We start from the raw sequence: 57,671 nt of genomic DNA on the forward strand, positions 1-57,671 counted from the left end.
GCATTATGCCATGAGAAAATAAGGAATATAAGAAAAGATTATCTACATAAAGTTTCACATGAGATTATCAGCGAAAACCAAGTGATAGTTTCAGAGAATTTGACAGGGATATCAATGCAGCGAAAAATATACTGACAGAAGGATTAAGACAAATAGCATAAAGAAATATATAGGGCAGGGACTGCCCAAATTAACGCCTGTGGAGATAGTAGGTTACGAGGTCGATGAAGCAGGAAGCCCATTGGCTTAAGACAATGGGTGGTTCACAATGGACTTATCTGGTTTGGTGCAGGTTTGTCGATAGCAGAGATACTTACGGGAACAGCATTTGCACCTATGATTGCTATACAGATAGCAGACTATTTTATATTAAAATCAGATAAAAGCAGTAAGAAAGCTGATATAACAAATGCTGTTATATGGGTGATAGGATTTATACTTTATCGTTATCTTATGACGGTGGATATACCTGTGGGAAATACATTGCCTGATATGGCGGTAACTATTGTGATAGCTGTGGTAGCAGGAAAGATTATAAATGGAGGGCATACAGCTAAATAAACCAGTATTTTTACGAATGAATAATGTCTTGCCATATGGCAGGACCTTTTTAAATTGATACATCAAGAGAACTTCACGACAATAAAAAAATTAACTCCTAATTCACAATATCACTTTCTAAAAGCGTCTTATAAGCTTCATTATTTATCATAAATCATTATAAATATTTTAAAGAGTAGAAAATAATGTATAATTATTGAAAATAAAAAATGTAACACAATAGTCATTGTGTTACATTTTTTATTACACTTTATTTATCGGCAGTCAAATTGGAAACTTTAGCTTTTTTTAAAATTTATTCAAAAAATTGAAAGGATGGTTTTATAGAAATGAAACTCACTCAGCCTATTCGTGACATTATAGAAGTAGATAAGTTAAAAAAATACTACTGTGAAGTAAAACCTAATAAAAGAAATTATCTTCTCATTGTATGTGGACTTAACACGGCTTTGCGAATTTCTGATATTTTAAAGCTTCGCTGGAAAGATGTTTACAATGAAAATTTATTGTCTTTTAAATCTCATATTGATGTCAAAGAGCAAAAGACAGGCAAAAAAACAACTATTTTTATCAACAACAATTTAAAAGAAGCGTTGGCATCCTTCTTAAAAGATATTTTTGCAAAAAAAGTAAAATTGTGTGAAGTGATGGAACAGTTTATTTTTCTTGGTCAAAAGTCTGAGTGTAAGCCTATTAGCAGGATACAAGCATTTCGGATAATATCTGACGCAGCAGGAAAATGTTTGATTAGCCATAATGTAAGCTGTCATTCGCTTAGAAAAACATTTGGGTATCATGCATGGAAAAATGGTGTATCACCAGCACTTCTTACAAGCATTTATAATCATTCATCATATAAAATAACTACAAGGTATCTTGGGATAGACCAGGATGATAAAGACGAAGTTTTTAGCCTTGTCAATTTATAATACATTTAAAATGTATTGCTGTGATTATATACAATTAAGAAAATCTAAAAATAAAAATTCTATCATGGAGACACAAATAAAATCTTGTGTCTATTTGTCATCTAAAAATTTCTATATATAGTCGTAGTTTGTCATTTAGTTTTCTCAAAAATCTTTTCTCAAATCATTTTCGGATAATTTCAAAAAAATTTCATTATATTTCAAAATTCATTATCTGTTTAACCACAAAGTTTAAAGCGTGTTTTTATACAATTTCGCAAAAAAATGTAACACAATGACTATTCTGTTACATTTTCATTTACAAGGCAAGGAGATAGCAGTTTTTGTTTTATAATATTCCGTTAAATTTTATTTTTATTCAGTCTATGAAACGTTATTGTTTGCATGTTTTGTGTAATCAGCAACAAATAGAAAACAATTAAAAATAAAAAATGGATATTGAATAGCATTTTAAATGAATGCCGGACAAAAAATACAAGGAGGTAATGTGAATGTTAAGACTTTCGGTAGAAAACGAAGAGTATCTCATGGTTGGAGACAATGTAAAGATTATCTTTTTAGGAGGAACAGGAAATCATCACAGAATTATGATTGATGCTCCAAAAGAAGTAAAGATAGTCAGAAGCAAGGCTATCAAAAAATATATGAAAGACAAAGAGCTTGCAGCTAAATTTCCAACATATTACGAGGAAAAAGAACATCCTGAAAAGTACAGGAAAAAAACAAAACATTAACACAAAAACGAAAGTGACAGAGATAATAAACAGCTGAACCTAGGCAGCGGTTTTATTATATAGCGGCATCGAAAGCAGAAATGTATTACAGCCACTATATTTCGATGCCGGAAAATACAGTCAGGAATGAAAGATAATATTTGACCAAGCTAAAAGCGAGGGATAATTCTTCGATGAAGAGAAATGTTCATTAATTGAAAAGGAAGAAGATGTAAATTAAAAATCTGTAGAAAAATTCCGGCTGAAACAATGAAAACTAAAAGAAAATGCGTCTAATAAAAGGATTTTGGCGTAAGAAATGAAAGACATGGAGGTAAAATATTATGGTAGTACAGCACAATATGTCAGCTATGAACGCTAACAGAATGTTAGGAATCACAACAAATTCACTCTCAAAATCAACAGAGAAATTATCATCAGGTTACAGAATCAACAGAGCCGCTGATGATGCAGCAGGACTTGCAATTTCTGAAAAGATGAGAGGACAGATAAGAGGCTTAAATAAGGCTTCTTCAAATGCACAGGATGGTATCTCAATGATACAGACAGCAGAAGGTGCATTAACAGAGACACACAGTATTCTTCAGAGAATGAGAGAGCTTGCGGTACAGGCATCAAACGATACAGCAACAGACGACGACAGAACTCAGATTCAGAACGAGATCGACCAGCTTACACAGGAAGTTGACCGTATCGCAAACACAACAGAGTTCAACACAAAGAAGCTTCTTGACGGTTCAAGAACAGGTGGCGTATCGGAAAAAGCCGGCTCAATCAAGACAGATGCAAGCTTTGGAAACAGCCTTGTGTCTGCAACAGTTACAACAGACGGTTCAGCAAAGTCAGGAATTACAGATGTAATCAGACTTGAAGTTAATAAGGACTTTTCAGCAGGACAGTCAGTAAAAGGACAGCAAAAGTTATCTGATGATATGATGACAAAGATTAATAGTATTGTAACAGGAGGAACTCCTGTAACTTTAGATCCTGTTTTGCAGGCAGCGGCGCAGAGCGTGACAAATACAGGTTACAATGCAAATGGCTCAACAGCAGAAAATATCAAGTCAGCTGCTGATGCCGTTAAAACAGCAATCACATCAAAGCAGACTGATGTAAATAATTCAAATACAGCAGTTGAGAAAAACAATGACTCAATTGAAAAAACTGTTGATAATATTATGGCACTTGCTAAGACAAATACCAATACAACAACAGGAGCTACTTTCTTAAAAGATGGTGTTACAAAAGAAGATTTGACAAATGCTATCAAAAATTACAAAGATGCACTTGTTAAGGATGGTGTTGCAGATGGAGCAGGTACTTCAGATGAGATAACAGCTGCAAAAACAGCACTTACAAATCTGTTTTCAACAGATGCTACAACTAAACTTCCGGTTGGATTAAAAACAACTGATACAATAATTGCAGCAGGAATAGGGGCTGATAATGCAACTGCAATAGCAGCAGTAAAAAGTGCAGGACTGGATACTACAAAAACATTAAAAGATGCAGCTGATGAGATAACGGGTGCTCTTGATACAAATATAAAAGCACTTGCAGGCGTTGAAATTACAAATAAGACTAATGAAGCACAGCTTTCACAACTTCAGGATGTAAGTGATATTTTGGGAAATACTGAACTTACATCAGCTATAGTAGATTATGAAAAAGCAAAAACAGATTTAAATGGATTAACTAATCCGTCTGATGCCAAAAAAGCAGAATATCAGGCAAAAGTTGATAGTGCAAAGGCAAAGCTTGATAGCCTTAATACAGAGTCTTCACCTATAAATATTACAGACCTTTTTGGAAGCAGTGCCAGTGATTCATTTAGCATAGCTTCAAAGGTTGATGATAAAAATAATCTTACAATCAATATTAAGAATAAGTCAGGTGATGATACAGTTATTACAATTTCAAATGCAGATCATCTTAAAGCAGGTGATACACTTACAATCACGTCACAGGCTATGGTCGAGAGTAAAGAAGCTGCAGTAGGAAAAGAGGCAGTTCGTCTTCAGATTGGTGCAAATGCAGGTCAGGAAATGCAGCTTGGAATCAATTCAATGAAAGCATCTGATCTTGACATAGTTCAGAATAAGGAAGGCAAAGAGGGTGATGCCCTTGAAGTAACAAAGCAGTCATCAGCTTCTATGGCAATTAATGCATATGATATGGCTATTCAGAAGGTATCAACAGAGCGTGCTAAGATGGGCGCTGTTCAGAACAGACTTGAGCATACTATTCAGAACCTTGATACTGCATCTGAAAATACTCAGACAGCGGAATCTCGTATTCGTGATACAGATATGGCAGAGGAGATGGTTAATTACAGCAGCAGTAATATCCTTTCTCAGGCAGGTCAGTCTATGCTTGCACAGGCAAAGAACTCTACACAGGGTATTTTATCACTTTTACAGTAGTATCTTGATGCTGGAATAAAATTATTTTACTTTTTAATATTTGTAAAATAAATAGTAAGGATTAAAAACCGCTTCGGAATATATGATTTTTTCATGTATTTCGTAGCGGTTTTTGTTATAGCTTATACTTTAGGTGTGAAATATAGTAATATAATTTGTAATTTTTGTAAATGCAGATGGAATAAAGAATAAAAACAATATTGCGTCCCCAAAAATATCATGTTAATATATATTTAAGCAAATACTCTTATTATCTGAATGTGAGATACACATGTTCATAAAATCTGATTTCATAAAGATTCTTTGCTTATATAACCGGTATACGACAATAGAATAAGCGGAGAATGATATGGAGTAGGATTTTCATGTTATTATCCGCATAGACGAAAGGAGAATGCTTATGACAAATAATGAGGAGAAGAAAACAAAAGCACATAACAGAGAAAAAAATAAAGGAATTTACAGAAATCATAAAGATGGTGTTGCATATAAACTTTTTTCAGGAAAGAAAGAATCGCTATCCTTGTATAATAGCATTATGAAAACTGATTACACAGATCCTGATGAATTAGAAATTGTTACATTAAATAGTGCAATTTATATAGGGAGAAAAAATGATAATGCAATAATTTTACATTTTAATATGCTGTTGACAGAGTTTCAGACAACTTTTAACCCGAATATGCCGCTTAGAACACTTATATATGTGGCAAATGAATATGAAAAATATATAGCGGAGCATGAATTAAATTTGTATTCAGAATACATACAGGAGATACCGACACCACACTTTGTAACATTATATTATGGAAGTGCTGAGCAGCCGGAAAATCAAATTTTAAAATTGTCAAATGCATATAAATGTAAAAACGAAAAACCGGAATTGGAACTTATGGTAACGCAGTATAATGTAAATCCAAATTTCAATGAAGAGTTGAAAAGAAGGTGTCCGGAACTTGATGGATATATAAAGTATGTAGACAAGACAAGATTCTATCATAAACAAGGCATGACATATGAAGAAGCAGTCAGGAAGTCGGTAGATGAATGTATAGAAGAGGGAATATTAAAAGAATTTTTTATAAAAAATAAGGCGGAGGTGATTTCTATGACAATATTTGAATATGACGAAGAAGAACATATGAGGCTTGAGAGAGAAGAACAGTATAGGAAAGGTGAAAAAGCAGGTGAGGCACGGGGGGAAAAGCGTGGCATTGAAATTGGCGAAAAAAATGGGAGAATTATCGGAGCTATAGGAATACTAAAGGATTTAGGTATGTCTGAAAGTCAAATAGAGAATCAGATAGCAATGAAATATAAATTGAACAGGGAAGAGATTGCAAAGTATCTTAGGGAATACTCAAAACGATGACTGTTTCAAAGATAATCTGAAGAATGTGTAAATGAATAAGGTCTTGCCATATGGCAGGACCTTTTTTAAAGTGTACATCAAAATACTTCCCGACAATGAAGAACACCGGCTTTTAATTCACAATATCACTCTCTAAAAGCGTCTTGAGATCTTCAATTTCATCATGTATCTTTTTGCCGTTTTCGGTATCTTTGACAAGTATTCTTGGGTTTGCTGTGTAAACGATTTCAGATTCGGAATCAATATCTTTATTGTCTCTAAGTGCTTTATATACACTTTCAAAAGGATGATGTGCTTTTATTCTCATTCCATGTGAGTTGAATATAAGGGTGTATCCGGCAATTCCGGTTGTTTCATGATATGCTTTACTGAAACCGCCATCTATAACAAGAAGTTTTCCGTTTGCTCTTATAGGCGATTCTCCTTCGATTGTCTTGACAGGGGTATGTCCGTTTATAATATGTGATTCGGGTGAGAAAAGACCGAATTCGTGAAGTATCATGTTGCAGGTCTTTTCATCATGATAAAAACGGTAATATGGATTTGTCGGCTCATGCCATGTTTTTTCGTCTTTTATCATACTTCTTTCAAAAGTTTTTATGACACGGCCGCAAAGCGGAGATTTATGTCCAGCCCATAAAAACCACATAAAATCGAGGGCATTTTGGTTATCGTTGTCAAGGTAAGCAAGTCTTGCCATTTTATCGGCATAATCAAGATATTTTTTGCCCTGATATACAATACCGTCAAGTGTGATTCCGTCAAAGTTTCCATATTCATCAAGAGGAACACAGCCATGATATAAAAGGTTGCTGTTGAAAATTTTGTACATGCTGCCTTTTTCATATAAAAATTTAATATGTTTTTGTAAACGGGTGCTTCCGATAAAAGCTGCCTGAAGTTCGTCCATCAGTGCATTTTCCTGCTCGGTAAGTTCCAAAGGATTGTCGGGATTGACGGTAGGGAGGTCAATATCGGATAATTTGTAAATAAATTTATTTTTATTATCGTTATTTGAAATAGAAATAGTAAAATCTTCCAAATTTATTTTTGAGAGAAGAAGTCTTTCATTCATTTCATATTCGGGATGACGTTTTATTATCTGCTCTTCAAGTTTAAACAAAATAACAGATATTGCTTTTAGGGCTGCGTCCATAGGCTCTTTGTCCTTATATGTCTTTTCTCCGAAAAGGGCAAGGTTTCTAAGACTTATTCCATATCCGTTTTCGAGAATTCTTGTATTATTATATTTTAGATTGTTTCTTATTACATTGGCTATTGATGCTTTATTTCCGCATGCTGCACCCATCCACAATATATCATGGTTACCCCATTCAATATCGAGAGAATGATGTTCCATAAGTAAATCAAGAATCATATCAGCACATGGACCTCGGTCAAATATATCACCGACAATGTGGAGATGGTCTACGGCAAGCCTTTTTATAAGATTTGCAAGTGCAATAATAAATTCGTCACCATTATTGATATTTAATATTGTATCAAGAATTACTTTGTGATAACGAACCTGATTGTCATCCTCATCTTTCTGTACATGCAGAAGCTCATCTATAATATAAGCAAACTCTTTTGGCATGGCTTTTCTTACTTTTGAGCGTGTGTATTTTGAAGAGAGGAGTTTGGCAATTTCAATAAGGTTGCCGAGCATCATGCGGTACCATTCTTCGGGGAGTTCGTGCTCTTTATGGAGCATTTCAAGTTTTTCTTTGGGGTAATAAATAAGTGTGCATATCTCACGGCGTTCAACGCTGCTGAGTGTGTCACGAAACAATAAATCAACTTTTTCATGTATAACACCTGAGCAATTATTTAAAATGTGGCAGAAAGCTTCATATTCGCCATGAATATCGCTCATAAAATGTTCAGTACCTTTTGGAAGGTTGCAGATAGCACTTAAATTTATAATTTCGCTGCTCACAGCCTGCTTTGTAGGATATTTCTGTGAGAGCATTTTCAGGTATTTTTTGCTGTTTTCCATGTTACACCTCTTTTATTGTTTTAGTTAAAATTTTAAGTTATCTAATTATACCACATATATTGTACCTTGTACTTAGAAGATGCATGGCTTTTTGGAGACAATGACAAATATTTTACAGTCTTTTACAAAAACTTTTCAGTTAGATGGTTATGAATTTTACATTAGCCTGTTAAGATTTGTTTGTGTCAAAGGAAAGGACATACATTGTTGACAGACATACAGCAGGTGTGGATAGTAACAATACATTGAAACAGTTGATTATACAAGGTTAGCGAGGAGCATAATGGAAACTTTAACATATCATATCCAAAAAGATGGGAGTATATGGCAGGAAAAAACAGTAGAAGTCAATTCTCATATAGAAAATATGAACATAAAAATAAATATTCCAAAAGAGTATGCATTACTTTGTTACATAATAGTAAAGGACAGCAATGGCAGATTTAGAATGTGCAGACAAATCGGCTATGGTCCGAGAACACTTATTATAGGACGTGATGGAATGCATACTACTGCCGGAGGGACGGCGGGAGAGATTCCGACGGGCAGATGGAAATTTGTTATATGTGCGTTTAGAGAATACGTTATGCAGCGTCTTGGCGAAAACAGTTTCGATGTTAAACTGACTGTTTCTGATGATATATCTTCGGTAAAAGAGCCGGTGGGAGAACAATGCTGGATAGGGAATGAAAAATTTGATTTTGACAGAAATTACAACAGAGACAGCAGGTGGTATAAGGGAGATTTTCATACGCATACAAGATTGTCTGACGGAAAAGAGACAACGAGAAATGCTATGAAAAAAGCGGAAAAAATGGGAATGGATTTTTATGTCCCGACAGAACATAATGTTTTGCATACCGGATGGCCTGATACAAAGATTATGGTTTTACCGGGGGTTGAGATTACAACAAGTTTGGGACATTTCAATATATTTGGGTGTGTTGGAACGCCGGGCAGACTTACTCATATTTTAAAACATGACGGTGAGGAAAGAATAAGCCAGGAAGTTGAATACACAATCAGGGAAGCTGATGAAAAGGAATGGCTTTGGAGCATAAACCATCCATTCCTGCATATATGGAAATGGACATATTACAATCTTAAATTAAAAAATTTAAGATTTATGGAGATAATAAATGATCCTACATATGAATATGCAAAATCGGCAAACGAAAATGCAATATCATTTATAGATTTTTTGTTGCAGCATGGATTTAGGGTTTTCGGACTGGGAGGAAGTGACTCACATAATCTCATAGACGAAAGGTACGAGGGGGCAGATGAGCCGAGTGTGCCGGGAGACCCTGCAACATTGGTATATATGGATGGAATGACACCTTCTAATCTGTTAAAGGCAGTTTCAAAAGGACATGTCATAGTTACCAGATATATCACAATGGAAACTTATTTTATTTATGAAAATAATGAGTATCTTCCCGGTGACAGGATAGAGATAAGCAGCGAATCTGAATTTGAAAATAATCTTGTTGCAAGTGTGACAATAAAGATAAATGAGGAAACATACGGAAAAGACATAGTTCCTGAATTGTTTCTTATAGAAAATGGGATAAAAAAAGAAATTGGACTTGAAAAAAGGGATGAACGGACATATATGGCAGATGTTATTACAAATTGGCACACGATGGAATGGGAGTGGAAAAGATTTGAGGTAACATCAAAAGACTATGGATTTTTGGGTTATGTAAATCCGGTATTTCACGGAAGAAAAAAATCAAAGTTAAAGACATTTGGTGAAGCCGTGAAAGTTTGGAAAGGTGAATAAAAGCTGAAAAATCATAATAAATTTGAACAAAATAGATTAGAGAAATGGAGAGAGTTTAATGTTTAGCAGTAACAGCAAATTAAGGAAAATAGGAAGTGTATGGCTTTTTGTACTTCCGGCATTTATACCGCTTATGGTGTTTTGGATATATCCTATTTTGAAGTCATTATACATAAGCTTCACGGATTGGGATTATATGTCACCTACATACAATTTTGTTTTTTTTGATAATTTTATCAAATTATTTAAAGACAGCAGATTTTATGAGGCACTTGGAACGACAGTATGGTTCAGCGTAGGAACATTGTTTCCGACTATAGCGGGAGGTCTTTTGCTTGCACTCCTTCTTAGAAAGGCATTTAAAGGAAGCGGATTTTTTAAGTTTATTCTTTTTTCGCCGTGGATAACACCTACTGTTGCGGTGTCAATTGTTTGGACATGGATATTTAATCCTGACAGCGGTTTGGCAAATGCAGTGTTGAAGTTCTTTCATCTGCCGGCATTGCAGTGGATAAACAGTTCTCAGACGGCACTTTTGTCGGTAATAATAGTTACGGTTTGGAAAAGTCTGGGATATGCAATGATATTTTATTTATCTGCACTTGAAAAAGTACCATCTGAACTTTATGAAGCAAATGGACTTGACGGTGCAAATGCGTGGCAGCGTTTTAGGGATGTCACACTTCCCTGTATATCGCCGACAACATTTTTTCTTTTAATAGTGACAATGGTAAATTCACTTCAGGCGTATGATCAGATTCAGATACTTACACAGGGAGGTCCGTCAGGTTCTACAAGAACACTTCTTTATATGTATTATCAGCTTGGATTTGAGGAATACGATATGGGACAGGCAACAGCAGTAGCAATAGTTCTTATAGCGATAACTGTATTGCTGTCAGTAGTTCAGTTTATTATTTCTAAAAAATGGGTTCATTATTGATGCAGATTGTGGAGTAAAAAATCGTAAATGAGACTTTAGAAAGTGAGAGAAAGATGCAGCAAAATATAGTAAATGAAAATAAATATACGGGTTTTGGTACAAAAAAAACGTATTCATCAATTACAAAAACAGACAAAGACGGTGCATCAGAGAGAAATGCAGCATTAGAAAAAAGCATTGAAGTCTTTGGAAATTTCGGAAAAGCATTTGGGAAAATGTTTGTTCTTATTATAGCGGGGATATTTACTGTATTTCCTTTTATATGGATGATACTGAGTGCATTGAAAACTAAGGCAGAAGTGATGGACGTATCCAAATTACTGCCTGCAAAGGCACAATGGGGCAATTTTGTAAGTATTTTTACGGCTTCGCCGATGGTTAAATATATTGGAAACAGTTTGTTTGTAAGCATTGCGGTAGTTGCAATACAGATAGTAACGGGGGCTATGCTTGCATATGCGATGGTATTTATGAGTTTCAGGGGAAGAAAGGTATTGTTTGCTATAGTTATGGGAACATATATGCTTCCAGCGGCAGCAACATATATACCAAGTTACATAATACTTGCTAAACTCGGACTTTTAAACAGTTATACGGGATTGATAATATCAGATACGATAAATATATTTGGAATATTTTTGTTGAGACAAGCATTTATGCAGGTGCCTAAACCGCTTATAGAAGCGGCAAAAATGGATGGGGCAGGACACATGAAGATTTTGTGGAAAGTGGTTATGCCTATGACCAAATCGTCATTTATAACATTTGGTCTTATGAGTTTTATTACAATGTATAACAGTTATATGTGGCCATCACTTATAACTAATGATAAAAATATAAGTTTTGTATCACAGGGGCTTCGCAGTTTCTTTATAGAAGGAGGAGCTTATGGTACGGAATGGCCGAAAGTAATGGCTGCAAGTGCTGTTATAGTTGTACCGCTTTTAATTATGTTTGCTTTTACGCAGAAATGGTTTATTAACGGCATTGGCGGTGATACGGGGGTCAAGGGATAAACGGGCGTCTGTAAATATAATGCAGGATTGCGAAAATTGCACAGCAATGAATCAATCCGTGGCATTAGTTGTTAGTATGCAATACAAAAATGGAAAATTTTAGGAGGATTATTGTGAGAAAGAAATTATTATGTATGGCGTTGATGATGAGTATGACGGTTGGACTTATTTCAGGATGTGGAACGAGTTCTAAATCAGCAACAAAAGCGACAGGAGATTCAAAGAGTAACGGACCTGTAGAAGTTGAATTTTGGTATTCAGGCGGAAAGACAGCAGTAAATGTTGTAGCAGATATTGTTAAAGAATTTAATAAATCCCAGTCTGATTATGAAGTAAAATGTGTTACTCAGGCTGACTATGATGAAACGTATCAGAAAGTACAGGCAGGTATAGCAGGTGGTACGGCACCGGATATTGCACTTTTAGATGTGAACAGTTCAAGAACACTTGACCAGAAAAATGTACTTGAAGATATAAGCACATATACAAAGGACGATTTTGATTTTAATAAAGATGATTATCTTGAAGTATTTTTAAATCAGGGTGTCGATGACGACGGAAAGACATTTGCCATACCTGCATACGGAACAACACAGGTATTATATTACAATAAAAAAGCTTTTAAGAATGCCGGAATTGAGCCGGCAAGCATAAAAACATGGCAGGATCTCGCTGATGCGGCAAAGAAAGTTAAAGAGAAAAATAAGGATATGACAGGGTGGGAGCCTATGTGGGGCAAGGATAATCTTGTTGATGCTGTATTAAGCAACGGTGGAAGCATGTTTAGCGATGACGGAAAGACTGTATGTATAAACAGCGATGCATGGGTTGAAGTATGGGACAGCTTTAAAAAGTGGATTCATGATGACAAGATAATGAAAATCCATTCAGGAGGACAGGGCTGGGAATACTGGTACACAACAATTGATGATGTTTTACAGAATAAAGCAGGCGGTTATACAGGTTCATCAGGTGACCAGGCAGACCTTGATTTTAGTATTGTAGGTGCTATGGAGCAGCCGGGATTTGGAAACAATGCGTCAGCACCGGCAGCAGAAGCTAAGAATCTTGTTATGCTTAAAAATTCTTCAGATGCGGAAAAGAAGGGTGCTTATGAATTTATGAAATATTTTACAACACCTGAAAATCAGGCTAAGTGGTCTATGGAAACAGGATATGTAGCAGTTAGAAAATCTACACAGGATGTAAAAGAATTTAAGGATTACACAAAGAAAAATCCGCAGGCACTTGTACCGCTTCAGCAGGCTTCACATGGTTCAGTACTTCCAACTGACCCTACAGGCGGAAAGATTTATGATGCACTTAAAGTTGCAGCTGACAAAGTTGAAATAGAGGGAGTGTCTGCCAAAGATGCACTTGACGAGGCACAGAAGACAGCAGAAGATGCAATGGCTTCTGTATCTAACTAATCTAAATAGAAAAATAAGATTATATTTAAGGAGAAATGCAGTGATTAAGGGAATTTTATTTGATAAGGATGGCACGCTTTTGAAGTTTGATGAGTTGTGGAATGAGGCAACTAAGAATGTTGTTCCCGGTTTTTTAAATGAAATTGGCATAGATGCTGATAAAAAGAATGTTTTGAAGGCAGAATCTGCTATTGGAAAAAGCATAGCCGCAATGACTTATTGCGATATGACAAATGCAGTTTTAAAAGCTTTTGGGATAAATGCTGATGAAGACAGGCTTCATGAATATTCAAAACAGCTTGAAAAACTTTATTTTAATGAGGTGACTAAAAGCACTGCAAATATTGTTCCTACTGCTAATCTCCCTAAATTATTTAATTGGCTTTCAGACAAAAACATAATTGTAGGTCTTGCTACTGCCGATACGAAGCAGACAGCAATAAAATGTCTTGACAGTCTCGGAATAATGCCGTTTTTTTCATATCTCGGTTCGGATGATGGCAGGTTAAGACCAAAACCTCAGATTGATATAATAGAAGATTTTAAAAGTAAATTCGGAATAAATTCCGATGAGATAATGGTGGTAGGAGATACAAATACAGATATGCAGTTTGCCAAAAATGGTGGGGCATTGGCTGTAGGTGTGCTCAGTGGTGTTGATGGAGAAGAAGAACTAAATAAAAATGCAGATTTAATATTGGATGATGTTTCCCAGTTGATTTACAACTGGGAAAAAATAGATGTTTTAAGATAAAAATAATTTTATAGACAGCAGAAAGCAGGGAAATATGGCAGAGTTATTGATGGATGGAATAGAAAAGAAATACGACAGTGGAAATTTTGCTGTAGAAAATTTTAATTTACAGATTGAAGATAATGAGTTTGTCGTTTTTGTCGGACCTTCAGGATGCGGGAAATCGACAGTATTAAGAATGATAGCAGGTCTTGAAAAGGCAACGGCAGGCAATATATATATAGATGGAAAGACACTTGATAAAAAGATGGCAACAAACGGTGATATAGCAATGGTTTTTCAAAACTATGCTCTTTATCCGCATATGTCTGTCTACGACAATATAGCATACAGTATGAAAATAAAGAGAACACCAAAAAAAGAGATAAAGAAAAATGTAAACAGAGTTGCAAAAACACTTGGTCTTGAAGCAGTTTTGGATAGAAAGCCGGGACAGCTTTCAGGTGGACAGAAACAGAGAGTTGCAATAGGAAAAGCACTTATAAGAACTCCAAAGGTGTTTCTTATGGATGAACCACTGTCAAACCTTGATGCAAAGTTAAGAACACAGATGCGTATGGAAATAAAAAAACTTTATGAACATTCAGATGCGACATTTGTGTATGTTACGCATGACCAGACAGAGGCAATGACACTTGGAACAAAGATTGTCGTGTTAAACAACGGAAAAATACAGCAGATAGCGGCACCGAGAGAACTTTACAACAATCCTGCAAATCTTTTTGTGGCACAGTTTATTGGAACTCCCCAGATGAATGTGTGGAAAGCAAAAGTTGTACAGCAAAAAAGAGATGTATATCTTGGGATTGCCGGACTCGGCAGTTACAAATTATCAGAAAAAAACGCAGAACTTTTGAGAAGAAGAGGGTATTTTGATAAAGAAATATATGTCGGAATAAGACCGGAGGATATATTTTTACAGGTCAGGGGAATGGATGACGATATGTTCCAAAGCGGTCTTAAAGCGAGATTAAGAGTATATGAGCCTGACGGAGCAGTTTCGTATCTGCATCTTGAATCAAGTGAGCAGGAAGAAAATGGTGAAAAAGTTGAAAATACTTTTAATAATGTTACAATACGTATTGAGGGAAGTGGAGATTTTATAGAAGATTTGGAGTATCATTTCGGATTCGATGAATCAAAAATCCGTTTTTTTGATACGGAAACGGAAAATGTAATAAGATGAAAAGTATAAGAAAAGAAGTATTTTGGAACTGCATACCGGCGATGTTTTGTATGGTCATAAGCGGACTTAATACTATAATAGACGGTTTATTTATAGGAAGAAATATAGGAGAGGACGGGCTTGCGGCAATAAATATTGCGTGGCCTGTTCCGGCGTTTATCATATCAAGCGGAATTGGGATAGGTGTCGGAAGCGGAATATGTTATGTTTCTTCACATGGTAAAAAACAGGAAAAAGAGGCAAAAGAATTTTTAAAAAACGCTTTTGTCTTTTTAGCGTGTATTGGCATTTTATATGGTATTTTCTTTGAATTGACAGCACCATATCTTATGAAAATACTTGGAGCAGGTGGAAGGGTGTACACTCTTGCAACAGAGTACACAAGGGTAATATCAGCGGCAGCAATTTTGCAATTGTTTGGTGCCGGTCTTGTACCGATTGTAAGAAATCTGAATATGCCGATTCAGGCAATGGCTGCTACCATAATCGGAGTTTGTTCAAATATAATGTTTAACACGATATTTGTTGTTATTTTGCAGCTGGGGATAAAAGGTGCAGCACTTGGAACTATACTCTCACAAGTGATTACAAGTATTATAGCGTTGGTGAGCATAATAAAATCAGGAGTGTTGAAAAAATCGTATGAAGTGCATGGTGTGACAAGAGCGGATGGTTATGCAAAACAGACAGAATTTGAAGATGCATACAAAAAAAGTTCATTTATTTATATTAGAAAAATTTTATTTGGAGGAATAGCTTCATTTGGAATATCGCTTCTTCCGACATGGGTGCTTGTGCTTACAAATTATCAGTGCCTTTCATATGGAGGAAGTAAAACCGTGGCATGTTATGCGGTTATTTCATATCTGGCATTTCCGGCACAGAGTATGCTTACGGGGATAGCAGATGGAGCACAGCCACTTTTTAGTATGTGTGCAGTAAAGAATGATATGAAAGAGAAAGAAGCGCAGATAAAAGGTGTGGTCACCAGACTTGTAATATTTACATCCATAGTGATAACACTTCTGTTATTTGTTTTCGCACCGTCATTCCATAAGGTATTTTCTCTGAGCAGTGAAAATTATAAAGATTTTGTGCGAGGACTGCGCATTACAGGTTTGTCATTGTTTTTTTACGGACTAAACAGGCTTGACATAACAATAATGAACGGCAGGAAGAAACACAGAAAGGCGGCAGCCATAATATATACGGAAGCGATTGTATATACACCGGCCTTTCTTTTTATAATGCCGATGATTTGGGGAATAACAGGCATATGGATGGAACCGGTTGCAGCGGCAGTTTTGACGGAAATAATAGTTTTTGTATGGCGTGAGAGTTAAGCCTTTCGGATTTTTTTCTTGCCTGATACAGTCTTTTTGCGTATAATTTAATTTGTGTGTAAAAAAGTTAAATTGTGTACAAAAGGAGAAAACTATGTGGGATAATATTAACAGGATTTTGACAAATATTGATAACTTTGTCTGGGGAGTACCTCTTATGGTTATCATTTTGGCTGGAGGAATTTTGCTGACATTGCGTCTAAAAGGGCTGCAGCTTTGCAGACTTCCACTTGCCTTGAAGTGGATGGTAAGAAATGAAGAGGGTGGAAAAGGAGAAATTTCAAGCTTTGCCGCACTTTGTACGGCACTTAGTGCGACAATAGGAACAGGAAATATAGTTGGTGTAGCTACAGCTGTCTGTGCAGGAGGTCCCGGAGCACTTTTTTGGATGGTTATTACGGCTTTCTTTGGAATGGCAACAAAATATTCAGAGGGATTTCTTGCGGTAAAATATCGTATTGTTGACAAAAAAAATCATAGTCTCGGAGGCCCATTCTATTATATAGAGCTTGGAATGGGAGAAAAATTTAAGTGGCTGGCAAAGATATTTGCATTTTTCGGTGTCTGTGTAGGACTGTTCGGTATAGGAACATTTAGTCAGGTAAACGGAATTTCAAGTGCAATTCAGAATTTTTTTGACCCGGACAAAGTACACACGGTATCGATTCCGGGTATAGGTACATATTCATGGACTGTGGTTATTGCTTCACTGATACTTGCTTTTTGTGTTGGAGCAGTTCTTATTGGAGGAATTAAGAGAATTGCAAGTGTAAGTCAGATAATAGTGCCGTTTATGGCAATAATATATTTTGTATTTGCTTTGACACTTGTTGTATGTAATATCACAAAGATTCCGGAAGCAGTAGTTATCATTGTAAAAGCGGCATTTAATCCACAGGCGGTTGCAGGCGGTATTACGGGAAGTATGCTCGTTGCGATGCAGAAGGGTGTTGCCAGGGGAATTTTCTCTAATGAAGCAGGTCTTGGAAGTGCACCTATTGCAGCAGCGGCAGCACAGACACATGAACCTGTAAGACAGGGTCTTGTAAGCATGACAGGAACATTTATTGACACTATTGTAATATGTACAATGACAGGTCTTTCAATTGTCCTTACGGGAGCATGGAAAGTTGATGGCCTTGAGGGTGTACAGGTTACAACATATGCCTTCAAAAACGGTTTACCGTTCCCGGCAGAATTATCAGCATTTATATTGATGTTGTGTCTTGTATTTTTCGCATTTACGACAATACTTGGCTGGGATTATTACAGTGAGCGCTGTCTTGAGTACCTTACAGGCGGAAACATGAAGAAAGTAAAAGTGTTCAGATGGATATATATACTTGCAGTCTTTATTGGACCTTACATGACAGTAAGTGCAGTATGGGTAATAGCAGATATATTTAATGGACTTATGGCGCTGCCTAATATGATAGCATTATTTGTGTTAAGCGGAGTAGTTGCAAAAGAGACAAGAGAATTTTTCAAGGCGAACAAACACTTAGAATAATTTGAGGCAGATATTTTTTGAACAAATTTGAGCATTTAGTGTGATTTCAGAACTGTTTAAACGGTGCTTGATAAAAGCAGTCAAATTTAGTAAAATCATAATATGATAATAATAATTGAATGGAGGTCTATAGGTGAGAGACATCAATATTTATAATACATTAACAAAAAAGGTTGATAAGTTCGTGCCAAATGAGCCGGGAAAGATAAAAATGTATACATGTGGTCCTACTGTATATCATTTTGCTCATATTGGAAATCTGAGAAGTTACATTGAGGAAGATATACTTGAAAAATATCTCCGCTATGCAGGATACGATGTAAAAAGGGTTATGAATATTACTGATGTAGGTCATCTTACAAGTGACGCTGACAGCGGTGAGGATAAGATGCTTAAAGGTGCCAAGAGAGAGCACAAGACAGTTATGGAAATTGCCAAGTTTTACAGGGACGCTTTTTTCAGTGACTGTGAAAAGTTAAACATAAAGACACCTGATGTTGTTGAGCCGGCAACAAATTGTATTCCGGAGTTCATCCATATGATAGAGGTTCTATTAGAAAAGGGTTATGCTTATGTGGCAGGCGGAAATGTATATTTTGACACATCTAAGCTCAAAGAATACTATGTATTGTCAAATCAGAATGAAGAAGAACTTCAGGTAGGTGTCCGCGATGATGTAGAAGAGGATGACAACAAAAAAAATAAAACTGATTTCGTACTTTGGTTTACAAAATCAAAGTTTGATTCACAGGAGTTAAAGTGGGAAAGTCCATGGGGTGTCGGTTATCCGGGATGGCATATAGAGTGCTCATGCATAAGTATGAAACATCTCGGTGAACAGCTCGACATACATTGCGGCGGTGTAGACAATATTTTCCCACATCACACAAATGAGATAGCACAGAGTGAAGCATATACAGGTCATAAGTGGTGTAACTACTGGTTCCATGTACAGCACCTGAATGATAAGACAGGAAAAATGAGCAAATCAAAGGGCGAGTTTTTAACTGTATCTTTATTGGAAGAAAAAGGTTATAATCCGCTTGTTTACAGAATGTTCTGCTTACAGTCACACTACCGTAAGCCGCTTTTGTTCAGTTACGATGTAATGGACAATGTAAAGACTGCATATGAAAAGCTTGTCAAAAAAACAACGTCTCTTTCTAAGGAAGGGGAAGTTGATAAGGATGTATTTGAGAACTATCAGGATAAATTTGCACAGGCAATGGGAAATGATCTCAATACTTCACAGGCAATTACAGTTCTCTATGATGTATTAAAAGCAGATACAAATGATGCTACAAAGAGAGCTTTAGTAGAAGATTTTGACCAGGTGCTCTCACTTGACTTGTTAAAGGAGCAGGAGACAAAAGCTGCCGATGATGAAATTAAGGTTATGGTTGAAGGTATGATAGCAAAGAGAAACGAGGCACGAAAAGCTAAGGATTTTGCTAAGGCAGATGCCATAAGAGATGAACTTCTTGCAAAAGGTATTGAGATAAAAGATACAAGAGAAGGAACAGTTTGGAAACTTATCTAATAAAAATTTAAAATAAAAAGCAGCGGGGATTTTGTCCTGCTGCTTTTATGGCATATAAGTCATATTTATATAAGATTGAAATGAGGACAGCTATGAAATTAAAGAAAATATTTGTTTTATGTCTGGTGTTGTGTATAAGTATATGCATGATGAGCGGCTGTAAGAAAAAGAATGAAAAAACAGAGGTACAGACTTCAGAAAAGCTGAATGTTGTTACAACTATTTTTCCGTATTATGATTTTGTAAAAAGCATTGCAGGTGATAAGGTAAATCTTTCACTGATAACTCCGACAGGAGAGGACATGCATTCATTTAACCCCGATTCGACAACAATGTCTGAGATATTAAAAGCAGACGTACTTATCTATAATGGGGGAGAGTCAGAAAAATGGATTGACGATTTGTTTAATGTCAAAAAGGATGAGGCGAAGAATATAAAGAAAATATCGATGATGGAAAATGCATCAGAGATATTAAGTGCATTAAATGAGCAGGATGATAATAAAGATGACAGTGCCACAGCTTCTGACTCTTATAATTATGATGAACATTTGTGGACTGCACCTTCATGTGCCGAAAAAATAGTAAATATCATAAAAGATAAATTATCAGAGTATGATAAGGAAAATGCAGAATATTACGGCAGCAATGCTGATGAATACAATAAAAAACTGGAACAGTTAGATTATGAATTCAGGGAAGTTGTTGAAAACGGAAATACAAAGCATGTTGTATTTGCTGACAGATTTTCTTTAAAATATCTTTTTGATGATATAGGTCTTGTATATAGTGCAACATATCCGGTATGTACGAAGTATCAGGCACCAAAGAAGCAGACTGTATCGTATTTGGAAAAGAGGATAAGAGAAGAAAAGCTCCCTGTCATATTTAAAAATGAGATTACACCCTCAGGTTCGGCAGAGAAGATAGCAAAAAAAACAGGTGCCGCTGTAGAGGTATTTAATACATGTCATACAGTTACAAGGAAACAGTTTGAAGAAGGTGTTTCATATATAGAACTTATGAATTCTAATGTGGATAAACTCAAAAAAGCACTTAAATAAAACAACTAAACTCAGAAAAATGTTTATACCTGCATCAGACATACTTAAAGTGACTGATTTTGTGCTGCTGTAACTGAATCGATGGATGATATCATAATAGTGTTAAAAATCGCACTAATAATTATAGACTAAGCAGAAATATGTTTATATAATGTAATCAAGTTGATTAAATGAGAAAACATTTTATGGCATGCATTATATATTATTGTATGTTGTGCATTGCCGTTTTAAAGAAAGGAGATTTCTAATGAAAGTAGCAGACGGATTTTGGTTAAGCAAAAAAGGTTACAATGTAAACTATGCTTCACAGGCATACAAAGTTGAAACTACAGAAAATTCTATTAAGGTTCTTGCAACACCTTATACAGTTATGAACAGAGGTATGACTCTTGGCGGACCAAACCTTGAGATTACATACAGCTCTACTTCTGAAAATATCATTAAAGTTCATATTGACCATTACAGAGGAGGACTTGACAATATTCCTCGTTATGAACTCAATGAGGATACAGGTTACACACCTGTTATCGAGAGAACAGAAGATAAGGTTACACTTACTTCAGGAGATACAAGAGTTGAGATAAAGATTGGTGATGACTGGGAAGTTCAGTTCTATTATAAAGAAAGACATCTTACAGGAGGTGCATGGAGAGCAACATCTATCATTTCTGAGAGCCAGTTCACAGCAAATGCACGCATGAATCTTCAGGAAGATGATGAATTCTTCAATTATCCACAGGATGCACATACAACATATCTCAGAGAGCAGTTAAAGACAGATATCGGTGAGTGCATTTATGGATTTGGTGAGAAATTTACACCATTTGTAAAGAATGGTCAGACTGTTGAAACATGGAACTGCGACGGTGGTACATGTTCAGACCAGAGTTATAAGACAGTACCTTTCTACATTTCATCAAAGAGCTATGGTGTGTTTGTAAACAGCTCAGATAAGGTTTCATTTGAAGTAAACTCAGATACTGTATCAAAAGTTACATTTACAGTACCGGGTGAGGAACTTGAATACTTTATCATCGGTGGAGAAAACCTTGAGCACGTTCTTGAAAACTATACAACACTTACCGGAAAACCTGCACTTCCACCGGCATATACATTCGGTTTATGGCTTTCAACATCATTTACAACAAGTTATGATGAGAAAACAGTTATGAGCTTTATCGACGGAATGAAAGAGCGTAAGATTCCTCTTCAGGTATTCCACTTTGACTGTTTCTGGATGAAAGAATATGAGTGGTGTAACTTTGAGTGGGATAAAGATATGTTCCCGGATCCTAAGGGACTTTTGGATAAGCTTCACAATGAGAAAGGCCTTGAGGTTTGTGTATGGATTAACTCATATATCGGACAGCAGTCAAAACTTTTCGATATCGGAAAAGAAAAGGGCTACTTTATCAAAAATCTTGACGGAAGCGTATTCCAGTCAGACATGTGGCAGCCTGGTATGGCTATTGTAGATTTCACAAATCCTGAAGCATGCGAGTGGTTCAAGGGATTACTTAAGAAACTCTTTGAGATGGGAGTAAACAACATCAAGACAGATTTTGGTGAGAGAATACCTACAAAGTGTAAATACTATAACGGCATGGATCCTATCAAGATGCATAACTATTATACATATCTTTACAATAAATGTGTATTTGAAGCACTTGAAGATTACTTTGGAAAAGACAAGGCTTGTCTCTTTGCAAGAAGTGCAACAGTAGGCGGACAGAAATTCCCTGTACATTGGGGCGGTGACTGCTATGCAGAATACTCGGCTATGTCAGAGACACTTCGCGGCGGACTTTCACTTTGCTCATCAGGCTTTGGTTTCTTCTCACATGATATGGGTGGATTTGAAGCTACTGCACCTGCTGATGTTTACAAGAGATGGTGTGCATTCGGACTTCTTTCTACACACAGCCGTTTACATGGCTCAACATCTTACAGAGTACCTTGGGTTTATGATGAAGATGGTGATACAGAAGCATGTGACGTACTTCGTCATTATACAGTACTTAAAGGAAAACTTATGCCTTATCTTTGGGCACAGGCAAACAAGACACACAATGTCGGTGTTCCTATGATGCGTTCAATGATAGTAGCATTCTCTGATGACACAGCTTGTAAGTATCTTGACCAGCAGTATATGCTCGGTGACAATCTCTGCATCGTACCTGTTATGAATGAAGAGGGAATAGCAGAGTTCTATGTACCTGACTGCGGAACATGGACAGATATCCAGAGCGGTGAGACATACGAAGGCGGAAAATATTACAAGAGACAGTGTGACTACTTCCAGACACCTATTCTTGCACGTCCAAACAGCATTGTTACATATGGTGACTTTGATGCAGAAGATAAGATGACAGTAGTATATGATTATCTTGAGAAAGCAGACGCTGTTATCTATGGTCTTGAAGACGGCAAGACTGCTATGGCAACAATTTATGACAGCGAGTCAAATAAACTTACAGATATTAAGGCGGAGCGCAAAGGAAATGTTATAACAGTTTCTTATGCATCTACAGACAAGACATTTACTGTTACAGCAGAAGGAAAGACAGTAAGTGCACAGGCAGGAACAACAAGTGTTGAAATTACATTATAATTTGTGATTATCCGGCAAATAATCTGATGTCATGTTAAATTAATATAAATACTTATAAAAATAAAGGTTGTATCGTTTTTAGTAAATACGGTACAACCTTTGTTTGGTATTGGAAATAATATATTATAAGTTTATGCACTGTTTCAGACTATAATTGTAAATGAAATATAGTTGTCGTTAGAATGTTTTTCATTGTCAAGAATTATTATGCCGTTATTCTCATCTACGGTATTCTTCAACTTGTAAAGTCCTATTCCACGGTTGTGGCTGTCAGCATTTTTCGTTGAGTACCCCTTTTGGAATATTGACTCGCGAAGTTTAGGAGTTATTACTGGCCCTTTATTTCTGATGTTAAATATTATTTTGCCGTCTTTTGAATTTATTTCTATAAAAACAGTATCTCCCTCAGATATTGCTTCAAGAGCGTTATCCATCAATATTCCGTATAATTCTATCAATGTGTATTCAGGGAGTGAAGTTGATAGATTATAGTTTTTTATTTTGATTTGAACATTTTTACCTAAGGCTTTGGCATCGGAGGACTTACTGATAAGAAATCCGGCGACAAGTTTCAGATTTATTTTTAAAAGTTCAAGTTTTGTATGGTCTATCTCCGCATGTTTCTCAAAGCTATTAAGTGCTTTTGTGATAGAGTCATAATCTTCATATATAACAGGAAACATCTGAACCGCCTGTAGACAATTATCAAAATCATGTTGGCGAATTCTGATATAATCTATAAGTTCCTGAACTATCGGCATGTAGTGCTCATATGATTCAAGTTCTTTTTTTGTATCGTTAAATTCCTTTTGAAACAGAATGCCGTCAAAATTGACAAAGAGAATGAAAACAATCATAGTAAAAAGAATAATTAAATCCGCCGTAGATGTAAGTCTTGCAGATATAACCACTTGAATTGCGAGTACGGCTATAAATGTACATGCCCAGGCTGTTTTTATATAACTGTTTAACGACATCAGAGTAGTGTACCACCTGTTCATGTCAAAAAATCTGTTTGTAAGCAATATTGCTGACATGGTTATTATAAGTGTCAAAATATCAAATAACAGTTTTGGAGTGCTGTCAAAAGGACTTAAATTTAATATAAGTGTCATTATAATTTTCAGCAATAATATAGGAAGAAAAGTTATGGTATAGAGAATGACTGTTTCGATTATTCGTTTTCTAAATATAAATAAAAGAGAAAGAATCATAAAACATACGCTGATAAACGGACGGGAAACGTCATTGGCAGCAAAAAACTGCAAAGTTGCAGAAAGCAGTATCAGGGGAAGTGCTGCCAATATTTTTAATCTGTATTTAAGTATACTTTGCTTTGTGTATTTGAAAGCAAGTTCAAACATACAGATATATTGAATAAAAACTGTAAGTAAATTTAAAAAGTATGTCTCCATATATATCTCCTCATATGATTTAAAGATGAAGTCGTTCTTCAATTATTTTTTTATGTTTCCTTCCGAGAGGTATGGAATGTTTGCCAACCTGTATGATAAATGTGGATTTATCGTATGAGTAAAAATGGTGCAGATTGATAATATATTTCCTGTGACACTGTATAAAATTGTCAGGGAATACATCCAATAGTTCACTTATAGTCATGTTTGCAAGCTTTATGTGACTGTCGTGGGTATATATGACAGTTTCCTTGCTTGTGGATTCAATGTAGTCAATATCATCAAGAATGACATGCAGATATACGCCGTTATTGTCCTTTAAAGTGATTTTTTCTTTTTCTTTTTCTGTCTGTTCACCTATAATATAATCAAGCGTTTCGATTAGTTTGTACGCTGTGTATGGTTTTACCAGATATGAACTGCAGTGAAGTTCCTGAAGGGCGAAAAATATTCTGTCAGGAAGAGCAGTAAGATATACAATAGGTGCATATGTATATTTCTTTATGCTTCTTATATATTTTCCAAAATCAAGTCCGTCACAGTCAAGGTCATCTATGTAAGCTGTGTTAAGTTCTATATCAAGCAGAAACAAATCGAAATTTTTGGTCTCAATAAGATTGCAGGCTTCCTTATATGTAGCCGCTGTATAGAGAATCCATTTATTATAATGTTCTTCAAGTATTTTTGTGATTGCTTTCTGCTGCTCTGTATCATCTTCTAAAATAAGAACTGTAAACATTGTATTCCCCCGATAATAAAAAATTTAAAATTTTATAGCTGTAAAGTTATAAAGTCATATTTTGGTAATAAGTATAGCATAAATGTCTTTTTTTTTCAAAAAATTGCATTTCAGACCGTAATGTTTGCATTTCAGACCTAAATTGGTGAAAAGTGTTGCATTTTGGGTGAAAACGGGTAAAATATAACTCGTAAACAGTCATTGATTACTTTGGAGCAATGATTTGGGAGGTGGCTCCTTTGAGAATATGGTCGGGAAAAATATTTTCAAGGAAGAAAAAAAGGGTAGAAGAAAAAGGGTATTAGGAAAAGGGTATTAGGAAAAGGGTATGTTGTTTTATTCATTGTTGTAATGCCTCTCATACATATTTTGAATAAGACATCGAATAAATCAAAGTATAGTAGGAAAATGGAAAAAGGGAGTTAGGAATATAATTTTTGGGTTTGGAAATGGTAAAATTGTTATGAAAACAGCAGTTTTGCCATTTCTTTTTTGTATAAAAAAAGAAAACTATACGCTTTCATAAAAATTTGATGGAAACTGAAAGCATTTTGCTTTATACTGTTACTTGTTAAAGTTGAGGATGATATTTAAAATATCAGGGTACAGGAAAAGGAAAGATTACATGACTTACAGAAGAAAGAAAAAGAAACCGTATTTATACAGACTTATGCGAAAGATAAAGAGGACATTTAAAAGCTGGGCGAGAAGAAATCCGGCAAAAGCGAAAAAATTTTATGTTATTTCGTCGTTAGTGATTATTATTATTGTTGTGTGTGCCACATTATCAGTAATGGGAAAAATACACAAAACAGGAAGAAAAACTTCTGATGTGAATGAAATAAAAGTTACGCATAAGCCTGATGGTGAGAATAAAGTATCGTCAGGAGCTGCTATCAGACCGTCAGGAAAACCGGCAGCAACGGTAAAACCGGAAGTCAGAAAGAGAGTTGATACAAGACAAATATATTCTTATTTGCAGGGACCGAGGTCGTGGAAAGAAAAAAGAGCTTGGTCCGGATATTGGGGAAACACGTATATGGATGGCGGAATGTTTGGTGCGTTTGGCTGCGGTTTGTGCTGTATGGCAAATGTTTATTCATCTGTGACACCTTCTTATTACAAGGCTTCACCGGTTGATATGTATAGATTTGCAAAGAAAAATACATGGTATTGGGGTGGAAGTGCGATAGACTGGCCATACATGGTCAAAGGAATGAGAAAAGCAGGAATACACTGCGGTGTAAAGAGAAAGCCTAAAAGATATTCTGCATTCAAAAGAGATATTGAAACTTCAAAATGTGCTATTGTGCTTATAAGCAGTTATGACTCGGCATGCTACTGGAAGCACACACCGGGGCATTATGTTACGATATTTGCGTACAATAAGAATAATGACAGAGTATTTCTTGCTGATTCGGGAGATCCTTCTCACAATCGCCACTGGGTAAGTTTAAAGAAGATATATCGTTCATTAAAAAAAGCAAGCAGGTTTCAATATATTCGTGTGACAGGATATAACAGAAATCAGGATACATTCAGAAACAGAAGGGCACGCGGAAGATGGATAAGACCTGCCTATATGAAAAGTGAACAAAACACAAGAAAAAACTGATTGTTTTGATTTAAGTTAAACGGCAACAGAAAATAATCTCAAGAGGATTTGAAAATGAGCAGAAAAAAAGAATATGAAGAAAAGGAAAAACACGGTACTGCACAGTTTCCGGTAGGACTTCATAAGTTGACGTATCCAGCAGGAACTGATGTGATTTTTTATATTCATTGGCATCAGGAATTTGAATTTCTGGTGCTTACAGAGGGAAAAGTTTTATTTACCATAGAGAACAGAGAGTATGTTATGACTCCGGGAGACATTGTATTTATAAACTCAAATTATCTTCACACGGCAAAAAGTGTGTGCGACGGTGTGTGTTCTTTTTATGCGGTTGATTTTTCTTATCAGGTTTTAAATGAGGATATACACAGTATTTTTTCAAAGAAATATATAAGACCTGTATTAAATGATAAGTTTATATTTCCTGAGTTTATGCCATTATGTGATGATTATGCTAAAGAGTGGCAGAAAGACATAAGAAGGTATCTGCATGAGATAGATGAGTGTCCGGAGCATGAGCTTGAGCCTTTTGAACTTATGATAAGAAGCAGGATATACGCAATATGGGACATTATGACAAAAAACGGTATGCGTGCCCATAAAGATGATGATATTGAAAGCAGATATTCGGAAAGACTTGAACCTGTTATAAAATACATAAAAGAAAATTATGCATATGAAATTACTCTTGCTGAATTAGCTGAAATTCTTCCGATGAGCGAGGGACAGTTCAGCCGTGTGTTCAAGCAGACAATGAAAATGTCACCAATACAATATCTTATGAGATACAGGATTTTGCAAAGCTGTAAATTGTTACAGGATACGGACAAGAAAATCGGAGAAATTGCAAATCTGTCGGGATTTAACAATATAAGCTATTTTAACAGGGTATTTTTAAATACAATAGGATGTACTCCAAAAGAATACAGGGAAAACAGCGGTTATTGATAGAGATTATCAATATGTGTCTGCGGGATAAATTATGGAAAGTGAGGGGAGATTTTATGGTTAAGGAATATAATGATTTGATTGAAGCAGTTGACAGTGTAAAGTCAAAAAAGGCTGTTATTTTTGATATGGACGGTCTTATTTTTGATACTGAGAGGGTTTTCATGGAGCAGCTTGCAGTTGCGATGAAAGAACACGGTTATACTCTTACAAGAGACATCTATACAAATACGCTTGGACTTGGAGGAAAGCAGCTTGTAAACTTTATGTACTCGGAGTTTGGAAGTGACTATCCGTTTGAAGAGTGCGGCAGTAAGGCACAGGAGAGGATGGCTATAATATCAGATACGATAGGATTGTCTGTTAAGCCACAGATAAGGGAACTTTTGGAAAAACTGAAAGCTGATAAGATTAAGTGCGGTGTCGCTTCGTCTACAAAGACTGAGCTTGTTAACAGATATCTTGGAAAAGCGGGGCTTGACGAATATTTTGACGTTATTATCGGGGGAGAACAGGTTATGGTTTCAAAACCTGAGCCTGATATATTTATCTGTGCGTGTGAAAGACTTAATGTATCACCGGGAAAGGCGTTAGTTCTGGAGGACAGTGAAAACGGAATCAGGGCAGCAAAGGCGGCAGGAATACCGGTTATCTGCGTTCCTGACCTTAAAGAACCTTCAAAAGAATGTCGGAGAATGGTTACTGCCATTGTAAGGAGATAATGCAGGCACAGCCTTTAGAAGCGGCGAAAACGGCTGCAAAAGGTTATGCCCGCGCTGTAAAAGAATTGAGTTTTAAGGAGTACAGTGAAATGTTTATGGCTGTATGATTTAATGCAAGGGTCAGAATACCTTTTGAACTCAACATTATAATTTGTATTATTAGAGAAATGGGCGCAAAAATTCGTACTGGCTTTTTTGCTTTGGAGGCAGCATTTCTATAAAAATATCAGTGAGAAGTTTATCCTCACTTGCCGTAAAAGTTATGTTTTCACTTCTGAGTTTATCCTTCCAGTTTGACAATATAGGAAGAGCTTCACTGAGATTTTTTCCGTGAAGGGAATTGACGAGGAGCTCTACCATATGTTGTTTATCCGGTTCCATCTGCATGAATGATTCGTTGTTTTTCCAGTTATTCATATACTTGTTCTTCTCCTTTATTATTAGTTTTGTTATTCATTATATTGGTTACCTGCTCAAAGGTTGTGCGCTGCTTTGGAGAAAGCTGTGACATGAGAAATTCCATCATAAAATTCTGGTTATCATTTTCGCTGTATTCCTCTGTCTGCATGGCATAGTGATTTTTTGTGAAATCCCTGTAGTTTTTGAAAAGCTCGTCAGCATGCAGGAAATTTAAAAGCATGCGTACAATCTCAGACTCGGCGGGTGTGCAGTAGTCTTTTATGTTGAGAAGCAGTTTTTCATAAACTGCGGGAGTGGCAGATGTGTCAGCTTGTGCGGCACGAAGCGTCATGTCATCGTCATTTGATGCGACTTCAGATGCAAGACATAGAAGATTGTCGGCCTGCAGAATTATTTCCATAGCCTTCTTGTTTTGAGGAGGAACATATGGAAGGGCGGCTTTAAGCATAGCCAGACGTCGTTGATGTTCATTTGAAAATTCCAAAATAAATCTCCTTTAAAGTGTTTTCTAAATTGATTTTATGAGATATAATTTTTTTTATGCAGATATGTTGACAACAATATAAATATTTATGTATATTTTTTGTGGAACAGATTTTTGGGTGTATATTTGTTCCTAAATGAAAAAGACATTGTAGATTAAGACTGGAGAAAAATAAATGGCAAAAAAATTGATTGATTTGGTGGGAATAACAAAATCATATGGTGACAAGGTTATACTTGACGATATGAATTTATTCATGAATGAGAACAGGTTTCTCACGCTTCTTGGACCGAGTGGCTGCGGGAAAACTACTACACTTAGGATAATAGGTGGATTTGAGACACCAGATAAGGGCAAGGTTATCTTTGACGGAAAAGACATCACATCCATGCCTCCGAATGAGAGAAATCTAAATACGGTATTTCAGAAGTATGCGTTATTTACCCATATGAATATAGAGGAAAATATAGCATTTGGTCTTAAAATAAAAAATAAATCAAAATCATATATAAAAGATAAGATAAAATACGCATTGAAACTTGTAAATCTTGACGGTTTTGAAAAGCGTATGCCCGATTCGCTTTCAGGCGGACAGCAGCAGAGAATAGCTATAGCGAGAGCCATAGTAAATGAACCGAAAGTGCTGCTTTTAGATGAGCCGCTTGGTGCGCTTGATTTAAAGATGCGTCAGGATATGCAGTATGAGCTTATAAGACTGAAAAATGAACTTGGAATTACATTTATCTATGTTACACATGACCAGGAAGAAGCTCTTACAATGTCAGATACGATTGTGGTTATGAATCAGGGATATATACAGCAGATTGGAACTCCGGAAGATATATACAATGAGCCGCAGAATGCATTTGTAGCGGACTTTATAGGCGAGAGCAATATTATAGCTGCAACAATGGTGAAAGATAAGGTTGTAGATATATTAGGAACAAAATTTGCCTGTGTTGATGAGGGATTTGGAACAAATAAACCTGTTGATGTTGTTATCAGACCCGAGGATTTAGTTATAACCGAAAAGGATAAAGGGATTATAAACGGCAGAGTTATATCAGCGATTTTTAAGGGTGTACATTATGAGATGGAGATTGAAGCATGCGGTTTTGAATGGCTGGTTCACAGCACGGTTATGGCAGAACCTGGAAAAGAAGTCGGATTGTGGGTTGACCCATTCAATATACAGATAATGAATAAACCGGAATCCGAGGATGAAAAGGTACTTGTTGAAGAATAGAAAGGGGGAGACTTGCATGGGAAAATTAAAAAGTCTTGGCTCAAAACTTCTGGCAGGACCTTATTTGATATGGATGCTTTTATTTACCGTTGTTCCGCTTTGTCTTATTATATACAATGCGTTTACAAATTCTGACGGAAAGTTTACTTTTAAGTATGTATCGGCTATTGCGGCTCCGGTGAATTTTAAACCGCTTTTACTTAGTTTTCAGATGTCACTTATAGTCACGATTGTCTGTCTCTTACTGGCATTTCCGCTGGCGGTTATTCTAAGTAAATATTCAACAGACAAAAACAGTTTTATCGTAATGATATTTATTTTGCCGATGTGGATGAACTTTATGCTTAGGACGCTTGCGTGGAGACTTATATTGCTCAACAATGGATTTTTAAATCAGTTTCTTACAATGCTCGGACTTTCAAAAGTTTATCTTATGAATACCAAAGCGGCTATTATTTTTGGAACGGCATATGATTATTTTCCTTTTATGGTGCTTCCGATATACAACGCTGTCGTAAAGATAGACAAGGACGTTATAAATGCGGCAAAAGACCTTGGTGCAACAAACATGCTTGTACTTAGAAAAATAATACTTCCGCTTAGTGTGCCGGGAATTGTCAGCGGAATAACAATGGTTTTAGTTCCTTCAATGAGTGAATTTGTAATAGCGGATATGCTCGGCGGAGGAAAGATATATCTGATTGGTAATGCAATAGAACAGGCATTTAACTCCGGTTATGCCGATGTACATGCCGGTTCGGGACTGTCTATGTCGCTTATGGTACTCATTCTTATAAGTATTGTTGTGTACAGGGTATTTGATAAGGGAAAGGAGTCGGAGAGCATATGGTAAAGGGAAAGAAAGTATTACAAAAGATTTATCTTGCCGTCATACTCATAATGCTTTATCTTCCGATAGGAGTTTTGATTGTATCTTCTGTTAATGCGTCTGAAAAAAATAAGGCAGTATGGGGAGGATTTTCATTTGCGGCATATATTGAGCTTTTTCATGATGAAACAATAATGAGTGCGCTTTATACTACAGTAGTGCTTGCGGCAGGAGCGGGATTTATAGCTACGATACTTGGAACGGTTGCGTGCATAGGCATGATAGGGATGAGCAAGAAAATGCGTTCAGCGGTTATGGGAATTACAAATATCCCTATGTTAAATGCTGACGTAGTTACGGGTATAGCACTTATGCTGTTATTTACAAGATTTACGGAACTGAATTTTTCAACTATGATGATAGCACATATCACATTGATAATACCGTATGTTGTCCTGTCGGTCTGGCCTAAAGTAATGCAGCTTAACATAAGCACATATGAGGCAGCACTTGACCTTGGTGCATCAAGGCTTTATGCTATGTGGAAAGTAGTCATACCTGACATTATGCCCGGTATATTGTCAGGATTTCTTTTGGCTTTCACGATGTCACTTGATGATTTCTCAGTGACATATTTTACAAAAGCACCGGGAATACACACTATGTCTACAATGATAAATGCCGAGTACAGAAAAGGTATTCAGACAGAGATATATGCGCTTTCAACGATTATTTTTATAATAGTTCTGCTGGTACTTTTTGTGATAAACAGAAAAAGTGCGATGTCTTTGAAAAAGAAGGAGGCAGCAGCATGATAAAAAGTATAAAGAGAATAACGGCAGCAGTATTGTTTGTAAGCATAACTGTATCATCTATGTTTTTTATGACATCCTGCAAGAAGAAAGGCACTTCATCAAAAAACAGGATAGTGGTTTTTAATTACGGTGATTACATCGACCAGACATTGCTTGACAAGTTTGAGAAAGAGACTGGTATAAAGGTTGTATATGAAGAATTTCTGACGCCTGAGGCAATGTATACCAAGTATAAAAACGGTGCGGTGGATTATGACCTTATCTGTTGTTCTGATTATATGATTGACAAGATGATAAAGGAAAAAGAAGTAAAAAAGATTGATTATGGCAGAATGAAATACATTAAAAATATCGGAAAAAAATATTGGAATCTGTCAAAAAGTTTTGATAGGACGCAGGAGTATACAGTACCTTATTACTGGGGAACTGTTGGAATATTGTATAATACAAAGATGATGGACTATGTCCCTGACAGCTGGGATGCTCTGTTTGACAAAAAATATAAGAACAATATTATTATGCAGAACAGTGTAAGAGACAGTTTTATTCCGGCACTTGTAAGACATGGATATTCAATAAATACAACAGACAAAAATGAGCTGAAAACAGCACTTGATGACCTTAAAATGCAGAAAAGCATAGTGCAGTCATATCTTGTTGATGAGATAAGAGACGATATGGCAAATAATCAGGCTGCCATGGGACTTATTTATTCGGGAGAGGCGAGTATTGCACAGGATTATAATGAAAATCTTGAGTACGTCGTTCCGAAAGAGGGCTCAAATATATGGATGGACAGCTGGGTAATGCCAAAAAGCGGTAAAAATTATGACGGTGCCATAAAGTTCCTTGACTTTTTGTGCAGGGAAGATGTGGCAATGACAAATTTTGAATACATTTATTATTCAACGCCAAATGAAGCGGTGTTAAATCAGATTGATGATGAGGAAAAAGCAGAAAGAAATGCGATATTCCCATCTGATGATGTTATAAAAAGATGTAAGATATTTTCATATCTTGGGAAAGATGCCGAAGAGTATTACAACAATCTTTGGAAAGAACTAAAGGTTTATTGATTTCAGGAAGGGGAAATAAGAATGGCAGCAGGTTCAACAATCGGGAACATATTTAAAGTAACCACATGGGGAGAGTCACACGGAAAAGGGATAGGCGTTGTAGTTGACGGTTGTCCGGCAGGTCTTGAGATAAGCGAAGAGGTTATTCAGAAATACTTAAACAGAAGAAAACCGGGTCAGACAAGATATTCAACACCGAGAAAAGAAGATGATATAGTTGAGATTCAATCGGGTGTGTTTGAAGGAAAAACAACGGGAACACCCATTTCAATGGTAGTATACAACAAGACACAGCGTTCAAAAGATTATTCGGAGATAGCAGGTTATTACAGACCGGGACATGCAGACTATACATTTGATGAAAAATACGGTTTCAGAGATTATAGAGGCGGCGGACGTTCATCGGGAAGAGAGACAATTGGAAGAGTGGCAGCAGGTGCAATAGCCTGTGAGGCATTAAAACAGCTTGGCGTGAATGTTATGGCGTACAGTAAAGTCATTGGTGGGATAGAAGCTGATACAAAAGATGTATCGGTTGAAAATATAATGAAAAGTCCGCTCTACATGCCTGATATGGAGGCATCTGACAAAGCTGAAAAACTTTTGGAAGAAAAAATGAATGAGCAGGATTCTGTAGGAGGAATAATAGAGTGCGTTATTTCAGGCATGCCAACGGGAGTCGGTGAGCCTGTCTTTGAGAAACTTGACGCAAATCTTGCGAAAGCGGTTATGTCGATAGGTGCAGTGAAAGGATTTGAGATAGGAGCTGGATTTGAGGCTGCGTCGATGTATGGTTCGGATAATAATGATTCTTTTTGCATGGAAGATGGGAACGTATCAAAAAAGACGAACAATGCAGGCGGAATTTTAGGCGGAATAAGTGACGGCAGCAATATCGTACTAAGAGCAGCAGTAAAACCTACGCCGTCTATTGCAAGAAGCCAGCAGACAGTGAACCGTTCGGGCGAGGATGTTGAGGTGCAGATAAAAGGACGTCACGACCCTATAATAGTTCCGAGAGCAGTTGTAGTGGTAGAGACTATGGCTGCAATATGTGTATTTGATATGCTTCTTATGTCAATGAGCTCAAAAATGTATAATGTAAAAAAATATTTTGAATTGTTTTAAACACATCAGAATTAAATACATAAAATAATAGTGGATAACTGTAATATACGGAGAAAAATTATGGGAAAATGCTATTATTACGGGAAAGAGAAGAATGAGATAAAGGCATTTGAGAATCATAACACGTCCAATGAAACCCAAAAAAGTGATGAAGTTAAAAGGATTATAATTGACGATAATACGGAATTGGTTATAGAAAAAGATACAATATATGAGATAGACAGAAAATGCGAGAAGTGTAGAAAAAATAAAAGCAGATAATTAGGAGGATGAGAGTCATAGGAAAAATTTATGTGATACTTATGGCTCTTATTTTGAAAACAAAAGGGGGAGCCTGATGGCATCCCCCTTACAATTTATAAATTTTAGCTTATGTTATTGCTGCAAAGAGGCAGCAGATGGCAGTGCTGCGGGCATTTAGAAACCGCCGCCACAGCAGCAGCAAAGAATAAGTAAGATCCAGATGATTGAGCCACATCCGTTGTCGGAACCGCATCCACATCCGTTGTTGCCAAAACCGAAACCATTTCCGTTACCGCTGCAAGAGCAGAGTAAGAGCAGGATGATAATCCAGCTGCATCCGTTATCTCCGTTGCTGCATCCGCCACATGTTGTTGCTGCTAAATCACTCATAAATCCTCCATTTGCCGATTTTTAAATAACCGGCTTAAAAATTATCTACAATCACATGATATGCGGTAATGCTTGGTCAGTTTCCAAAAATCAAAAAAATTTTTGAAAAAGCAGAAATAGAGGATTTTTAGAAAATTGTAATTAAATATTTCCGTTGTGTATGTTATACTGTTATGTATGTGAAAATCTAAATAAAGTAAAAGTGAGGTATGTATGTTAAGAAAGAAAAGAAACAGCGCTCTAAAGATTGCTATAAGTCTTTTGCTCATTATGTCTCTTACAGGATGTTCCATTTCAGGAAAAGATAAGAAAGAAAGTACAACAAAGTCTCCGGCTGCCAGCGAAAAGGCGGTTGAAAAAGAAGGCATGGACAAAGAGGAGGCGTATGTTAAAGCAAGCGAATATATGAGAAACATGACGCTTGAAGAAAAAGTGGGTCAGTTATTTGTGGTGAACCTTGAACAGCTTGACAGCTCAAAAGGCAGTTATTTTGAGTGGAAAAAATGTTCAAAAAAGATGGCTGAGACTGTGAAAAAATACAGCATTGGCGGTGTTATTATGTTTTCGAGAAATATCGGTGCGAGAAAGCAGACAAAAAGTCTTATTAAAAAACTTCAGAATAACGCGCCTGTCCCTCTTTTTGTAACTGTGGATGAAGAGGGCGGTGATGTTGCGAGAATTGCAGGAAACCCCGATATGAAAACGACAAGCTTTCCGTCAATGGAAGAGGTTGGAAGCAAACAAAATACGGAATATGTTAAAAATATGGGCGAGACTATAGGAAACGACATAAAAAAACTTGGATTTAATGTTGATTTTGCACCTGTTGCCGATGTTAAGACAAGTGATTTGAATTTGGAAATCGGTTCAAGATCGTTTGGCTCAGACCCGGAAAAAGTTGCATCCATGGTCAAGGCATTTGTAAACGGAATACAGTCCACAAATGTTTCTGCAACACTGAAACACTTCCCGGGACAGGGTTCTTCAAAGGGTGATACCCATATCGAAAGTGTAAATATCGACAGCAGTATAGCGGCTCTTAGAAAGGTTGACTTTGTGCCTTTTGAGGAGGGAATAAAAGCAGGTGCGGATTTTGTCATGGTTTCGCATATTTCAGTCAGCAGAGTTACGGAGACGGCACAGCCGGCAAGTATGTCTGAACTTATCATGAAAACAATACTCAGAGAGGAACTCGGTTTTGAGGGAGTTATTATCACTGACGCTATGGATATGGCATCGATAACAGACGGGTATACATCTGCAGAAGCGGCACTTGGAGCTTTTGAGGCAGGTGCAGACATAATACTTATGCCGACGGATTTTGAGGAAGCTTATTATGCCATACTTGATGCAGTGAATTCAGGAGAGATAGAGTCTCAAAGAATTGATGATTCGGTGCAGAGAATACTTACGGTGAAGTTTATGAGAGGGATAATTCCTGCCGAGCAGGCAATACCTGTCAAGGAACAGACAGATATTCAAAAGATTGAGAACACGCAGAAAGCTGACGGAAAATGACAGGGTTAAAGATTAACTTGCGATTTTGTAAAAAATTGATATAATTATATTTGTGGTAATTGCGTTAAAATACAGAGCCGGAGGAAACAATGAATAACGAAACAAATTATTGCAGGGAAAAAAAGTCCTGTCAGAAGAGTGATTGCAAAGGTTGTCTTCTGAGAGGTATTGAGGAGCCTAAACTCGGAGAAGAGTGCGGAGTTTTTGGTATGTATGACCTTGATGGAAATGATGTAGCGTCATCTATCTATTACGGATTATTTGCATTACAGCATCGCGGACAGGAAAGCTGTGGTATTGCGGTAAGCAGAACGGATGGTCCACCAAGAAATTCAAACATATGTAAAGGAATGGGACTTGTCAATGAAGTCTTTAATGCTGAAAATCTTGAGAAGATGGCAGGTGACATCGGAGTAGGTCATGTGCGTTATTCGACAGCAGGTGCAAGTGTTGCTGAAAATACACAGCCGCTTGTTTTAAACTATATAAAGGGTACTCTTTCAATGGCACACAACGGAAATCTTGTAAATGCCGTTGAACTTAGGAGAGAACTTGAGATGAACGGAGCTATTTTCCAGACGAGTATAGACTCGGAAGTTATAGCATATCTCATAGCCAGAGAGAGATTGAAAGTCGGTAAGGTTGAGGAAGCTGTTAAGAATGCCATGCTCAAATTAAAAGGTGCATATTCTCTTGTTGTTGCAAGCCCGAGAAAACTTATCGGAGCGAGAGATCCATTTGGATTCAGACCTCTCTGTATAGGAAAGAGAGACAATGCTTATGTACTTTCGTCTGAATCGTGTGCACTTGACACGGTTGGAGCAGAGTTCGTAAGAGATGTGAAACCGGGAGAGATAGTAACCATTACGCAGGATGGTATTCAGTCTGATATGAGTCTTGCAGGAAAAAATACAGCCAAATGTATATTTGAGTATATTTATTTTGCAAGACCTGACAGTTACATAGACGGAATTTCAGTAAACAGCTCAAGAATTACAGCGGGAAGAATACTTGCTCAGACGCATCCGGCAGATGCAGATATAGTAGTCGGTGTACCCGAATCGGGAAATGCCGCAGCGATGGGATTTGCAATGGAATCAGGCATCCCTTACGGTGTAGCATTTGTAAAAAACAGCTATGTCGGCAGAACATTCATCAAACCGAAGCAGTCAGCCAGAGAATCAAGCGTAAGAGTGAAGCTTAACGCATTAAGAGAGGTTGTCAAGGGCAAGAGAGTTGTCATGATAGATGATTCTATCGTAAGAGGAACAACAAGTGCCAGAATCGTAAAGATGATAAAGGATGCCGGGGCAAAGGAAGTACATGTGCGTATAAGTTCACCTCCGTTTTTATATCCTTGTTACTTTGGAACTGATGTACCGTCAAGCGACCAGCTTATAGCATACAATCATTCAGTGGAACAGATATGCGAAATGATAGGTGCAGATTCACTCGGTTATCTTGACATTGACAGACTGAGTGAGCTTATATCAGGAGATATGGGATATTGTAATGCATGTTTCTCAGGAAACTATCCGGTAGAACCGCCTAAAGAGGATATAAGAGGAGATTTTGAAAAATAATAAAGTGTATAAAAGCACTATAGAGAAAGGAATAGAAGATATGAGTTACGATAAATACACAAGTCCGCTTTCAGAGAGATATGCAAGTAAGGAGATGCAGTACATTTTTTCTCCTGACAAAAAGTTTAAGACATGGAGAAAACTTTGGATTGCGCTTGCAGAAGCAGAAAATGAACTCGGACTCAAAAATGAGCATGGAGAGCCGGCAGTGACAAAAGAGCAGATTGATGAACTTAAAGCTCATGCCGATGATATAAATTATGATGTGGCAAAGCAGAGAGAAAAAGAAGTACGCCATGATGTTATGTCACATGTTTACGCATATGGAGTTCAGTGCCCTAATGCGGCAGGTATCATCCATCTTGGTGCTACATCATGTTATGTAGGTGACAATACAGATGTTATCATAATGACAGAAGGACTTAAACTTGTGAGAAAGAAACTTATCAATGTTATTGATGAACTTTCAAAATTTGCTGACAAGTATAAGAGCCAGCCGACACTTGCATTCACACATTTCCAGCCGGCACAGCCTACAACAGTAGGAAAGAGAGCGTCACTTTGGCTTCAGGAGTTTGTGATGGATCTTGAGGATGTGGAATATGTTCTTTCTACAATGAAACTTTTAGGCTCAAAAGGAACAACAGGAACCCAGGCAAGTTTCATGGAACTTTTTGACGGAGATGAGGAAAAAGTTAAAAAGTTAGATCAGATAATTGCAAACAAAATGGGATTTGAAAAGTGTTTTCCTGTTTCAGGACAGACATATTCACGTAAACTTGATACGCGTGTTTTAAATGTACTTGCGGGAATTGCGGCAAGTGCACATAAATTTTCAAATGATATAAGACTTCTCCAGCATCTTAAAGAGATTGAGGAGCCATTTGAAAAGAATCAGATAGGTTCATCAGCTATGGCATATAAGAGAAATCCTATGAGAAGTGAGCGTATAGCATCACTTTCAAGATATGTCATGTCAGATGTGACAAATACAATGTTTACATCAGCATGCCAGTGGTTTGAGAGAACACTTGATGACTCTGCCAACAAGAGAATAAGCGTACCGGAAGGATTCCTTGCAACAGACGGTATTCTTGACCTTGTACTCAATGTAGTTGACGGACTTGTTGTATATGACAAAGTTATTGAAAAACGTCTTATGTCAGAACTTCCGTTTATGGCAACAGAAAATATTATGATGGATTCAGTTAAAGCTGGTGGAAACAGACAGGAACTTCACGAAGAAATCCGTAAACTTTCTATGAAAGCCGGAGAAAACGTTAAGAAGTACGGAAAAGAAAACAATCTTCTTGAACTTATCGCTGATGATGACAAGTTCCCGGTAGGAATTGAAGAACTCAATGCGACGATGGATCCTTCTAAGTATGTCGGACGTTCAGCTTCACAGGTTACGGAATTTCTTGAAAATATCGTGAATCCTATATTAGAGGCAAACAAGGATATATTGGGTGTTAAGGCAGAAATAAATGTTTAATATAATTTGACAGGGCTTGCAAAGGTATGAATTGAAATAAAGACGGCAAGCAGAATGGAGGCTATATGGCAGCTAAGCGTATTTTGACTTCCAGAGCAGCTGAAAATATGGTTGTTGCTGATGATGTTTACACAACAGACGACAAACTTGTTATTCCGGAGGGCACAGTCCTTACGGAGGAGATAATCAAATCGCTTAAAGAATATGGAATATTTGCGATAAGGATAAAGGTTGACGAGGAAGATGGAAGCATTCCTTTGGAGGACGATTCAGAGGAAGAAGAGACAAAAGAGATAGTAGAAACTCCAAAAAGAAGAACTCAGGAAGAACAGCAGAATTATCTGAGACAGATAAAAGAGAGCAAAGAGTTTGAGGAGTTTCACAGTGCATTTATTGACAGTGTTGATAACCTTAAAAGTTTATTTAACAAAGTTGTTATGCACAATGAAGAAATTGACAGCAAGGCAATTCTTGAGGATGTTGAAAATGTTGTAGATAAGGGAAGAAACGGTATTCATATTCTTGACATGCTTCAATGCATGAGGGGTTATGATGATGTGACATATGTCCACAGTGTAAATGTTGCCATGCTCAGCAATATGATAGGAAGAACAGTGTATCCTGACATATCAAAAGAAGAACTTGATATACTTACACTGTCAGGACTTCTTCATGACATAGGCAAGATGATGGTTCCGGATAATATTATTCAGAAGAACGGAAGACTTACACTTCCTGAGTACAATGTTGTAAAGACACATGTACTTTTTGGAAATAATATTCTTAAGGGGCTCAAAAATTTAGACCCGAGAGTTGCAGAGGTTGCAATGCGTCATCATGAGAGATGTGACGGTACAGGCTATCCGGGAGGATACAGAAGAGAACAGATTGAACCGTTTGCAAGAATTGTTGCAATAGCTGACACATATGATGCGATGACTTCAGACAGAGTATACAGAGCAGCACTGTGTCCGTTTGATGTTATTCATATGTTTGAGCGTGAGGGTATTGTCAAATTTGATGTAGAGTTTTTACTTCCGTTTTTGGAAAAAGCTGTACAGGCTTACCTTAATACAGAGGTTAAACTTTCAACAAATGAGGTTGGCAAGGTAATAATGATAAATCACAATGAATATTCAAAACCTGTTGTGCAGGTTGGAAATGAATTTTATGATTTATCAAAGGAATCAAGTGATATTGTTATAGATAAGGTCTTGATATAATTCCGCAAATTAGGTATAATCCATTGTGGTCTTATAAATAAGACATACAGTATCGTAAATATATGGTGTCATACATACAATGACAGAATGGAGGAATTTTATGGTTACAGCTATCGTAGGTGCTAACTGGGGAGATGAAGGTAAGGGTAAGATTACTGATATGCTTGGCGAAGAGTCAGATATCATCGTACGCTTCCAAGGTGGAAGTAATGCAGGTCATACTATCATAAATGACTATGGAAAATTTGCATTACATTTACTTCCATCAGGTGTATTTTATGATCATACTACAAGTATAATCGGTAATGGAGTTGCCTTGAATATCCCATATTTATTTAATGAAATAAATGAATTGACTAAAAGAGGTGTGCCACAGCCAAAAATCCTCGTATCTGACAGAGCACAGATTCTTATGCCATATCATATAGCATTTGATGAGTATGAGGAAGAGAGACTTGGAAAGAAATCATTCGGTTCAACTAAGTCAGGAATAGCACCATTTTATTCAGATAAATACGCAAAGATTGGTATTCAGGTATCAGAACTTTTCCAGGATGATGATGCACTTAAAGAAAAGATTGAGAGAATCTGCGTACAGAAAAATGTTATACTTAAACATTTATACAACAAACCTGAACTTGATCAGGCAGAAATCTTAGATACACTTCACCAGTACAGAGATATGGTAGCACCATATGTATGTGATGTATCAGCATTCTTAAGAAAAGCAATCAAAGAAGGAAAAAATGTACTTTTAGAGGGACAGCTTGGCTCTCTTAAAGACCCGGATCACGGAATTTATCCTATGGTTACATCATCTTCAACACTTGCAGCATATGGAGCGATAGGCGCAGGAATTCCTCCATATGAGATTAAGAGAATCGTTACTGTAGTTAAGGCTTATTCAAGTGCTGTCGGAGCAGGTGAATTTGTAAGTGAGATTCTTGATGAGGAAGAGGCAGATAAGCTTCGTAAACACGGCGGAGACGGCGGAGAGTACGGAGCAACAACAGGACGTCCACGTCGTATGGGATGGTTTGATGCTGTTGCTACACGTTACGGCTGTGAGATACAGGGTGCAACAGAAGTTGTTCTCACTGTACTTGACTGTCTTGGATATCTTAAAGAGATTCCGGTATGTGTAGGTTATGAGATTGACGGAGAAGTTGTAAAAGATTTCCCTGTTACAACAAAACTTGCAAAAGCAAAGCCTGTATATAAAGTTCTTCCAGGATGGAATTGCGATATAGGCGGCATAAAGGAATATGACAAACTTCCTAAAGAGTGCAGAGATTATATTGAATTTATCGAAAAAGAAATAGGTGTTCCAATTAAGATGGTATCAAACGGACCAAAGAGACATGATATCATTCACAGGAAATAATCTCAAAGTAAATATGATGCAATGGAGCAATCCGTGGCATTAGTATAAATATATACGGGTTAGTTGATTTTCGAGTACATTAAGATGTTTTTGAAAAACGATTAGCCCGTATAGCTTTAAATGGAAAGGAAACAATGAACTACGGTAAAAAAGAAATTGACAGAAAAATTAAAACTTTAAATTCGTCCAAAAGAAAAGTTTTAAATAAGATAAAGCTTAATTTAAAAATTATTGTTGTTATTGTTATTCTTACGTCTGTGCTGTGTACGGCATTCAGCGTAGTGGGCGTTGTGAGGGGACTTGCAGACAGTGCACCAAAAATAAGTGAGGAGAGCATGATTCCGGACGGGTATCCGTCTACGGTGTATGATTCAAACGGAAACAAAATCCAGACACTTATGGGTTCAAATGCGAATCGTGTGTACAAAAAGATTGAAGATATTCCGATATGTGTGCAAAATGCATTTATTGCAATAGAAGATGCGAGGTTTTATAAGCATAGCGGAGTTGACCTTCAGGGAATTATAAGAGCATTGTATTCTTCTTTGTCTGATGAGAAAATGACGCAGGGAGCAAGTACGATTACCCAGCAGTTATTGAAAAACCAGATTTTCGGTGGCGGAAATGAAAAAACTTTTTTCGGCAAATTATCAAGGAAGATACAGGAACAGTGTCTTGCTATCAGACTTGAAAATAATATAGGCAAAAAAAAGATTCTTGAATATTATCTTAATACAATAAATTTAGGACAGAATACGATGGGAGTGGAGACTGCCAGCAGAAGATATTTTAACAAATCAGTATCAAAACTGAATGTATCTGAAGCTGCGGTTTTGGCAGGAATTACGCAAAATCCGACGGAGTATAATCCTATTACAAACCAGCAGAACAATGAGGCAAAAAGAAAAATTGTGTTGAAAAACATGCTCGACCAGAAATATATAACAGAGGATGAGTATGAGGATGCGCTTGGTGATGATGTATACAGTAGAATCAAAAGTGTAAATGAGCAGAAGATTTCAGGCAAAAGCATGATTAATTCTTACTATGTCGATGCTGTTATAGATAACGTAATAAGTGATCTGAAACAGAAACTCGGCTACACGGAAACACAGGCATACAATGCGATATACAGAAAGGGACTCAAGATATATACATGTCAGGACGGAGCACTTCAGAAGATATGTGATGATGTAATAAATGATGATAAATATTATCCTAAGGGAACAAAGTCGTATCTTTCTTATGAGCTCAATGTGGTAAAAGCTGACAAAGACGTGGTTCAGTATACGGAGAGAGATTTAAAATCATTTTTAATCGATTCACATATAAAAAATTCTAGCCTTTATTTTAAAAGCAAAAAGACTGCAAAAAAATATATAAAAAGATTTAAAAAGAAAATGCTTGGAAAAGGTGACAGGATTTCAAGTGAAATAATCAACTTTATAAAACAGCCTCAGGCATCGTTTGTTCTTATGGAGCAGGATACAGGAAAAGTAAGAGCGATAGTAGGAGGACGAGGTGAAAAGAAGGCGAACAGGACTCTTAACAGAGCAACGTACTCAAAGAGACAGCCGGGTTCAACCTTTAAAGTTTTATCCACATATCTTCCGGCACTTGATACATGTGGAATGACACTGGCGGATGTTATGGACGATGCACCTTTCAGATATCCGGGAACAAACAAAAAGGTTAAGGATTGGGATTCATCGGGTTATAAAGGACTTACCTCGCTTAGACAGGGTATAGTCGATTCGGTAAATGTAGTTACAGTAAAGACATTTCAGAAAGTAACGCCGCAGACCGGTTTTGATTATCTCTTAAATCTTGGCTTTACAACACTCGTTGACAGGAGAGAAAGCACCGATGGCAGAATATATACGGATATCCAGCTGCCTACGGCACTTGGCGGACTGACAGACGGAGTGACTAACAGTGAACTTACAGCGGCATATGCAGCTATAGCAAACGGAGGAAAATATATAAAACCGGTTTACTATACGAAAATTGTTGACAGTAAAGGAAAAGTTTTACTGAAAAATAATTCTTACGGAAAAAGGATTATGAAAGAAAGTACGGCATGGCTTCTTACAGATGCCATGAAAGAAGTTATAAGCGACGGAACAGGAAAAGCGGCGGCATTTAAGCATATAAAAATGTCTCAGGCAGGAAAGACAGGAACGACATCCGACAATACGGATTTTTGGTTTGAAGGATACACTCCTTATTATACCGCAGGAATATGGATGGGATATGATTCAATGTTTAACCAGAGCCAGGGAAGTGCGCATAAACAGATGTGGTCAGCTATAATGGAGAAAGTTCACAAGTACAAAAAATTGAAAGATAAGAGTTTTAAGATGCCGATAGATATAGTAGCGAGAAATATATGTAAAAAGTGCGGAAAACTTGCAATAACGGGACTATGTGACAAAGCACTTGACGGCAATGATATAAAGCTTGAATATTTTGCTAAGGGAACGCAGCCAAAAGAAAGTTGTGACTGCCATGTAAAATACTCATTTTCAGGGACAACAGGAAAGCTGTTGAGCAGCACCTCTGACAGTGCAAATGTGAAAATTTATCTTAAAAAAGATGAATCATCATATACTGAGGCAACAAAAGATACACCGTATATAATCCCTAACATGCTGAAATAAAATCTACATGTCCCTGCATCCAGATAATGCCCTTGAAGCGACGGCCTATCATAGGTTCTCCTTCAAGGTCTTTTCTGTTTATGGCAATATTTAATACAACATCATTGCAGTTTATAAGCAGTTGGAATACATCTTCATTTGTGTATGGATTGGTTGTAAGTGACCAGTTTAAAATAGTGCCGATAATCATGTAATTGTCAGATTCTGAGCCGTATGGAATAAAGCTTGATTCGACAATCGAGTATAAATCTTCAGTCATAATTCTCTTGCCAAGTCTTCCGGACAAATCTATCTCGTCAAGTGTAAGACTGTCAATGGCATCCTGGTCGCCCTCTTTTGCCTGTAATAATAACTGGCGTTTCATGCGTGTCTCACGATTGCTTCTATTGATGCTTTCAGCTGTTTTTTGTATTCCGAGAAGAATGCGGCCTTCAAGAGAAAGTCCTGAAAGTGCAAGGTTGGCACGATGAGGTGTGTTGTCCGTAAATTTAAGTTTCATATAATCTATAGAATTCTGAAGATAAAAAATAACGGAAACAGCCATGCGTATATCGTCACACATACCGGTATAAGCATTTGTGTCTACACGTTTATTTATGGTGACATCAGTGCGCATTGTGATGAGAGAGCTGCTGCAATACGGAAAATAATGGTCAACGTGAAAAAAGCCGAGTTTGTCATATTCTCCGCGGATGGTTAAACCTGTATTATGTGCAAATTCATGACTGAGCTCAGTCATTTTTCTGCCATCTCCGGATAAAATCTGTTTGCTTACGGACGGTTTATCCATAGAAATACCAATGAGTTTATCCATATCCTGTTTTGATGAAATATTGCTGAAACCGACAGCTCTTAAAAATCTATGCATAAATTTTTACCTCATTTATTTAGTGTAATCCTATAATACTACATGACCGGTGAAGCTACAAGTAACATTGTTTCAATTTGCCTAATTTCTTGTAAAAAAATGTGATTTAGGATATAATCTATAATATGTGCGCTTACAAATAAAAATTAAAATGTTTCAGCACGTGGAAACGAGGATAAAGAGATATGTAATATTTACCCGGAGGTTAATATGAGTAAAATTGCGATTATAACAGATAGTAACAGTGGTATAAATTTTGAGGCTGGAAAAGAAATCGGAGTTAGGGTTTTACCTATGCCATTTCTTATTGACGGAAAGACATATTATGAGGAGATAAGTCTTTCACAGACTGAGTTTTTTGAAAAACTTGAGAGTGATGTTGATATATCTACATCACAGCCTTCGCCTGAGAGCGTTATGAAAATATGGGATGATGCACTTGAAGAAGCGGATGAGGTTGTATATATACCTATGTCCAGCGGACTTTCAAGTTCATGTCATACTGCGCTTATGCTAGCGGACGACTATGAAGGAAAAGTTCAGGTAGTAGACAATCAGAGAATATCAGTTACACAGCGTCAGTCGGTTCTTGATGCTTTGGAACTTGCAAAAAGAGGACTTACGGCAGCACAGATAAAAGAGGAACTTGAGAGAGCGAAGTTTGAGTCAAGCATATATATTATGCTTGATACGCTTAAATATTTAAAGAAAGGCGGAAGAATCACTCCCGCAGCTGCAGCACTTGGTTCGGCACTCAGATTAAAACCTGTACTTACGATTCAGGGAGAAAAGCTTGACGCATTTGCTATTGCAAAGACGAAAAAACAGGGTGTCAAAAAAATGCTTTCTGCAATTGAAGATGACATAAATAGCAGATTTGGAGGTGTGGACCATATGGAAAACATACATATGGAGATTGCACATACAAAAAATCCAGAGGCGGCAGAAGAGTTAAGACAGCAGATAATTGAAAAATTTGGGGTTAAGCAGGTAGACCTTTATCCGCTTTCACTCAGCATTGCGTGTCATATAGGACCGGGTTCATTGGCAGTTGCATGTTCAAAAGTTATTTGAATTTGACGACTTTTAGTTAGGTAAATCGTTTATGTAAAATGGAGGGGATTGACAGATGAATTATATCGAACAACTCGGTGAAGCTGCAAAAAAATCAAAAAAGAGTATTGCAACGGCATCGACAGCAAAGAAAAATGAAATTCTTGAAAAAATAGCACAGAATTTGAGAAAAAATATTGATGTTATACTTAGTGAAAATGAAAAAGATACGGCGATGGCGAAAGAAAACGGTATAACAGATGCCATGGTTGACAGATTGCGTCTTACACCTGAAAGGATAAATGACATAGCAGATGCATGTATTTATCTGACGCGATTAAATGACCCTGTAGGTGAGGTTATCGAGGGATACACAAGACCAAATGGAATGAGAATCACAAAGACAAGAGTTCCGATGGGTGTCATTGGTATTATATTTGAGTCAAGACCGAATGTTACAGTGGATGCGGCAACTCTCTGCATAAAAAGCGGAAATGCAGCTATACTCAGAGGTGGAAAAGAGGCTATAAATTCAAACAAAATTCTTATGGATATAATGAGAACTTCGGTAGAAGAGTGTGGTATTCAAAAAGATATAATTCAGCTTGTCGAGGATACTTCAAGGGAAAGCTCGAATCAGATGATGAAGGCAAACGGTTATATTGATGTACTTATTCCGAGAGGCGGAAAAGGACTTATAAAAGCTGTAGTTGAAAATGCAACTGTGCCTGTTATAGAAACAGGAAGCGGTAATTGTCATATTTATATAGATGAAAGTGCTGATATAGACATGGCTGTATCAGTGACAAATAATGGAAAAACACAGCGTCCAAGTGTATGCAATGCACTTGAGACATGCCTTGTACATAAATCAGCTGCAAAGGAGTTTCTTCCAAAGCTCATGGATGAGTTTAAAAAGTTTGATGTAGATGTAAGAGGATGTGACAGAACGAGAGAAATACTCGGAGATGGCATAAAAAAAGCCACAGAGCTTGACTATGCCACAGAGTTTGATGATTATATAATGGCTGTGAAAGTTGTAGATGATATAGATGAAGCTATTGAGCACATATCAAAGTATTCTACGGGACATTCAGAATGCATAATCACAAACAATCTTAAAAATGCCGAAAAGTTCCAAAGGGAGATTGACAGTGCATGCGTATATGTAAACTGTTCGACAAGATTTACGGACGGAGGCGAATTTGGATTTGGAGCTGAGATAGGAATATCAACACAGAGGCTTCATGCAAGAGGTCCTATGGGACTTAGGGAACTTACGACAATGAAGTATCTTATAAATGGAGATGGACAGATAAGAAAATAATTTAAGAAAGAACAGGATAATAGGATGGAATTGAAAATTGAAAAACTTGTTAAAAGTTTTGAAGAAAAGAGTGTTATTAAGGGAGCAGAGTATTCTTTTGAAAAAGGAAAGATATATGGTCTGCTTGGAAGAAACGGAGCCGGAAAAACAACATTGTTTAACTGCATAAGCGGTGAGATGGATTTTGACAGCGGAAAAATATATATTCAGGATGAAGAAAACAATGAAAGCATGGATTATGAAAAGATAGGATATGTTTATTCAACACCTATACTTCCGGAATTTTTGACGGGCTATGAGTTTATAAAATTTTTTACTGACATAAACAAAAAGAAAATAAAAAATATTAAAACACCGGAAGAATATGCGGACATGGTTTGTCTTGAAAGAAGTGACCTTGACAAACTGATAAAAGGTTATTCGCATGGGATGAAAAACAAGATGCAGATGCTTGCGACAATTATTGCAAGTCCTGATATTATTCTTCTCGATGAACCACTTACTTCACTTGATGTTGTTGCTGCACATGAGATGAAGGAAATGCTCATGGATATGAAAAAAGATCATATCATCATATTTTCTACACATATACTTCAGCTTGCGAAGGATTTATGTGATGAGATAGTGCTGCTTCACGGAGGAAAATTATCAGGTGTGGCAGAAGAGGTTTACCACAGTACGGATTTTGAAGAAAAACTTATGGAGATGCTCAGTTCAGATGCAGATATAAGCGATGATGTTAAAGAAAATCCAGTTGATACTATAATGGAAATAGGCAGGACAGTAAAACAGCCGGACATTCAGACCACAGATACGGATTATGACCCGTATGATTATGATTAGGAAGAGTGCAGAACTATTTATCAGATAGTGAAGGGGGAGTCTGAATGTTTGAGTTGATGTATCAGCAGATGCAGATATCATATGCTGAAAAAATAAACAGATTTATATATACTATTAAAAGAATACCGTTTTTTGGAAAATACATACCGGAAGAATTTTATGCAAGAATATCATTAAAAAGAACACTTGCTGTATTTATAGGAATTTTGTCATTGATTGAAGATATATTTTATAAGTTTATCTATTTTTTTGGTGCAGTTCTTATGGAAGTGATTATAATTGCTGCTAAGTTAGAGGAGGATAAATTTGTTTTTGATGAAGCCGGAATTATGATATTCTGGATATTTTTCTTTATGAACTTTCTGCTTGGTTCATTTGTGAACAGCAGAATATGTGCATGTGATGAAAATGATTATCTTATGGTGGGACTTTTGAGAATAGATGCCAGAAAATATTTTCTGATAAAGATGTTTAAGTCTCAGATAACGCAGATTATATATTACACGGTGTTTATGCTTGTGGCACAGCATATATTTGATGGAAATATAAAAACGACACTTCTTTATATGTCAGGATTTGCAGCATTTCGTTTTATAGGGGAAGCTTTAAGACTGTATTTAAATGACAGGTTTGGAATGCCATTTACAGATAAAAATAAGGTGTTGAATGTTTTATATAATGCTTATGTCGGAATAATGCTTTTTGCTGCATATGGGATTCCTTTTATACTGCTGTTCACAAAATATGTGCTCGAATATAATGTAGCAGTATTTCCGGATATATCTGTTATAGCTGCCAATCCTGCATTCCTTTCAGCATCAGTTATGCTTGCGATTGCATCGATAAGATATATTGTGACTTACAAAAATTATCCGTTTGTTGCAAAGAGACTTGCAGGATTTAATACGATAATGCAGCAGAAAACCGTCGCAGAGAATGTCTCAAAAGTCAATAAAGATGTTGAGGCAGATGATCTTACGGAAAAAGAGACAGGTAAAAGAATTTTTGAAGAAAAACAGGGATATGAATATCTTAATGCGATATTTTTTGAGAGACATAAAAGGATATTTTCAAAGCCAAGAAAGATAAAGACTGTTATATCATTTATTCTGATGGCTGCCGGTATAGTGGCAATTTTTATATTCAAGGCAGGTTCGACGGCAAAGGAATTTAATGCATTTGCAGATGATTTATGGAAAGCAATGGATAATATAATAACAATTCTGGTATTTATTATGTATTGCATAACATCAGGAAGAAATATAACAAAGGCATTGTTTTATAATTGTGACCATAGTCTTTTGAAATACGGATATTACAGAAAACCGGAAGCTATTTTGAAAAATTTTAGGATAAGGCTCAGGTTTATGCTGAAAAATGAGCTTCCAATGGTTTTGGTTTTATGTGTAGGATTTGTAATAGATACATTCCTGCTTGGCAAGATTGACCAGTGGGCGAAGCTTCTGTCAATAATAGGATGCATAGTATTGTTAAGTATTTTTTACTCAGTGATGTATTTGTGTATGTACTATATATTCCAGCCATACACAGAGGGTGGAAAGGAGACGGGAGTCGGATATTCGATATGTAAAGGCGTGATATATATCGCATCGTATTCTTGTTTACAGATAGACACGATTCCACAGTATTTCGTAAGCATAGTTCTGGTGGTAACAGTTGCAGGTCTTATCGCAGGTTATGCACTTGCGTATCTTATGGCACCTAAGCATTTTGTACTGAAATAGCTTATCATTAGTTATATATGAAAATGATATGGGAAAGGGAGTAATAATGGCTAGAAATAAAAAATACTACTTGAATGTGATATTTATGGCAGTGCTTTTGGCGGCAGTATTTTATGTGCTTTTAAAAGATCAGGATTTAAATGACATATTAAATGCGATGAAGGGTGCAAAGAAGTTTGATATGGTTCTTTCAATGCTTGCGGCACTTGTCTATGTGATAATGGAGGGATTTTCCATGCAGATAATACTTTATTCTCTCGATTTCAAAAAACAGGGATTAAGGTGTATCAAATATTCATTTATAGGGTTTTTCTTTAATGCGATCACACCGTCAGCATCGGGCGGACAGCCAATGCAGGTTTACTATATGCATGAAGAAGGGATAAATGCGGGGGCATCTTCCGTGACACTTCTTTTCTGGACTATAATATATAAAGTAGTCCTTGTGGTATTTGAACTGTATGTATTTTTATTTCATTTTAATTTTGCCGTAAAATATATCGGCGGATATATGTGGCTGTTTATTGTCGGAATGGCAGTAAATGTGATTTCGATAGTTTTGTATTCCATAATAGTTTTTTCAAAGACGGGTGCAAAAAAACTCGCTTATATGGGAACAACACTGTTACATAAAATAAGGATAGTGAGACATAAGGAAAAAGCAGAGAAAAAACTTGATGCTCTTTTGGAGTCATATAAAGATGGTGCAGAGTATATGCGTACTCATGGGAAGGTTGCCGTTGTTGTATTTTTTACAACCTGTGTACAGAGAATTTCATATTTTGCCGTGACGTGGTTTGTTTATACGGCATTAGGCGGAAAAGGCTTTTCGGTATTGGAGATTATTATGCTTCAGAGCTTTGTATCTGTATGCATAGATATACTTCCATTTCCGGGTGGAGTAGGTGCAAATGAAGGATTTTTTGTGGCTCTTTTTGCACCTGTTATGGGACACAGCATGGCTGTATCTGCAATGCTTCTCAGCAGAGGATCAAGTTTTTATGTGTTAGTTATAGTAAGTGCGGCAGTATCAATGTTTGCACAATTTCAGAATGTACGGAGGAGTAAATGTCAGAATACAAAATAGTTTATGAAGGCGGAACAGGAGAAATTGTTGAAAAAAAATCAAGATTTATAGCAAATGTTTTTAAAGTGGAGAGTGAGGATGAAGCTCTTGAAATTATAGAACAGACAAGAAAAAAATATTGGGATGCAAGGCACAATTGTTTTGCGTATATCATTGGTGAAAACGGTCAGACGAAAAGGTGCAGTGACGACAAGGAACCGCAGGGGACGGCAGGAAAGCCGATACTTGAAGTGATTGAAGGTGCAGGAATAATAAACATTCTTGTCATTGTCACAAGATATTTTGGAGGAACGCTGCTTGGCACGGGAGGGCTTGTAAGAGCATATTCCGGAGCGACGAAAGAGGGGATTGCAAACAGCAGCATTATCACTAAGGAGCAGGGAAAGAAATTTGTGGTTGACACAGATTATAATGGTGTAGGCAAATTGCAGTATATTGCTGCAAACATGCAGATAACGATAATGGATACACAGTATACAGATAAGGTTATAATGACACTTATAGTACCGCTTGATAAATGTGAGGAACTAAAGAAAAAGATTGTTGAAGCAACGGCGGGCAAGGCAGAGATTAATGACGATGAAAAAATTTATTTTGCAATGCTTGACGGTGAGCCGGTAATCTTTTAGAAAGGCAGTAAGTTAATGGATTTATTTGAATATATGCGGGAACAGAGCAAAGAAGATGAATCGCCTCTTGCATCAAGGCTTAGACCAAAGACGCTTGATGAAGTGGTTGGGCAACAGCATATTATCGGAAAAGGAAAACTTCTGTATCGTGCCATAAAAGCAGACAAACTTGGTTCAATAATATTTTACGGACCTCCGGGAACCGGAAAGACAACACTTGCAAAAGTTATTGCAAATACTACAAGTGCTGAATTTTTACAGATAAATGCGACAAGTGCCGGAAAAAAGGATATGGAAGAAGTTATTGAGAAGGCAAAAAACAATGCCGGCATGTATGGAAAAAAAACTATTCTTTTTGTTGATGAGATTCATAGATTTAACAAAGGGCAGCAGGATTATCTGCTTCCGTTTGTCGAGGACGGTACTATTATTTTGATAGGCGCAACAACAGAAAATCCATATTTTGAAGTGAACGGCGCTCTTATATCAAGGTCGAGGATATTTGAATTAAAATCATTACAGACAAAAGATATAAAAGAACTTATTCTAAGAGCAGTCAATGACAAAGAAAGAGGCATGGGTTCATATAATGCAAAAATAGATGATGATGCCCTTGAATTTCTTGCGGATATGGCAAACGGAGATGCGAGAGCAGCGTTAAATGCAATTGAGCTTGGAATACTTACAACCGACAGAGGTGAGGATGGTATTATTCATATAACACTTGAAGTTGCAGGAGAATGTATTCAGAAAAGACCGGTAAGATATGATAAAACGGGTGATAATCATTACGATACAATATCAGCATTTATAAAAAGCATGAGAGGTTCAGACCCCGATGCAGCCGTTTATTATCTTGCAAGGATGCTGTATGCGGGTGAAGATGTAAAGTTTATTGCGAGAAGAATAATGATATGTGCGGCTGAGGATGTATCAAATGCCGACCCGCAGGCACTTGTCGTAGCAGTAAGTGCCGCACAGGCAGTTGAGAGACTCGGAATGCCTGAGGGAAGGATAGTGCTCGCACAGGCAGCGGCATATGTGGCATCTGCACCGAAGAGTAATTCGGCAATAATGGCTATAGATGATGCGATGGCATCTGTTCAGAATGAGAAGATAAGCGGAGTGCCAAATCATCTTAAAGATGCACACTACAAGAGTGCAGGAAAACTTGGCCATGGCAATGGTTATAAATATGCGCATGATTATCCAAATCATTATGTAGAGCAGCAATATCTTCCGGATGAACTTGTTGGAAGAAAATTTTATGTACCGTCGGAAAATGGCTATGAGAAGAATATCAGAGAATACTTTGATAAAATAAAGAATTAGGTTTTCAAGTTGAGCATTTGTTAAAAATTGAAAACTAAGATTATTAGGAATTGTGAGGTGAATTGAGTGAAAAAAATAAAACAGATTGCAGCGATTATAATGTGTGTAATACTGGTTGGCATGTATGTGGTTTCGTTTATTGCGGCAATTTTTGCTAAAACGCAGGCGCATGGTCTTTTTATGGGAAGTGTTGGTTTGACCATTATGCTGCCACTGCTTCTTTATGCGTACACTATTATATATAGGGTACTTCATCCTGACATATCTGATGAAGAAGAACCGGATATTTATGGTGATGACGAATATGCGGAAGACGAATCAGATTTTGACAGTAACGACGAGGATGCGGACGAAGACGAATCAGATTTCGACAGTGATGGCAATGATGCGGATGATGATGTGGCTATCGAGGAAGATGATAACGATTTTTAGCGGTAGAAAAAATAGGGATAAGGGAAATTCGACTATGAGAGATAAAAGAGATAATATGAAAGATAAAACCGGATTTGCAATATGGTATGAAAAAACGGTTGGGAAACTGATACCAAAGCAGACAGTTATATCACTTATTTCATGTTTTGTATTGAATTCAGTGATATATACGGGAACACAGATACTTATGAAAAATGCGAAACATTACGATTTATCAACGAAGTTTGATAAGGAACTTCCGTTTGTAAAGGAATGGATATATGTGTATCTTATATGTTTTGCATTTTGGGCTGTGAATTACATAATGATATCGAGAACAAAAAAGGAGCATTGGTATAAATTTGCAACAGGTGATTATCTGTCAAGAATTATATGTGGTGTGTTTTTTATATTGCTTCCAACGACAAATGCAAGACCAGAGGTTACGGGAAACGGACTTTCGAGTATACTTATGAGATTTATATATACGGTTGACCCGGCTACCGACCTATTTCCGTCAATACACTGCCTTGTAAGCTGGATGTGTTTTATTGGTATAAGAAAACAAAAACATATACCGGCATGGTATAAAGCTTTTTCAGCGGTGTTTGCAATAATGGTTTTCGCTTCAACACAGTTTACAAAGCAGCATTATATTGTTGATGTGTTTGCGGGTGTGGCGATAGCAGAGCTATCTTATTTTATAGGAACACATACAGATCTCTACAAGAAAATATGGAAAGTGTTTGACAAAGTAAACTATATTGTATTTGGGAGAGAATAAATGTCAGGAGCAAAGAAAAATATTTTTAATGCAGCATTTTTACTGCTGGTTCTTATTATTACCCTATATTCAGTATTTCACGGTGAAAATCTGTCTGAGCTTTTGATGTACTTAAAGCAGGGTGATTTCAGATACTGGATACTTGGTGCAGTGTTCGTAGTCGGATTTATCGAATCTGAATCATTGATAATATATTATATGATGAAAGTTCTCGGTGAAAATGTAAAACTTACGCATTGTTTTTTATATTCGTTTGTTGGATTTTTCTTTTCACTCATAACACCGTCAGCTACAGGAGGTCAGCCGGCACAGCTTTATTTTATGAAAAAAGATAAATTGTCGTTGCCGACATCTACGATGGTTTTACTCATTGTAACAATAACATACAAACTCGTTCTGGTAGTGCTTGGGCTTTTGGTGATGATATTAAGACCGGAGCCGGTATGGGAACTTTTAAAACCTATATATGGGTGGTGCTATTTGGGAATTTTCTTGAATGTTGTGTGTGTTTTTGGTATGCTTATACTTGTATTTCATCCTACGCTTGCAAGCAGAATAGTATTATTTTGCGTGAGACTGTTTGACAGGATGTTTAAGACAGACAAGGAAAAAAAGTATGGAGAACGTCTTGAAAGAGCGATGGAAAAGTACAGAAATGCGGCAGAATTTTTCTATAAAAATATAAGAGTTATAATAAATGTTTTTTTGATAACATGCGTACAGCGTTTTTTGCTGTTTGCGGTTACATATCTTGTATATAAGTCATTTATGCTTAATTTTACAAGTGCAGGAGTTGTAATAACATTACAGGGAATGATATCGGTTGCGGTTGATATGCTGCCGCTGCCGGGCGGACTTGGAATAAGTGAAAAATTATTCAAAGACATATTTGTGCAGGTATGCACAAAGAAATATACACTGCCTGTTATGATAGTGAGCAGAGGACTTAGTTTTTATGTTCAGCTCGGAATAAGCGCAGTTATGACAGTAGTTGCATATCTGCGTATTGGGACAAAAGATAAATAGCGAAAAGGGTGGCAGATGAGAAAGACAACAGAATTGTTGTTTTCCGGAAAGAAATGAGGATAGTTATGAAAGAGAATGTTAAGAAAAAGAAAATTACAGATAAGCTGATAGGGGTTTATGATTATACGGTTATACTTACATATATCAGTCTTTTTATATCTGTTATAGGTATGACACAGGCAATGAACGGCAGATTCAGGACCGCAGTTACATGTCTTGCACTTTCAGGTCTTTGTGATATGTTTGACGGAAAGATAGCGAGAAGTAAGAAAAACAGAACAGATGATGAAAAATTGTATGGTGTCCAGATAGATTCACTTTGTGATGTTGTATGTTTTGGAATATTTCCGGCACTTATATGTTTTCTTATAGGAGTGAGAGGGCCTGTTGGAAATCTGGTTATAGGTTATTATTGTATATGTTCAGTTATAAGACTTGCATTTTTTAATGTGTTGGAGACAAGAAGGCAGCAGGTAGAGGAAGGGGCAAATAAGTATTATCATGGACTTCCGATTACATCAATGGCAATTGTACTGCCACTTGTCTTTATGCTTCAGGTATTTATAAGTGATTGTGTATTTGTAATTGTATTATACTTTGCGCTTGCAATAGTAGGAACATTGTTTATAGTTGATTTCAAATTAAAAAAACCTGACAATAAGACACTTGTATTTTTGGTATTATTAGTGGCAGCTGCAGTGATAATAGTAGTTGTGTTCTCAAAATATAAAGTGCCAAAACCGCATTTTTTTGAGAAACCGCTTTGGAAGTTTTTTAAATCATAAGGAATATGGATAATAATATAAATGCTAAGTCATTGTAAATATATTGACTTAGCATTTTTCACTTGCTATCCTATAATAAATAAGTAAATATAATGATGTTAGGGTCAAAAGGTATTTTGATCACAATTAATGCCACGGATTGCTTCATTGCTGTGCAATTTTCGCAATCCTGCAAACACATCCAATCCCGCATATTTGCAAGCAAATCTGCTACTTGTCGGTGTTTGGCGGGTCAAGCCACCAGATAGCAATTTGTATGTAAACATACATTGCTATCTGCTTTTGACCCTTGCATCATATCATATAAGAAATGGGGATTAAAATGGAATTTGAAAGAATAAATTGCAGCAAGGAACAAAACAGTCAGGATAAATTTCTTGAAAAAATGTATAAGAGCGAAGCTGGAAAGCTGCTTTTAAAATTTCTTACAAGTAAAGCAGTATCGGAAATTGGCGGCAGATTTATGGACAGTCCGCTTTCGGTGCCTGCTATAAAACCGTTTATCGAGAAAAACAATATAGATATGTCGCAGTATGAGGATAAGAAATATAAAAGCTACAATGATTTTTTTACAAGAAAAATTAAAGAGGGTGAAAGAGTATTTGATATGACACCTGAACTGCTTTGTTCGCCATGCGACAGCAAAC

The 57,671-nt window shown here is 36.7% G+C and carries 50 protein-coding genes and 1 pseudogene (1 of these 51 running past the window's edge); 44 read left to right on the forward strand and 7 right to left on the reverse strand.

The features are described from left to right. Positions 1-258: 258 nt before the first annotated feature. The 6 genes and pseudogenes from ACZLXV_RS09945 to ACZLXV_RS09970 all read left to right on the forward strand — a co-directional run bounded on the left by ACZLXV_RS09945 (position 259) and on the right by ACZLXV_RS09970 (position 6,019). Positions 259-561: a hypothetical protein gene (locus ACZLXV_RS09945; protein WP_482383308.1), complete on the forward strand. Its 303-nt coding sequence runs from the start codon at positions 259-261 to the stop codon at positions 559-561. Between the two features lie 329 nt (positions 562-890). After that, positions 891-1,490, forward strand: a complete 600-nt coding sequence (locus tag ACZLXV_RS09950; RefSeq protein ID WP_482383309.1) for a tyrosine-type recombinase/integrase — start codon at positions 891-893, stop codon at positions 1,488-1,490. A 491-nt stretch (positions 1,491-1,981) separates the two neighbouring features. Further along, positions 1,982-2,224, forward strand: a complete 243-nt coding sequence (locus ACZLXV_RS09955; protein ID WP_022223555.1) for a carbon storage regulator — start codon at positions 1,982-1,984, stop codon at positions 2,222-2,224. A 323-nt stretch (positions 2,225-2,547) separates the two neighbouring features. Further along, positions 2,548-2,974 (forward strand): annotated as a pseudogene (locus ACZLXV_RS09960) (flagellin N-terminal helical domain-containing protein); the annotation flags it as partial. 1,424 nt (positions 2,975-4,398) lie between these two features. Then, positions 4,399-4,647 (forward strand): flagellin, encoded by a 249-nt coding sequence (locus ACZLXV_RS09965; protein WP_482383339.1) that lies wholly within the window; start codon positions 4,399-4,401, stop codon positions 4,645-4,647. A 400-nt stretch (positions 4,648-5,047) separates the two neighbouring features. Beyond that, a complete protein-coding gene (locus ACZLXV_RS09970) occupies positions 5,048-6,019 on the forward strand; it encodes a hypothetical protein (protein ID WP_482383310.1) in 972 nt (323 codons plus the stop codon). Positions 6,020-6,131: 112 nt separating this feature from the next. Here ACZLXV_RS09970 and ACZLXV_RS09975 read toward each other — a convergent pair whose 3' ends face one another. Beyond that, positions 6,132-8,018 (reverse strand): fructose-1,6-bisphosphatase, encoded by a 1,887-nt coding sequence (locus tag ACZLXV_RS09975; protein WP_482383311.1) that lies wholly within the window; start codon positions 8,016-8,018, stop codon positions 6,132-6,134. Between the two features lie 283 nt (positions 8,019-8,301). Here ACZLXV_RS09975 and ACZLXV_RS09980 point away from each other — a divergent pair, with 283 nt between their 5' ends. From ACZLXV_RS09980 to yicI, 11 genes are all read left to right on the forward strand, one after another. Beyond that, the gene (locus tag ACZLXV_RS09980; protein WP_482383312.1) at positions 8,302-9,804 is read left to right on the forward strand and encodes a CehA/McbA family metallohydrolase; all 1,503 of its coding nucleotides are present in this window, start codon (positions 8,302-8,304) and stop codon (positions 9,802-9,804) included. A gap of 58 nt (positions 9,805-9,862) precedes the next feature. Continuing rightward, on the forward strand, positions 9,863-10,747 hold the full coding sequence (locus ACZLXV_RS09985) for a carbohydrate ABC transporter permease (protein ID WP_022223560.1): 885 nt from the start codon (positions 9,863-9,865) through the stop codon (positions 10,745-10,747). A gap of 53 nt (positions 10,748-10,800) precedes the next feature. Continuing rightward, positions 10,801-11,763 (forward strand): carbohydrate ABC transporter permease, encoded by a 963-nt coding sequence (locus tag ACZLXV_RS09990; RefSeq protein WP_482383313.1) that lies wholly within the window; start codon positions 10,801-10,803, stop codon positions 11,761-11,763. Positions 11,764-11,876: 113 nt separating this feature from the next. Continuing rightward, positions 11,877-13,193: an ABC transporter substrate-binding protein gene (locus tag ACZLXV_RS09995; RefSeq protein WP_482383314.1), complete on the forward strand. Its 1,317-nt coding sequence runs from the start codon at positions 11,877-11,879 to the stop codon at positions 13,191-13,193. 40 nt (positions 13,194-13,233) lie between these two features. Continuing rightward, entirely contained in the window at positions 13,234-13,947 is a 714-nt protein-coding gene (locus ACZLXV_RS10000) for an HAD family hydrolase (RefSeq protein WP_482383315.1), read from the forward strand. Positions 13,948-13,981: 34 nt separating this feature from the next. After that, entirely contained in the window at positions 13,982-15,133 is a 1,152-nt protein-coding gene (locus ACZLXV_RS10005) for an ABC transporter ATP-binding protein (protein ID WP_022223564.1), read from the forward strand. Further along, entirely contained in the window at positions 15,130-16,476 is a 1,347-nt protein-coding gene (locus ACZLXV_RS10010; RefSeq protein WP_022223565.1) for an MATE family efflux transporter, read from the forward strand. The genes ACZLXV_RS10005 and ACZLXV_RS10010 overlap by 4 nt, the downstream gene beginning before the upstream one ends. A 94-nt stretch (positions 16,477-16,570) precedes the next feature. After that, positions 16,571-17,986, forward strand: a complete 1,416-nt coding sequence (locus tag ACZLXV_RS10015) for an alanine/glycine:cation symporter family protein (protein ID WP_482383316.1) — start codon at positions 16,571-16,573, stop codon at positions 17,984-17,986. Between the two features lie 133 nt (positions 17,987-18,119). Continuing rightward, complete coding sequence (gene cysS / locus ACZLXV_RS10020; protein WP_022223567.1) at positions 18,120-19,526, forward strand: cysteine--tRNA ligase; 1,407 nt, start codon at positions 18,120-18,122, stop codon at positions 19,524-19,526. Between the two features lie 92 nt (positions 19,527-19,618). After that, complete coding sequence (locus tag ACZLXV_RS10025) at positions 19,619-20,590, forward strand: metal ABC transporter substrate-binding protein (protein ID WP_022223568.1); 972 nt, start codon at positions 19,619-19,621, stop codon at positions 20,588-20,590. A 247-nt stretch (positions 20,591-20,837) separates the two neighbouring features. Then, positions 20,838-23,201, forward strand: a complete 2,364-nt coding sequence (yicI, locus tag ACZLXV_RS10030) for an alpha-xylosidase (protein WP_022223569.1) — start codon at positions 20,838-20,840, stop codon at positions 23,199-23,201. Positions 23,202-23,344: 143 nt separating this feature from the next. Here yicI and ACZLXV_RS10035 read toward each other — a convergent pair whose 3' ends face one another. After that, on the reverse strand, positions 23,345-24,616 hold the full coding sequence (locus ACZLXV_RS10035; protein WP_022223570.1) for a sensor histidine kinase: 1,272 nt from the start codon (positions 24,614-24,616) through the stop codon (positions 23,345-23,347). Between the two features lie 19 nt (positions 24,617-24,635). Next, positions 24,636-25,355: a LytR/AlgR family response regulator transcription factor gene (locus ACZLXV_RS10040; RefSeq protein ID WP_022223571.1), complete on the reverse strand. Its 720-nt coding sequence runs from the start codon at positions 25,353-25,355 to the stop codon at positions 24,636-24,638. Positions 25,356-25,980: 625 nt separating this feature from the next. Here ACZLXV_RS10040 and ACZLXV_RS10045 point away from each other — a divergent pair. From ACZLXV_RS10045 to ACZLXV_RS10055, 3 genes are read left to right on the forward strand one after another with little or no spacing between them, the layout of a single operon-like run. Further along, positions 25,981-26,970 (forward strand): phytochelatin synthase family protein, encoded by a 990-nt coding sequence (locus ACZLXV_RS10045; protein ID WP_482383317.1) that lies wholly within the window; start codon positions 25,981-25,983, stop codon positions 26,968-26,970. 54 nt (positions 26,971-27,024) lie between these two features. Further along, positions 27,025-27,918: an AraC family transcriptional regulator gene (locus ACZLXV_RS10050; protein ID WP_482383318.1), complete on the forward strand. Its 894-nt coding sequence runs from the start codon at positions 27,025-27,027 to the stop codon at positions 27,916-27,918. A 56-nt stretch (positions 27,919-27,974) separates the two neighbouring features. Beyond that, positions 27,975-28,640, forward strand: a complete 666-nt coding sequence (locus tag ACZLXV_RS10055; RefSeq protein WP_022223574.1) for an HAD family hydrolase — start codon at positions 27,975-27,977, stop codon at positions 28,638-28,640. Between the two features lie 159 nt (positions 28,641-28,799). Here ACZLXV_RS10055 and ACZLXV_RS10060 read toward each other — a convergent pair whose 3' ends face one another. Continuing rightward, positions 28,800-29,057: a hypothetical protein gene (locus ACZLXV_RS10060; protein ID WP_022223576.1), complete on the reverse strand. Its 258-nt coding sequence runs from the start codon at positions 29,055-29,057 to the stop codon at positions 28,800-28,802. Continuing rightward, entirely contained in the window at positions 29,050-29,544 is a 495-nt protein-coding gene (locus ACZLXV_RS10065) for a hypothetical protein (RefSeq protein ID WP_482383319.1), read from the reverse strand. The genes ACZLXV_RS10060 and ACZLXV_RS10065 overlap by 8 nt, the downstream gene beginning before the upstream one ends. A 175-nt stretch (positions 29,545-29,719) precedes the next feature. On the opposite strand from ACZLXV_RS10065, the gene ACZLXV_RS10070 reads away from it, so the two are divergent. Genes ACZLXV_RS10070 through ACZLXV_RS10095 form a run of 6 tightly spaced genes read left to right on the forward strand, consistent with a single transcriptional unit; the run spans position 29,720 to position 34,899 of the window. Next, positions 29,720-30,790, forward strand: a complete 1,071-nt coding sequence (locus ACZLXV_RS10070) for an ABC transporter ATP-binding protein (protein ID WP_482383320.1) — start codon at positions 29,720-29,722, stop codon at positions 30,788-30,790. Positions 30,791-30,806: 16 nt separating this feature from the next. Continuing rightward, the gene (locus ACZLXV_RS10075) at positions 30,807-31,643 is read left to right on the forward strand and encodes an ABC transporter permease (RefSeq protein ID WP_367335819.1); all 837 of its coding nucleotides are present in this window, start codon (positions 30,807-30,809) and stop codon (positions 31,641-31,643) included. Further along, the gene (locus tag ACZLXV_RS10080) at positions 31,637-32,434 is read left to right on the forward strand and encodes an ABC transporter permease (protein ID WP_482383321.1); all 798 of its coding nucleotides are present in this window, start codon (positions 31,637-31,639) and stop codon (positions 32,432-32,434) included. The genes ACZLXV_RS10075 and ACZLXV_RS10080 overlap by 7 nt, the downstream gene beginning before the upstream one ends. After that, on the forward strand, positions 32,431-33,510 hold the full coding sequence (locus ACZLXV_RS10085; protein ID WP_482383322.1) for an ABC transporter substrate-binding protein: 1,080 nt from the start codon (positions 32,431-32,433) through the stop codon (positions 33,508-33,510). The genes ACZLXV_RS10080 and ACZLXV_RS10085 overlap by 4 nt, the downstream gene beginning before the upstream one ends. 21 nt (positions 33,511-33,531) lie before the next feature. Further along, positions 33,532-34,638, forward strand: coding sequence for a chorismate synthase (gene aroC / locus ACZLXV_RS10090; RefSeq protein WP_022223582.1), 1,107 nt, complete (start codon positions 33,532-33,534; stop codon positions 34,636-34,638). A 60-nt stretch (positions 34,639-34,698) separates the two neighbouring features. Continuing rightward, positions 34,699-34,899 (forward strand): hypothetical protein, encoded by a 201-nt coding sequence (locus ACZLXV_RS10095; protein WP_022223583.1) that lies wholly within the window; start codon positions 34,699-34,701, stop codon positions 34,897-34,899. 156 nt (positions 34,900-35,055) lie between these two features. On the opposite strand, the gene ACZLXV_RS10100 is transcribed toward ACZLXV_RS10095, so the two are convergent. After that, positions 35,056-35,271 (reverse strand): hypothetical protein, encoded by a 216-nt coding sequence (locus ACZLXV_RS10100; RefSeq protein ID WP_022223584.1) that lies wholly within the window; start codon positions 35,269-35,271, stop codon positions 35,056-35,058. A gap of 213 nt (positions 35,272-35,484) precedes the next feature. Between ACZLXV_RS10100 and ACZLXV_RS10105 the strand changes: the two genes are divergently transcribed. From ACZLXV_RS10105 to ACZLXV_RS10130, 6 genes are all read left to right on the forward strand, one after another. Continuing rightward, on the forward strand, positions 35,485-36,789 hold the full coding sequence (locus ACZLXV_RS10105; RefSeq protein ID WP_482383323.1) for a glycoside hydrolase family 3 protein: 1,305 nt from the start codon (positions 35,485-35,487) through the stop codon (positions 36,787-36,789). A gap of 89 nt (positions 36,790-36,878) precedes the next feature. Further along, complete coding sequence (gene purF, locus ACZLXV_RS10110; protein WP_482383324.1) at positions 36,879-38,372, forward strand: amidophosphoribosyltransferase; 1,494 nt, start codon at positions 36,879-36,881, stop codon at positions 38,370-38,372. 40 nt (positions 38,373-38,412) lie between these two features. Beyond that, positions 38,413-39,867, forward strand: a complete 1,455-nt coding sequence (purB, locus tag ACZLXV_RS10115; protein ID WP_367335840.1) for an adenylosuccinate lyase — start codon at positions 38,413-38,415, stop codon at positions 39,865-39,867. A 65-nt stretch (positions 39,868-39,932) separates the two neighbouring features. Next, positions 39,933-41,090 carry an HD-GYP domain-containing protein gene (locus ACZLXV_RS10120; RefSeq protein WP_022223588.1) on the forward strand — a complete coding sequence of 386 codons (1,158 nt, stop codon included), beginning with the start codon at positions 39,933-39,935 and terminating at the stop codon, positions 41,088-41,090. 100 nt (positions 41,091-41,190) lie between these two features. Next, a complete protein-coding gene (locus ACZLXV_RS10125) occupies positions 41,191-42,474 on the forward strand; it encodes an adenylosuccinate synthase (RefSeq protein ID WP_022223589.1) in 1,284 nt (427 codons plus the stop codon). A 134-nt stretch (positions 42,475-42,608) separates the two neighbouring features. Further along, positions 42,609-45,134, forward strand: a complete 2,526-nt coding sequence (locus tag ACZLXV_RS10130) for a transglycosylase domain-containing protein (RefSeq protein WP_482383325.1) — start codon at positions 42,609-42,611, stop codon at positions 45,132-45,134. Here the strand turns inward: ACZLXV_RS10130 and ACZLXV_RS10135 are convergent. Continuing rightward, positions 45,118-46,002, reverse strand: a complete 885-nt coding sequence (locus ACZLXV_RS10135) for a DUF3881 family protein (RefSeq protein ID WP_022223591.1) — start codon at positions 46,000-46,002, stop codon at positions 45,118-45,120. The two genes, ACZLXV_RS10130 and ACZLXV_RS10135, sit on opposite strands and share 17 nt — an antisense overlap. 210 nt (positions 46,003-46,212) lie before the next feature. On the opposite strand from ACZLXV_RS10135, the gene ACZLXV_RS10140 reads away from it, so the two are divergent. The 12 genes from ACZLXV_RS10140 to ACZLXV_RS10195 all read left to right on the forward strand — a co-directional run. Continuing rightward, positions 46,213-47,076: a DegV family protein gene (locus ACZLXV_RS10140; protein ID WP_022223592.1), complete on the forward strand. Its 864-nt coding sequence runs from the start codon at positions 46,213-46,215 to the stop codon at positions 47,074-47,076. 55 nt (positions 47,077-47,131) lie between these two features. After that, positions 47,132-48,382 carry a glutamate-5-semialdehyde dehydrogenase gene (locus ACZLXV_RS10145; protein ID WP_482383326.1) on the forward strand — a complete coding sequence of 417 codons (1,251 nt, stop codon included), beginning with the start codon at positions 47,132-47,134 and terminating at the stop codon, positions 48,380-48,382. Between the two features lie 24 nt (positions 48,383-48,406). Continuing rightward, positions 48,407-49,225, forward strand: coding sequence for an ABC transporter ATP-binding protein (locus ACZLXV_RS10150; RefSeq protein ID WP_482383327.1), 819 nt, complete (start codon positions 48,407-48,409; stop codon positions 49,223-49,225). Positions 49,226-49,269: 44 nt separating this feature from the next. Next, a complete protein-coding gene (locus ACZLXV_RS10155; protein ID WP_482383328.1) occupies positions 49,270-50,970 on the forward strand; it encodes a hypothetical protein in 1,701 nt (566 codons plus the stop codon). 46 nt (positions 50,971-51,016) lie between these two features. Continuing rightward, the gene (locus tag ACZLXV_RS10160) at positions 51,017-52,057 is read left to right on the forward strand and encodes a lysylphosphatidylglycerol synthase transmembrane domain-containing protein (RefSeq protein WP_022224717.1); all 1,041 of its coding nucleotides are present in this window, start codon (positions 51,017-51,019) and stop codon (positions 52,055-52,057) included. Then, complete coding sequence (locus ACZLXV_RS10165) at positions 52,039-52,686, forward strand: YigZ family protein (protein WP_482383329.1); 648 nt, start codon at positions 52,039-52,041, stop codon at positions 52,684-52,686. Before ACZLXV_RS10160 ends, ACZLXV_RS10165 begins: the two co-directional genes overlap by 19 nt. Before the next feature lie 15 nt (positions 52,687-52,701). Further along, a complete protein-coding gene (locus ACZLXV_RS10170) occupies positions 52,702-54,018 on the forward strand; it encodes an AAA family ATPase (protein WP_022224715.1) in 1,317 nt (438 codons plus the stop codon). A 66-nt stretch (positions 54,019-54,084) separates the two neighbouring features. Next, the gene (locus ACZLXV_RS10175) at positions 54,085-54,450 is read left to right on the forward strand and encodes a hypothetical protein (RefSeq protein ID WP_482383330.1); all 366 of its coding nucleotides are present in this window, start codon (positions 54,085-54,087) and stop codon (positions 54,448-54,450) included. Between the two features lie 34 nt (positions 54,451-54,484). Next, positions 54,485-55,213: a phosphatase PAP2 family protein gene (locus ACZLXV_RS10180; protein WP_482383331.1), complete on the forward strand. Its 729-nt coding sequence runs from the start codon at positions 54,485-54,487 to the stop codon at positions 55,211-55,213. After that, positions 55,214-56,239, forward strand: a complete 1,026-nt coding sequence (locus ACZLXV_RS10185) for a lysylphosphatidylglycerol synthase transmembrane domain-containing protein (RefSeq protein WP_482383332.1) — start codon at positions 55,214-55,216, stop codon at positions 56,237-56,239. It abuts the gene before it with no gap. 104 nt (positions 56,240-56,343) lie between these two features. Then, positions 56,344-57,024: a CDP-alcohol phosphatidyltransferase family protein gene (locus tag ACZLXV_RS10190; RefSeq protein ID WP_482383340.1), complete on the forward strand. Its 681-nt coding sequence runs from the start codon at positions 56,344-56,346 to the stop codon at positions 57,022-57,024. Between the two features lie 322 nt (positions 57,025-57,346). Further along, positions 57,347-57,671, forward strand: partial view of a phosphatidylserine decarboxylase gene (locus ACZLXV_RS10195; RefSeq protein ID WP_482383333.1) — the beginning only. Its footprint extends 536 nt past the window's final position; the window shows 325 of its 861 coding nt (coding positions 1-325); the start codon lies at positions 57,347-57,349; its stop codon lies beyond the right edge, outside the window.

The sequence above is a fragment of the Butyribacter sp. genome (assembly GCF_056818865.1).

What these genes read in the sequence shown, in the direction of transcription:
- ACZLXV_RS10025 (WP_022223568.1), top strand. Translation starts at nt 19,619, where the DNA reads ATGAAATTAAAGAAAATATTTGTTTTATGTCTGGTGTTGTGTATAAGT.
- ACZLXV_RS10180 (WP_482383331.1), top strand. Translation starts at nt 54,485, where the DNA reads ATGAGAGATAAAAGAGATAATATGAAAGATAAAACCGGATTTGCAATA.
- ACZLXV_RS10135 (WP_022223591.1), bottom strand. Translation starts at nt 46,002, where the DNA reads ATGCATAGATTTTTAAGAGCTGTCGGTTTCAGCAATATTTCATCAAAA.
- ACZLXV_RS10170 (WP_022224715.1), top strand. Translation starts at nt 52,702, where the DNA reads ATGGATTTATTTGAATATATGCGGGAACAGAGCAAAGAAGATGAATCG.
- ACZLXV_RS09980 (WP_482383312.1), top strand. Translation starts at nt 8,302, where the DNA reads ATGGAAACTTTAACATATCATATCCAAAAAGATGGGAGTATATGGCAG.
- aroC (WP_022223582.1), top strand. Translation starts at nt 33,532, where the DNA reads ATGGCAGCAGGTTCAACAATCGGGAACATATTTAAAGTAACCACATGG.
- ACZLXV_RS10130 (WP_482383325.1), top strand. Translation starts at nt 42,609, where the DNA reads ATGAACTACGGTAAAAAAGAAATTGACAGAAAAATTAAAACTTTAAAT.
- ACZLXV_RS10080 (WP_482383321.1), top strand. Translation starts at nt 31,637, where the DNA reads ATGGTAAAGGGAAAGAAAGTATTACAAAAGATTTATCTTGCCGTCATA.
- ACZLXV_RS10105 (WP_482383323.1), top strand. Translation starts at nt 35,485, where the DNA reads ATGTTAAGAAAGAAAAGAAACAGCGCTCTAAAGATTGCTATAAGTCTT.
- ACZLXV_RS10085 (WP_482383322.1), top strand. Translation starts at nt 32,431, where the DNA reads ATGATAAAAAGTATAAAGAGAATAACGGCAGCAGTATTGTTTGTAAGC.
- ACZLXV_RS10140 (WP_022223592.1), top strand. Translation starts at nt 46,213, where the DNA reads ATGAGTAAAATTGCGATTATAACAGATAGTAACAGTGGTATAAATTTT.
- ACZLXV_RS09990 (WP_482383313.1), top strand. Translation starts at nt 10,801, where the DNA reads ATGCAGCAAAATATAGTAAATGAAAATAAATATACGGGTTTTGGTACA.
- ACZLXV_RS09955 (WP_022223555.1), top strand. Translation starts at nt 1,982, where the DNA reads ATGTTAAGACTTTCGGTAGAAAACGAAGAGTATCTCATGGTTGGAGAC.
- ACZLXV_RS09970 (WP_482383310.1), top strand. Translation starts at nt 5,048, where the DNA reads ATGACAAATAATGAGGAGAAGAAAACAAAAGCACATAACAGAGAAAAA.
- ACZLXV_RS10120 (WP_022223588.1), top strand. Translation starts at nt 39,933, where the DNA reads ATGGCAGCTAAGCGTATTTTGACTTCCAGAGCAGCTGAAAATATGGTT.
- ACZLXV_RS10070 (WP_482383320.1), top strand. Translation starts at nt 29,720, where the DNA reads ATGGCAAAAAAATTGATTGATTTGGTGGGAATAACAAAATCATATGGT.
- ACZLXV_RS10125 (WP_022223589.1), top strand. Translation starts at nt 41,191, where the DNA reads ATGGTTACAGCTATCGTAGGTGCTAACTGGGGAGATGAAGGTAAGGGT.
- ACZLXV_RS10060 (WP_022223576.1), bottom strand. Translation starts at nt 29,057, where the DNA reads ATGAATAACTGGAAAAACAACGAATCATTCATGCAGATGGAACCGGAT.
- purB (WP_367335840.1), top strand. Translation starts at nt 38,413, where the DNA reads ATGAGTTACGATAAATACACAAGTCCGCTTTCAGAGAGATATGCAAGT.
- ACZLXV_RS09975 (WP_482383311.1), bottom strand. Translation starts at nt 8,018, where the DNA reads ATGGAAAACAGCAAAAAATACCTGAAAATGCTCTCACAGAAATATCCT.
- ACZLXV_RS10100 (WP_022223584.1), bottom strand. Translation starts at nt 35,271, where the DNA reads ATGAGTGATTTAGCAGCAACAACATGTGGCGGATGCAGCAACGGAGAT.
- ACZLXV_RS10185 (WP_482383332.1), top strand. Translation starts at nt 55,214, where the DNA reads ATGTCAGGAGCAAAGAAAAATATTTTTAATGCAGCATTTTTACTGCTG.
- ACZLXV_RS09985 (WP_022223560.1), top strand. Translation starts at nt 9,863, where the DNA reads ATGTTTAGCAGTAACAGCAAATTAAGGAAAATAGGAAGTGTATGGCTT.
- ACZLXV_RS09965 (WP_482383339.1), top strand. Translation starts at nt 4,399, where the DNA reads ATGGCTATTCAGAAGGTATCAACAGAGCGTGCTAAGATGGGCGCTGTT.
- purF (WP_482383324.1), top strand. Translation starts at nt 36,879, where the DNA reads ATGAATAACGAAACAAATTATTGCAGGGAAAAAAAGTCCTGTCAGAAG.
- ACZLXV_RS09950 (WP_482383309.1), top strand. Translation starts at nt 891, where the DNA reads ATGAAACTCACTCAGCCTATTCGTGACATTATAGAAGTAGATAAGTTA.
- ACZLXV_RS10050 (WP_482383318.1), top strand. Translation starts at nt 27,025, where the DNA reads ATGAGCAGAAAAAAAGAATATGAAGAAAAGGAAAAACACGGTACTGCA.
- ACZLXV_RS10035 (WP_022223570.1), bottom strand. Translation starts at nt 24,616, where the DNA reads ATGGAGACATACTTTTTAAATTTACTTACAGTTTTTATTCAATATATC.
- ACZLXV_RS10015 (WP_482383316.1), top strand. Translation starts at nt 16,571, where the DNA reads ATGTGGGATAATATTAACAGGATTTTGACAAATATTGATAACTTTGTC.
- ACZLXV_RS10005 (WP_022223564.1), top strand. Translation starts at nt 13,982, where the DNA reads ATGGCAGAGTTATTGATGGATGGAATAGAAAAGAAATACGACAGTGGA.
- ACZLXV_RS10150 (WP_482383327.1), top strand. Translation starts at nt 48,407, where the DNA reads ATGGAATTGAAAATTGAAAAACTTGTTAAAAGTTTTGAAGAAAAGAGT.
- ACZLXV_RS10055 (WP_022223574.1), top strand. Translation starts at nt 27,975, where the DNA reads ATGGTTAAGGAATATAATGATTTGATTGAAGCAGTTGACAGTGTAAAG.
- ACZLXV_RS10010 (WP_022223565.1), top strand. Translation starts at nt 15,130, where the DNA reads ATGAAAAGTATAAGAAAAGAAGTATTTTGGAACTGCATACCGGCGATG.
- ACZLXV_RS10165 (WP_482383329.1), top strand. Translation starts at nt 52,039, where the DNA reads ATGTCAGAATACAAAATAGTTTATGAAGGCGGAACAGGAGAAATTGTT.
- ACZLXV_RS10095 (WP_022223583.1), top strand. Translation starts at nt 34,699, where the DNA reads ATGGGAAAATGCTATTATTACGGGAAAGAGAAGAATGAGATAAAGGCA.
- ACZLXV_RS10040 (WP_022223571.1), bottom strand. Translation starts at nt 25,355, where the DNA reads ATGTTTACAGTTCTTATTTTAGAAGATGATACAGAGCAGCAGAAAGCA.
- ACZLXV_RS10145 (WP_482383326.1), top strand. Translation starts at nt 47,132, where the DNA reads ATGAATTATATCGAACAACTCGGTGAAGCTGCAAAAAAATCAAAAAAG.
- ACZLXV_RS10045 (WP_482383317.1), top strand. Translation starts at nt 25,981, where the DNA reads ATGACTTACAGAAGAAAGAAAAAGAAACCGTATTTATACAGACTTATG.
- ACZLXV_RS10075 (WP_367335819.1), top strand. Translation starts at nt 30,807, where the DNA reads ATGGGAAAATTAAAAAGTCTTGGCTCAAAACTTCTGGCAGGACCTTAT.
- ACZLXV_RS10160 (WP_022224717.1), top strand. Translation starts at nt 51,017, where the DNA reads ATGGCTAGAAATAAAAAATACTACTTGAATGTGATATTTATGGCAGTG.
- yicI (WP_022223569.1), top strand. Translation starts at nt 20,838, where the DNA reads ATGAAAGTAGCAGACGGATTTTGGTTAAGCAAAAAAGGTTACAATGTA.
- ACZLXV_RS10155 (WP_482383328.1), top strand. Translation starts at nt 49,270, where the DNA reads ATGTTTGAGTTGATGTATCAGCAGATGCAGATATCATATGCTGAAAAA.